Source organism: Bacteroidota bacterium, from assembly GCA_035506275.1.
Taxonomy (GTDB): Bacteria; Bacteroidota; Ignavibacteria; order UBA10030; family UBA8401; genus JAGVPT01.
The window spans coordinates 114,573-155,277 of record DATJPT010000018.1; the positions used below are offsets into that span (position 1 = coordinate 114,573).

The 40,705-nt window shown below is 53.3% G+C and carries 31 protein-coding genes and 1 tRNA gene (1 of these 32 running past the window's edge); 20 read left to right on the forward strand and 12 right to left on the reverse strand.

Going from position 1 to position 40,705, the window contains the following annotated elements; translation table 11 throughout:
* The 17 genes from rpsK to prfA all read left to right on the forward strand — a co-directional run.
* Positions 1-350: the 3' portion of a 30S ribosomal protein S11 gene (rpsK, locus tag VMF88_13110; protein HTY11994.1), read on the forward strand. It extends 4 nt beyond the left edge of the window; 350 of the gene's 354 nt are visible here — the last part of the coding sequence; its start codon lies beyond the left edge, outside the window; it ends in the stop codon at positions 348-350.
* A 48-nt stretch (positions 351-398) separates the two neighbouring features.
* Positions 399-1,028: a 30S ribosomal protein S4 gene (rpsD, locus tag VMF88_13115; protein ID HTY11995.1), complete on the forward strand. Its 630-nt coding sequence runs from the start codon at positions 399-401 to the stop codon at positions 1,026-1,028.
* Between the two features lie 48 nt (positions 1,029-1,076).
* Positions 1,077-2,063, forward strand: a complete 987-nt coding sequence (locus VMF88_13120) for a DNA-directed RNA polymerase subunit alpha (GenBank protein HTY11996.1) — start codon at positions 1,077-1,079, stop codon at positions 2,061-2,063.
* 15 nt (positions 2,064-2,078) lie between these two features.
* Positions 2,079-2,618, forward strand: coding sequence for a 50S ribosomal protein L17 (gene rplQ / locus VMF88_13125; GenBank protein HTY11997.1), 540 nt, complete (start codon positions 2,079-2,081; stop codon positions 2,616-2,618).
* Between the two features lie 77 nt (positions 2,619-2,695).
* Positions 2,696-3,331, forward strand: coding sequence for a ribosome biogenesis GTP-binding protein YihA/YsxC (yihA, locus tag VMF88_13130; GenBank protein HTY11998.1), 636 nt, complete (start codon positions 2,696-2,698; stop codon positions 3,329-3,331).
* Between the two features lie 169 nt (positions 3,332-3,500).
* Entirely contained in the window at positions 3,501-4,634 is a 1,134-nt protein-coding gene (locus VMF88_13135) for an alanine--glyoxylate aminotransferase family protein (GenBank protein HTY11999.1), read from the forward strand.
* 137 nt (positions 4,635-4,771) lie between these two features.
* The gene (gene serA / locus VMF88_13140) at positions 4,772-6,349 is read left to right on the forward strand and encodes a phosphoglycerate dehydrogenase (protein ID HTY12000.1); all 1,578 of its coding nucleotides are present in this window, start codon (positions 4,772-4,774) and stop codon (positions 6,347-6,349) included.
* A 592-nt stretch (positions 6,350-6,941) separates the two neighbouring features.
* Positions 6,942-9,953, forward strand: coding sequence for a TonB-dependent receptor (locus tag VMF88_13145; GenBank protein ID HTY12001.1), 3,012 nt, complete (start codon positions 6,942-6,944; stop codon positions 9,951-9,953).
* 31 nt (positions 9,954-9,984) lie between these two features.
* Positions 9,985-13,350, forward strand: a complete 3,366-nt coding sequence (locus tag VMF88_13150; protein ID HTY12002.1) for a T9SS type A sorting domain-containing protein — start codon at positions 9,985-9,987, stop codon at positions 13,348-13,350.
* A gap of 65 nt (positions 13,351-13,415) precedes the next feature.
* Positions 13,416-14,462, forward strand: coding sequence for a PorV/PorQ family protein (locus VMF88_13155; GenBank protein HTY12003.1), 1,047 nt, complete (start codon positions 13,416-13,418; stop codon positions 14,460-14,462).
* Positions 14,463-14,555: 93 nt separating this feature from the next.
* The gene (locus tag VMF88_13160; protein HTY12004.1) at positions 14,556-16,850 is read left to right on the forward strand and encodes a PIG-L family deacetylase; all 2,295 of its coding nucleotides are present in this window, start codon (positions 14,556-14,558) and stop codon (positions 16,848-16,850) included.
* A 38-nt stretch (positions 16,851-16,888) separates the two neighbouring features.
* Positions 16,889-17,833, forward strand: a complete 945-nt coding sequence (locus VMF88_13165) for an NHL repeat-containing protein (protein HTY12005.1) — start codon at positions 16,889-16,891, stop codon at positions 17,831-17,833.
* 243 nt (positions 17,834-18,076) lie between these two features.
* On the forward strand, positions 18,077-18,493 hold the full coding sequence (locus VMF88_13170; protein HTY12006.1) for a single-stranded DNA-binding protein: 417 nt from the start codon (positions 18,077-18,079) through the stop codon (positions 18,491-18,493).
* 108 nt (positions 18,494-18,601) lie between these two features.
* On the forward strand, positions 18,602-19,906 hold the full coding sequence (locus VMF88_13175) for a hemolysin family protein (GenBank protein HTY12007.1): 1,305 nt from the start codon (positions 18,602-18,604) through the stop codon (positions 19,904-19,906).
* The gene (gene ggt, locus VMF88_13180) at positions 19,903-21,600 is read left to right on the forward strand and encodes a gamma-glutamyltransferase (GenBank protein ID HTY12008.1); all 1,698 of its coding nucleotides are present in this window, start codon (positions 19,903-19,905) and stop codon (positions 21,598-21,600) included. The genes VMF88_13175 and ggt overlap by 4 nt, the downstream gene beginning before the upstream one ends.
* Positions 21,601-21,661: 61 nt before the next feature.
* Positions 21,662-22,666, forward strand: a complete 1,005-nt coding sequence (locus VMF88_13185; protein HTY12009.1) for a DUF1385 domain-containing protein — start codon at positions 21,662-21,664, stop codon at positions 22,664-22,666.
* Between the two features lie 22 nt (positions 22,667-22,688).
* Complete coding sequence (prfA, locus tag VMF88_13190; protein HTY12010.1) at positions 22,689-23,774, forward strand: peptide chain release factor 1; 1,086 nt, start codon at positions 22,689-22,691, stop codon at positions 23,772-23,774.
* On the opposite strand, the gene tadA is transcribed toward prfA, so the two are convergent.
* The 4 genes from tadA to VMF88_13210 all read right to left on the reverse strand — a co-directional run bounded on the left by tadA (position 23,769) and on the right by VMF88_13210 (position 27,108).
* Positions 23,769-24,233, reverse strand: a complete 465-nt coding sequence (gene tadA, locus VMF88_13195) for a tRNA adenosine(34) deaminase TadA (GenBank protein ID HTY12011.1) — start codon at positions 24,231-24,233, stop codon at positions 23,769-23,771. The genes prfA and tadA overlap by 6 nt on opposite strands.
* Before the next feature lie 18 nt (positions 24,234-24,251).
* On the reverse strand, positions 24,252-24,803 hold the full coding sequence (locus tag VMF88_13200; GenBank protein ID HTY12012.1) for a histidine kinase dimerization/phospho-acceptor domain-containing protein: 552 nt from the start codon (positions 24,801-24,803) through the stop codon (positions 24,252-24,254).
* A 517-nt stretch (positions 24,804-25,320) separates the two neighbouring features.
* The gene (locus VMF88_13205; GenBank protein HTY12013.1) at positions 25,321-25,974 is read right to left on the reverse strand and encodes a bifunctional 4-hydroxy-2-oxoglutarate aldolase/2-dehydro-3-deoxy-phosphogluconate aldolase; all 654 of its coding nucleotides are present in this window, start codon (positions 25,972-25,974) and stop codon (positions 25,321-25,323) included.
* A 48-nt stretch (positions 25,975-26,022) separates the two neighbouring features.
* Positions 26,023-27,108 (reverse strand): sugar kinase, encoded by a 1,086-nt coding sequence (locus VMF88_13210; GenBank protein HTY12014.1) that lies wholly within the window; start codon positions 27,106-27,108, stop codon positions 26,023-26,025.
* A gap of 151 nt (positions 27,109-27,259) precedes the next feature.
* On the opposite strand from VMF88_13210, the gene VMF88_13215 reads away from it, so the two are divergent.
* On the forward strand, positions 27,260-27,988 hold the full coding sequence (locus VMF88_13215; GenBank protein ID HTY12015.1) for a formylglycine-generating enzyme family protein: 729 nt from the start codon (positions 27,260-27,262) through the stop codon (positions 27,986-27,988).
* 40 nt (positions 27,989-28,028) lie between these two features.
* Here the strand turns inward: VMF88_13215 and VMF88_13220 are convergent, their stop codons facing one another.
* The 8 genes from VMF88_13220 to VMF88_13255 all read right to left on the reverse strand — a co-directional run bounded on the left by VMF88_13220 (position 28,029) and on the right by VMF88_13255 (position 38,436).
* Positions 28,029-29,936 (reverse strand): prolipoprotein diacylglyceryl transferase family protein, encoded by a 1,908-nt coding sequence (locus VMF88_13220; protein ID HTY12016.1) that lies wholly within the window; start codon positions 29,934-29,936, stop codon positions 28,029-28,031.
* A gap of 23 nt (positions 29,937-29,959) precedes the next feature.
* On the reverse strand, positions 29,960-30,787 hold the full coding sequence (locus tag VMF88_13225; GenBank protein HTY12017.1) for a hypothetical protein: 828 nt from the start codon (positions 30,785-30,787) through the stop codon (positions 29,960-29,962).
* A gap of 62 nt (positions 30,788-30,849) precedes the next feature.
* Positions 30,850-31,788, reverse strand: coding sequence for a type II CAAX endopeptidase family protein (locus VMF88_13230; protein ID HTY12018.1), 939 nt, complete (start codon positions 31,786-31,788; stop codon positions 30,850-30,852).
* 40 nt (positions 31,789-31,828) lie between these two features.
* On the reverse strand, positions 31,829-32,659 hold the full coding sequence (locus tag VMF88_13235; protein HTY12019.1) for a class I SAM-dependent methyltransferase: 831 nt from the start codon (positions 32,657-32,659) through the stop codon (positions 31,829-31,831).
* A 473-nt stretch (positions 32,660-33,132) separates the two neighbouring features.
* Complete coding sequence (locus VMF88_13240) at positions 33,133-34,173, reverse strand: thioredoxin-like domain-containing protein (protein ID HTY12020.1); 1,041 nt, start codon at positions 34,171-34,173, stop codon at positions 33,133-33,135.
* Positions 34,174-34,905: 732 nt separating this feature from the next.
* The gene (locus VMF88_13245; GenBank protein HTY12021.1) at positions 34,906-36,018 is read right to left on the reverse strand and encodes a hypothetical protein; all 1,113 of its coding nucleotides are present in this window, start codon (positions 36,016-36,018) and stop codon (positions 34,906-34,908) included.
* Between the two features lie 202 nt (positions 36,019-36,220).
* Positions 36,221-37,885, reverse strand: a complete 1,665-nt coding sequence (locus VMF88_13250) for a T9SS type A sorting domain-containing protein (GenBank protein HTY12022.1) — start codon at positions 37,883-37,885, stop codon at positions 36,221-36,223.
* A 477-nt stretch (positions 37,886-38,362) separates the two neighbouring features.
* Positions 38,363-38,436: transfer RNA gene (locus tag VMF88_13255), tRNA-Arg, on the reverse strand.
* A gap of 478 nt (positions 38,437-38,914) precedes the next feature.
* Here VMF88_13255 and VMF88_13260 point away from each other — a divergent pair.
* Positions 38,915-39,343 carry a hypothetical protein gene (locus VMF88_13260; GenBank protein HTY12023.1) on the forward strand — a complete coding sequence of 143 codons (429 nt, stop codon included), beginning with the start codon at positions 38,915-38,917 and terminating at the stop codon, positions 39,341-39,343.
* A gap of 236 nt (positions 39,344-39,579) precedes the next feature.
* Positions 39,580-40,599, forward strand: coding sequence for a BT4734/BF3469 family protein (locus VMF88_13265; GenBank protein ID HTY12024.1), 1,020 nt, complete (start codon positions 39,580-39,582; stop codon positions 40,597-40,599).
* Positions 40,600-40,705: the final 106 nt, after the last annotated feature.

Here is a 40,705-nt window from a genome sequence, read left to right on the forward strand (position 1 = left end):
ATGTCGACGTTAACGGCAAAGCGTTCATCAAGGCGACGTTCAACAACGTCATCGTAACGCTCACCGATACGTACGGCAACACCATCGCGTGGTCGTCCGCGGGAAAGAACGGCTTCAAAGGATCCCGCAAGAATACCCCGTTCGCCGCTCAGGTCTCAGCAGAAGCTGCGGCGAAAGAGGCGTACGATATGGGACTGCGCAAAGTGGAAGTGTTTGTGAAGGGACCGGGTTCCGGCCGTGAAGCGGCGATTCGTTCGCTGCAGACCGCAGGGCTCGAAGTCTCGATCATCCGCGACATCACGCCGATACCGCACAACGGCTGCCGTCCGCCGAAGCGCCGCCGCGTGTAATGGTGTCGAAGAGTTCATTACCTCATCACTTATAGAAAGTCATCATCAATGGCACGATATATCGACGCCAGTTGCAGGCTGTGCAGACGGGAACGCCAGAAACTTTTTTTGAAGGGAACAAAATGCTTTACGGAGAAATGCCCGGTTGAACGGAGGAATTTTCCCCCCGGACCGCACGGGCAGTCGCGCAGGCAAAAAGTTTCGGAATACGGACTTCAGCTTCGGGAGAAACAGAAGATCAGGAGAATGTACGGTCTGCTCGAAACCCAGTTCAGAAATTATTTTGAGAAATCTCTTCGTCAGACCGGCAAGACGGCGGAAATCCTCGTCAAGACGCTCGAACGCCGTTTCGACAATGTCGTCTACCGTATGGGCTTCGCCCCATCACGCAAAACGGCACGCCAGCTGATCCTGCACGGCCATTTTTCCATCAACAACAAACCGGTGGATATTCCCTCGATGCTGTTGAAGGCAGGGGACGTGATCAGCGTGAACGAGCGGAGCAAGAAGCTCGAAGTCATTCACAATTCCATGAAGCGCATGAAAGACAGCTCGATGCTGCCGTGGCTCAGCCTGGACAAGGCAAACCTGAACGGAACATTCCTTCAGATTCCGGAGCGGACCGACATTCCTTTGCCGGCAAACGAACAGCTCGTCGTCGAATTGTACTCCAAGTAATCGATTTTTTTCACAACAACTTAAAACGTGTGAAAGTGAGTGAATCTCATGAGTCTTGTAAACTTTCAAATGCCTGAAGGAATCGTGCTGGATGAAGCAAATCATTCGACCACGTTTGGCAGATTTGTTGTTCAGCCGTTAGAGAAGGGGTTCGGCGTCACCATCGGCAATGCATTCCGGCGCGTCCTCCTGTCGTCGCTGCCGGGCTATGCGATCACCGCGCTCCGCATCGAAGGGATCGTTCACGAATTCTCGACGCTGCCGGGATTGGTGGAGGATGTTTCCGATATGATCCTGAACCTCAAGGAGGTCCGCCTGAAGGCGACGAACAAAAAGGTCGGCAAGGTGATGGTGCACCTGAAAGGCCCGGGAAAATTCAAGGCGGGCGATATTCAGAAAGCGAGTGCGGAGGTCGAAATTCTGAACCCCGACCACCACATCGCCACGCTGAACAAGGATGCCGACTTCGAAATGGAGCTTCGCATCGGCCGCGGCAAAGGATACGTGACGTCGGAGGAGAATAAACTCCCCGACCAGACGCTCGGCGTCATCGCGATCGACTCGATCTTCACGCCGATCAAGAACGTGCGCTACTTCGTGGAACCGACGCGCGTCGGCCAGCAGACCGATTATGAAAAACTGATCCTGGAGATCGAGACCGACGGCTCCATCGTGCCGGAAGAAGGACTGACGTACGCGGGAAAGGTCCTGCGCGAGCATATCCAGCTCTTCACGAATTTCGATTCGGAGCCGGAGGCGGAGAAGGAAGAAGTGGAAGAGGATGCCGAAGTGGCGCGCATCCGGAAGGTCCTCAAGACCAGCGTCGACGACCTGGAGCTGTCGGTGCGTTCGCACAACTGCCTGCGCGCGGCGGACATCAAAACGATCGCCGACCTCGTGCGCCGCGAGGAGGCGGAGCTCCTGAAGTTCCGCAATTTCGGCCGCAAGTCTCTCGCCGAGCTCTCGGCGATCATCGAAGAAGAAGGATTGACATTCGGCATGGATGTCGACAAGTATCTCAAGGACAGCGAATAACCAAAGGATAATGCAATGATTCACGGCAGATCAGGGCGAAAGCTCAAGCGGACACCAAGCCATCGCAAAGCGACGTTCATCGCTCTTTCGACGGCGCTCTTCCGCCACAAGAAAATCCGCACGACGCTTGCGAAAGCGAAGGAAATGCGGATGGTGGTCGAAAAAATAATTTCCCGCGCCAAGCGCGCGGTCGCAAAGGAAGCTGAAGGCGGACCGAAAGACGTTCACGCGCGCCGTGAAGTTGCCCGCTTCATCCATGATAAGGCCGTGGTGAAAATGTTGTTCGGCGAGATCGCCCCAAAGGTCGGCCAGCGTCCCGGCGGCTATACCCGCGTCGTCAAATTAGGACGGCGGTTCGGCGATGCAGCCGAAGTTGCCGTGCTCGAACTCGTCGACTACAACACCGGCAAAGAAGAAACGAAACCGGCAGTGAAGCCGAAACGTGCGCGCAGAACTCCCCGAAAGAAAACCGAAACCGCTCCATCTCCGGCGGCTGAACCAGCACCGGACTCTCAATCAACCGTCACGCAGGCCTCAGAAAAAGGAGCATCGTAAGCGTCACACGGTAGCGCGATCATCCCCGCTATCGTGATACCCGTGTCCGAAGTCCCACCATGAAGAGGGTGTGAGGTATGAAAATTGAAACGGTAGATTTTGTTGTCGGCGTCGCGAACCTGAAACAGCTCCCCAGAGATAATTTCCCCGAAATCGTTTTCATAGGCCGCTCGAACGTAGGAAAATCGTCCCTCCTGAACAAGCTCTGCAACAGGAAGGGGCTCGCCCGCACCAGTTCGACGCCGGGGAAAACCCGCGAGCTCAACTACTATCTGGTGAACAAAGAGATGTACTTCATCGACCTTCCCGGCTACGGCTACGCAAAAGTGGCCGAGCAGGTGAAAGCGGGATGGACGTCGCTCATCGAGTCGTTCTTCCACGAAAGAAAACAGATCGCGCTCGGCGTGCAGATCGTCGATGCGCGGCTGGGCCCCACCGAGCTCGACACCACGATGATGGGCTGGCTCGACTTCTACGACGTCCCGTTCGTGCTCGTCCTGACGAAGGCCGACAAAATTCCTTTCAACAAGCTGCAGCTGCAGGTCAAGAACATCCAGGAGCGGCTCGCAAAATACAAACGTCTCTCCGCGGTGCTTCAGTTCTCAGCTGTCACCGGAGAAGGGCGCTTCGATCTGTTGAACGCGATCCAGTCTTTTGTGAGCGCAAAAGAACCCTCGTCGTCCAAACACTATATCCCTTCAGCGGTCGCCTAGGACAACGTCCGGGCGGCCATTGCACATGCCGTGTCGGATTGCCCGCGGGCAGCGGCGGCGGATCCGCAGCACCATCCTTGATTCTCAATCCCCTATGAAGTACTTTTGTACGTATCGTTAATTCCAATTTTTATCCGACCACGGAAAATTCAATTCGAAAGATTCGGCTATGAAAAAAAGATTATTTACCCCAGGCCCGACCCCGGTTCCCGAACACGTCATGCTGAAGATGGCGGAACCGATCATCCATCACCGCAATCCGGAGTTTAACGAGATCCTCACCCGCGTCAACCAAAACCTAAAATATCTCTTTCAGACGGAACAGCCCGTGCTGACCCTGACATGTTCGGGGACCGGCGGAGTGGAAGCGACGTTCGTCAGCCTGTTTTCGCCGGGAGATACGATCATTTCGTCGAACGGCGGAAAATTCGGCGAACGATGGGTGAAAATGCCGAAAGCGTACGGGCTGAACGTCGTCGAGATCAAAGTGGAGTGGGGGAAGGCTCCGACCCCGCAGCAGATCCTCGATGCGCTCCGCGCCCATCCGAACGCCAAGGGAGTGTACCTGACGCACAGCGAGACCTCCACCGGAACGGCGACAGACGTGAAAACGCTCGCGAAGCTGATCCGCGAAAATTCCAACGCCCTGGTCTGCGTGGACGGGATCACCGCCGTCGGAGCCCATGAGATGCGGTTTGACGAATGGGGACTCGATGTCTGCGTGACCGGTTCGCAAAAAGGACTCATGATCCCGCCGGGGCTGGCGTTCGTCGCCCTCAGCAAGCGCGCGATCGCTGCGATGGAGACCTCGACGCTTCCGAAATTCTATTTCGACCTGAAGAAAGCGCTCAAGTCGTACGAAAAGAACGACACGCCGTGGACGCCTGCCGTCTCGCTCGTCATCGGCGTCGATGCGGCGCTGGAGATGCTGAAGGCGGAAGGGATCGAAAATATCTGGCGCCGGCACGAACGGCTGGCGACCGCCATCCGCGCGGGGATCGTGGCGATCGGGCTGAAACTCTTTTCCGAATTCCCGTCCTTCGCGGTCACGCCCGTCTGGGTTCCGGAAGGGGTCGACTGGAAGACCTTCAACAAGACACTCAAATCGAAATACGGAATTACGATCGCCGGCGGACAGGACGACTTTGCCGGAAAGATCTTCCGCATTTCTCACCTCGGGTATTACGACGACCTCGACATGGTCACGATGATCGGCGCGCTCGAGATGACGCTGAAAGAATGCGGATACAAATTCGAACTCGGAGCAGGGGTGCAGGCCGTTCTCCGGTCGTTAGCTCAATGATGCTGCTTTCCGGAAAGAAATTTCCGTCACACTGTTAGACACGCTCTACATTGGCTGTCCCCCTCCCCCGGCGTTGCCGGAGGAGGGGGACGAACTGCCAACTCACATTGCTCTTCTCACCATCGAAAGTCATTGCCATGAAAATACTCATCAGCGATCCCATTGAACAATCATGCGTCGACATTCTGACGCGTGAGGGATTTCAGGTCGACCAGAAGCCCGGAATCCCGCCGGAAGAAATCAAGAAGATCATTCCCGAATACACAGCACTCATCGTCCGCAGCGGAACGAAGGTCACCGCGGACATCATCCAGGAAGCGCGGACGATGAAGGTGATCGGCCGGGCAGGCGCGGGCGTGGACAACATCGATGTTGAGGCGGCCTCGCGCCGCGGCATCATTGTGATGAATACGCCCGGAGGCAATACTGTCTCGACCGCCGAGCACACCGTGTCCATGATGCTTTCCCTTTCGCGCAATATTCCCCAGGCCTACAAAAGTCTTGTCGACGGCAAATGGGACAGGAAAAAATACATGGGGACGGAGGTGATGGGAAAAACGCTCGGCATCATCGGGATGGGAAAGATCGGGCGTGAGGTCGCCGTCCGGTGCCGCGCCTTCGGGATGACGGTGATCGGGTTCGACCCGGTGCTCGCGAACGATGTCGCATCGAAGGTTGGCGTTGAACTCGTGCCGCTCGATGAAATTTTCCGCCGGTCGGATTTTATCACCGTCCATACACCGCTCAACGATGAGACACGCGGAGTGCTGAACGAGAAGACGTTCGCCAAATGCAAAAAAGGGGTCCGCGTGATTAACTGCGCGCGCGGAGGGATCATCGACGAGACCGCGCTTCTCAATGCGCTGAACTCCGGTCATGTCGCCGGGGCTGCGCTCGACGTTTTCGTGGAGGAACCTCCGAAAGGAAATCCGCTCCTGCAGCATCCCCGCCTGATCGCGACCCCTCACCTCGGCGCATCGACTGAAGAAGCGCAGGAAAAAGTGGCCATCCAGATCGCCGAACAGCTTGCGGATGCTCTGCACGACAGGGGCATATCGGGAGCGGTGAACGCCGTCGCTCTTCAGTCCGGGATCCCCGCCGAGATCAAGCCGTATCTTGACCTCGCGGAAAAAATGGGGAGTCTGCAGGCGCAAATTATGAAGGGAAAGCTGAAGGACATTACTATAGAGACACGCGGAGAACTGCTTCAGAAACACTCCGAACTTCTCAAGACGGGCGTGCTGAAAGGATTCTTCTCCAAGCTTATGGCGCCGCCGGTAAACTATATCAACGCCCCCCTTCTTGCCCAGTCCATAGGCGTTCGCGTGAGCGAGAAGAAGGAGAGGGACAGCGAAAATTACAATCAGCTGTTAACGATAGAATATTCGACCGATCAGGAGGAGCGGTCGTTCGCTGGGACCGTTTTTGGTACGACGAAACCAAGGATCGTCCGGATCGATGCCTTCTATTTCGAAGTGGACCCGCAGGGGATTCTTCTACTCTATACAAATACCGATAAGCCGGGAATGCTTGCCCTCGTCGGATCTATTTTGGCGGCCGAAAAAGTAAATATTGCCGGATTGTCGCTTGGCCGCACCGGTATCGGCGAGAAAGCGATGGTCGTGGTCAGCGTTGACAATCCGATCCCGGAGAAAATGGTCCAGCAAATTCGTTCACTTGACGGGATTTTTGAAGCAAAAGTCGTAAGTCTATAAATAGTTGAATAAACACTTGACTAAAACCTCGAGAATCTCTACTTTAGCCACTCCTAAACAGCAAGGGAGGGGAAAAATGTATGCCAGCGGCCGAACGGCGGGCATATTTTATTTGTCAAAAATCCTTGAAAAACTTGACAAATGGTCTCCCGGATTGTAAATTAACACAACAAAAAGGTAACATATACGAAATATTGGGGAAAAAGTTTCAGGTGTCGCCTTCGTCACAGGTGAGGGGTGACGAGGGGCACAGTCGCTCCACCGTGTAAGAATTTTCAATAATATAGGTGATTGTTGAATTGATTGGTACCGGCTTTAACATCGCTGTCTTTCTCTCCGACCTACGTTCTGCTAACTACATCGCAGCCAGAGTCGATCGTTATCTCGTCGATGATATAATCCGATTGATCATCTATCATTAATTGTTCCCTCACGCCTCTAAACTATCTATTGAATCGTTGAAACAACTGCCTTTCGAAAAATTTTTTGTTTGCCGCTAAAATGTTTCCAGGATTTTTAATTCACTGCTCTTGAAGTTGTGAAGGAGCGTTACAGCAAGATGTCCCCAATAACAAAACAAAGGAGAATGAACATGCGACGGGAGTGCTACAGATCTCTACTCGTTGCCTTTCTGCTTTTTCCGACTGTGCTGCTGGCAGCAGGCGGAAAGATCACAGGAAAGGTGACCGATCACGAAACCGGCGAAGCGCTTGTCGGAGCCACGGTGAGAGTGGAAGGCACATCATTTGGTGCGACTACCGACGCCAATGGTGTTTTTAGTATCGCGAATATTAATGCTGGAACGTACACATTAATAGCGTCGTACATTGGGTACCAGCAAATCACGATTTCGAACATCGAAGTCCATGAGGGCCTCATCTCGGAGGCGAAGTTTGCGCTTCCCGCAGAAGGCGTGAAGGTCGGGACGGTCGTGATCGTTGCTCAAAGGCCTCTTGTCGAAAAATCCGCGACGAACGAAGTCCGTATCGTGAACAGTGATATGTTGGCCGCGATTCCGATCCGCAACGTGACTGAAGCGGCGGCGTTGCAGCCCGGGGTCGTCCTGAGAAACAACCTCGTCTACATGAGGGGGAGCCGTGCCGATGAAACCGGATTCACTCTTGAAGGGGTTACTGTAACGGATCCCTACAACGGCGGGCGCGGAGTAACGATCTCTCCCGATGCCGTTGATCAGATCGAAGTGCAAACGGGAGGTTATCCGGCAGAGTTCGGCGGTGCGAACGGCGGTATTGTCAGCACTCAACTTCGAACCGGCGGAGAGAAACTGAAGTTATCCCTCCGTGCAGAGACGGATAATTTTACAGCGCAGGGAAAGGAAGCTCTGGGAGGATACTCCTACGGATATTCCGACTACGTTGGAACCGTCAGCGGGCCAGTTTTGTCTGATAAAGTTCGGTTTTACGGGACAGTGGAAAACCAATTTTATCGCGATCCGGGATCATTTGTTGCGCAAACGGGAAGCGGCGTCAACGGCGCAACGGGCGCAGGGACAAACTCAAGCTATGCGAATCCGAGGTTTTGGAACGGGTTCAATTATTCTGGATTGATCGCGGCCCCTCAGTTCACCGCCGCACATCCGACGACCGCAATGGCGGATACTCTGAGCGTCGACTACGGAGCAGGCAACCTGATCGGCGGACAACTTGACCAGTATTCCTACACCGGAACGCTGTTGTTCGACCTCGGAAATATTAACCTCCGCGCAGCGGGCGCATTTACTGACGTATACTCCCAGAACTCCGCTGGCATCGGAGCTATTTTCGATACCCAGCGTCTTCCTGTAAATTCGTACCAGAACGGTTTCGGTAACCTGAAGTTGACGCAATTCTTCAACCCGAAGACGTATTACGAACTCAACGTCAATTATTACAGGAACTACTACAAGACAGGCTGGGATCCTTCCCTTAAAGGAAATTTTGCGGCCTACGGCGATACCATTTCAAACCCCCAATTCAACGGCGGTTCGACGAATCTCTTGAACGCCCCCTGGAATGTTTTTGGTACTGCACCGGCCGGCATCACGATCGACCAGCCAGGGACGCTGCTCGCTACGGCGCCCGGCATGACCTCGGAAAGTTCGGTTGGGGGCCGCCTGGACTTCACCAAGGAGTTTGAGAATCAATCGATGAAGTTTGGCGGTGAGTACACTTACTATACCATCCGGCACTTTGGAGCGAACGTTGTCGGAATGTACTCAGCGATGATCAATACTCTCTTAGGTGCACCGTATACGCAGACCGTGGCGCGTTCGGCCGCTCTCAGAGGAACCGGCTATAATAACTACGGCTACGATGAGTACGGAGATCCGGTCGACAATGATGTTACGGTGAATGGCACGGTAGTCGATTTTGGACCGCCACATCCGGTTAACGCTGCCGCGTATTTGGAGGATAAGATCGAACTTTCGGACATCAATCTTAATTTTGGGTTGCGGTACGATTATATCAACCCGGACAGCAGGGCGTTTGTTGACCCTCAGGGGATCAACTTTAACGATTCGCTCAACGTCATTGCGACGTCTTCGATGAAGAAGACCCCGGTGACTCAGCAGGTCAGCCCCCGTATTGGTGTCTCCTTCCCCGTCAGCGATGCGACCGTATTCCATGCTCAGTACGGTAAGTTCATCCAGGAGTCCGAATTGATCGACTCATACGCCGGAATGGGATTAATGTACAACATTCTGCACGGCGGGAATTACTATCAAACTCCAGTTGGATATGGATTGCTGCCGGAACGGACAACTTCGTACGAACTTGGCTTTCAGCAGCAAATCGGAGAGAACGCCTCATTCGACATCGTCACATTCTATAAAGACATCTCCGACCAGATCCAATTTCGTCTGATTCTCCCGGATGGACTTGGTGAGAACAGAAGCTATTACACTCTGGTGAACGGCGACTTCGCGACAAGCAGAGGAGTCGAGTTTAAGATCAATCTGCGCCGTACGAATCGATTCGAAGCACAGCTCAACTATACATTTGCGAGCGCTGAAGGCACGGGTTCAGGTGCCAATAGTGCCGCTGGAAGCGCTTCGGACCAGCATGGGTACACTGCCAACATCCCCTTCCCGACTCAGTTCAGCCAGGAAAATACGGGAAGCCTCAACATCGATTATCGGTATGCGAAGAATGATGGAGGAGCGATCCTTCAACGTTCCGGAATCAACCTTCTGATGCAGTTCGGCAGCGGATATCCGTACACGCTTGAGAGCGTCTCAGAGAATAATTTGGGCGATGCTCGCTTCCAGGTGCCTCTCGAGCCGATAGGATATTCAACGACACCCTGGACATTCGAAGTTGACCTCCGCGTCGATAAGACTGTGACTATCGGTTCGGTGGACGCAATGTTCTATATTTATGTTCAGAACCTCCTCAACACACAGAACGCAGATAATGTGTTCATCCGGACCGGCGACCCATCGAACGACGGATGGCTGGGTTCAACTCAGGGGCAGGCATATGCTGCTGCTCAGTATAATCCGACCCTCTACCAATCTGTCTACAATAGCGCCAACAATGGTGTCAACGCCAACAATTATTTGTCACCACGGCAAATAAGATTCGGAGTTCAAGTTGAATATTAAAAAGACCAAGAAAATCCAGGAGGAACCCTTTATGGTCCGTAAAGAATTTTTTAGCGCGATTGTCGCAACCCTTCTACTTGCGTCGTGGATAGCTGTACCACCCGCCCAGGCGAAGGCGAAAGCGGACAAGAGCAGCAACGCCGGTGTCAAGCCGTTGCACAAAGTCCAGACGAACGATGTATATGCTCCGATGGATATCAACAACATTTTCAATTACTATTCGAACAACGGTGACGGATCCTTCAATCCCTTTACAACGAGTGACGAAGGTTTCGAATTTCCGATAGGTTCCACCGACGGGACCTGTATTTTTGAAGACGGTCTCGTTTGGACGGCCTTCAAGAACGATACGCTCTACTGCGGCGGTTCGACCTATAATCACGGCTTACAGGCCGGGAGGATCGTCTCGAATGGGACGGCTTCCAGCCTTGGTGTAGCCGCAAGCGCTTCCGATCCGGCGAACAAACCGTACAGGGTTCGGCCCGATATCAGGCCCACCACCAATGCGGATACCATCGCACTTGAGACCAACCTTTTGCAGAATAGTGAAGTGACGTACATCAATCAGTTCCAGAGCACAAGCGCCTCTGATCTCCTGCAGCAATACTGGAATGATTGGACCAACTGGCCGGCAGCGGAAGGGGCCCCGTACACGGATGTGAACCACAATGGCGTGTACGATCCGGGCGTCGACGTCCCAGGGTTCCCCGGGGCAGACCAGACGATTTGGATGGTTATGAACGACTTGAATCCGACGAGGACTCTGAATCTGTACTCTTCCAATCCAATCGGTGTGGAAGTGCAACGGACGATATGGGCTTATAACCGGCCCGGAGCGTTGGGGAACACCATTTTTATCAGCTACAAATTCATCAATAAGAGCGGCGTTGAATTGGATTCAATGTATGTCTCTCAATGGTGCGACCCTGATCTCGGATTTGCCGGCGACGATGCGACAGGCTGCGATACGACAAGAAGCCTCGGCTTTGTCTACAACGGCGAAGCAAGAGATGCAAATTTCGCGAACATCGGACTTCCCCCGCCCTCAGCCGGATTTGATTTCTTCCAGGGCCCCAAAGTGGCCGGAGCGGCGACCGATACGGCTATTTTCGGCGGAAAGCTTGTTCCCGGTTACAAAAATCTGCCGATGACAGCGTTCACATTCTTCATCAACGGGAACCAACAATTTACGGACCCGCAACTCGGTTCGAATGGTCCCGGAGGTACGCAGCAGTGGTATAATTTAATGAGGTGCAGGGTCAGTACAACGGGCCTGCCGTTTGATGCATCGGTGACCGGCGGCAGCAATTACTGCTATCCGGGCGACCCGGTGACTAACAGTGGACCCACATTTATTGGGTCGGGTTCGGTTTCCGCGCCAGCAGACGTCCGCATGTGCCTTAACTCGGGTCCTTTCACAATGGCCCCCGGCGATACGCAGGAGGTTGTTGTGGCGGCATTGGTTGGCTTGGGTGCTGATAACCTGTCGAGCATCAGCGTGCTGAGGTCGAATGATGACATCGCACAGAGCGCTTACAATGCGTTCTTCCAGCTCGCAGTTCCGCCGCCTGCGCCGGTGGTACATGTTGCTGCTCTCGACAAAGAAATCGTCCTCTCGTGGGGCGATCCCGTAGCTTCTATCAATACGGAAAGCGCCGTTTCGAAGGGATATACGTTCGAGGGGTATAATGTTTATCAATATCCCAGGAACAACACGAGCGGTGGAAAACTGATTGCCACGTATGACCTCATCGACGGTATAAAGACGATTCAGGATACAGTCTTCAGCGTCCCGTTGGGAACATACGTTGTCACGCCGACTGAATATGGCACGGATAACGGCATTGCCCATTCAATCGACCTTACTACTGATGCGTTGACGGGCACTCCGATCGCCAACAACCGTGACTATTATTTTGCTGTGACGGCATACAACTACAATCCGACAGGAGGCTTGGTCCCTCACGCTCTTGAAAGCTCACCTTCCATTTTGGATGTTCGTCCTCAGTCACCTCTTAACGGCGTGCGTCTCTTCAATAAACCTGGAGATACTCTTGCCATTACAAAAACAGGGGCAAGCGACGGCTATGTGATCGCACGGGTTGTCGATCCTACGGTGCTCACGGGCGATACCTACAACGTCGGCTTTGCGGTTGATAACGTCAGCGGCAATACGTATTGGAACCTGACCGATGCGACCAAAGGGACGACGATTGCTACAAAGCAGGTTCAGTCAAGCGCGGTGACCCCGCCGCCCGGAGGCAACCCCGGTCCGATCACGACCAACGGCGTGGCCCTCCAGGTCTACGGTCCTCCCCCTGGCATGAACCCTGGCGGTCAGGGCGTAGGCTGGAATATTCCATCGGGTAAGAGAGACTGGTCAAGCCTGGATGCAGGCGACTACGGTCTTGAAGGATTCAACGTCTCGGGGACAGGCGGTGCCATGGGTATGGGCCAGGATTGGGGCAATACCTTCGGCGCAGGACAGTCGACCGTGACGCCGGATAAATTGCATAAAGTGCTGATCAAATTTGCGACGATCGACACGGCTTTTAACATCACCGACCCGACCGACCCGAACGTATCGCAGGCGTACCGGTTCTTGCGACATTCAACGTCTGCCTTCCCGTTCCCCGATTCGGCAACGGTCGATCCGCATCCGGGAGCAGGTTATGCTTATCAAGGGAGGTCAGCGGTTCCGTTGGCGGCCTTTGATGAGGACAATAACAACCAGCGGCTCGATGTCGGTTTCCTGGAGAACAACGCAGGCGGCGGAACGCCGGACGGTAAATACGACCCGCCGTCGACCTCCTCGGGCATCGAAACGACCACGCCGCGCGAGTATCTTTTCATCTTCAGCACGCCCTACAGCGCCACGGTGGACAACCCGCTGATTCCGGCGGACATCCTTGATGATGCGTCGCCGATGATGTGGTGGATCGTCGCCGTCATGCGCGGCAGCAACCTCTTCGCCGCCGGCGATGAATTCGAGATCATCCCGAACTACGTGAACAGTGCGGCGGTGACGTTCTCCTTCAAGTCGGTCGCACCGACCGATAACCCTGCCGACCAGAAAGCAGATATCGCGAAGATCAACGTCTTCCCGAATCCGTATTTCGGGTTCAACAGGCTCGAAGCCGATAAATACAACCGTTGGGTCCGCTTCACTCACATGCCGTCCAAGGCGACGATCCGCATCTTCAACCTTGCGGGTATCCTCGTGAGGACGATTGTGAAGAACGACCTGACGCAGTTCTCAGACTGGGATCTTCTGAACGAACATAAACTCCCGGTAGCAGCCGGCATGTATATCGCGTACATCGATTGCGGCAGCCTCGGCACGAAAACGCTAAAATTCGCTATCATACCGGAACAGCAGTTCTTAGACCACTATTGAGAATCGTTTAAGCCAAACATGATAACATTGCAATTTGATAATCTAACATCGGAAGGAGATATTCAATGAATATCATACTAAAGCGCTTGGCGGGTATTCTTGTAGTGGGTACCTTGCTGCTGACGTCAGCGTTTGCAGGTAATACCAACCGCACAGGAACGGCAGGCGCTCAGGAACTATTGATACCCATAGGAGCGAGCGGCATTGCTCTTGCGGGAAGCAACGTTGCATTTACCTCCGGGGTAGATGCAGTCTTCTGGAATCCGGCGGGTTTAGCCCGGGATCCGTTCAGCACCGAAGCATTCTTTTCGCATGAGTCGTACCTTGCGGGCATCGGCGTTGATTACGGAGCGGTCGGCGTCACGTTCGGCACGACCGGAACGTTCGCCGCATCGTTCAAGTCCCTCTCGTTCGGCGATATCCCGGTCACGACCGAGGACAATCCCGACGGAACCGGAGCCACATACTCTCCGACGTATATGGTCGGAGGGTTGACGTATTCGAAGAACCTGAGCGACCGTGTTTCTGTCGGCGCTAACTTCAATTTCATCAATGAGACGATTATGAGCACCACGGCGACAGGGTTTGCCCTCGATGCCGGCGTGCAGTATAACGGGCTCATCGTTCCGGAATTGAAGCTGGGCGTTGCCGTGAAGAACCTTGGTCCGAATATGACCTACTCCGGTTCTAACCTGCTTCGCCAGGGCTCAACCGTAGGAGACATCCGCGGAACCCAGTGGTATGCAGTCCAGGCTGCGTCGTTTGAGCTTCCCTCGCAAATGGACGTCGCGTTGGCATACGACAAGAAATTGGGCGAATCGAATGATGTCACCGTGTTCGGGAACTTCGAGAACAACAACTACAGCTCGGATGTCTACAAATTCGGGCTGCAGTATTCGTTCAGCAACATGATTTTCCTGCGAGGCGGCTACAACTATGCACCGAACGCACCGAAAGATCAGACCGGGCAATCCTCCGAAATCTATGACTATACATTCGGAGCCGGGATCAACTATAATCTCGGTGAAGTGAACTTCACGCTTGATTATGCCTACGAGCATGTTCTTCTCCTCACGGCGATCAACGTGTTCACGGTGAAGCTCGGTTTCTAATCGTTACCATCTGATATGAACAAAAAGGTCGCCCGAGCCTTTCGGACGACCTTTTTTATTTCTGCAAACGTTGTTCCGTACTCTATGACCACCATGGCGAAACGCAGCATAGCGTTTCTTTTCCTCATCGCCTCCGTCGCGGCCGCCCAGCATTCTCCGTATTTTCCGCGAAACGGCGCCGGTGCGCTCGCCCAAACGATCCGGGGAATCCAGCACCCGGCTGCTTACCTGGTTGTCGCACTTGCCCCCGGTTTTGAAGATCGGGCAGCCATAGCCAAGATCAGCGTCGGAAACGGTTCGCACGTCGCCGTCGCCTTTCTCTCCAACGGCGAAGACATCCCGAGCGATCACAATGGGGAGATGTTCTACCAGCTTGCCTCGCGAAGAAAAGAGGAAGCGTACCAATCTCTCTCAATTCTCGGCGCCGAAGCATATTTCCTGAATATCCCTGTAAGCGACATTTCATCCGCCCCATCGTGTTTCCGGCCGTCGCCGTCGCTTTCGCAAAAGGTCTCCGACCGGCTCGATAGCGTCATCGCGCAAGTCCGCCCGGACGTGATCATTTTGGAAGGCGACCCTGTTGCGGCAGGGAGCGCTTCTTCCCGGCTTGCCTTCGTTCAACAGCGTATTCTCGGAGAGATTCGAAATAAGAAAAAGAATTCTGCCGGGAGCGTGAAGAGCTTTTATCTCCAAACCATGGATGCGGCCGACGCTGTCGATATTCCGGTCGATCAGAAGGATCCGGTATGGAATGAGAGTTATGCGGCCATGGCGGACAAGGCCGAGATTCCGTATGCGAGCCTGCGGTTTCATCTTCCGTTGTGGAGAAATTACAGTCCCCACCGTTATGCGGAGATCTTCCCCGGGCATTCAAAGGCTTCGCTGCCGCTTGAACACGGTCTTCCCCCGGTAAGCGGGGAATTGAAGGCGCTCTTCCCGGTAATTCAATCGATCGGATCGATCGCGCGCATGTCGAACCGGGATCAGCTCTCGGCTCTGCGCGCGGCGATTGCCAGAACCGACGCGGTCATTCAAAGATCGTCGAAGTCGATGGATCCCGTCGACTCCAGAGTACTCACGACGTGGAAGCTCGGACTGGAAGCCCTCCGATGCCAGGTGCTGGGAGTCAAAATCACGTATACGGTCAGCGATACGGTGCTCACCCCGGTACAGGTATTTTTCCTCACATTTGGAAAGCTGCCCCTTCCGGCGACAAGCGGTGAGACGCAGATCCTTTTTCCGGGAACTCTCGAGAAGCAGTGGATCGTCAATGAATCTCAAAAAACGTTTTATGACCTGAAGGACAGCGCGCAGTTCAGGGTCGTCACTCCGCGGTCGATCGGCTTGAACTCGACCGAGACCCCGGCCGGGTTCGGCGCGTTCCAAGTTCGGGCACCTTTTAAATTTATCGTCACTCATCATGATCCGGACACGGCCCGGAACTTCATGTACAGAGAAGAGGTGCCGCTGGTTATTGCACCGTACCGGTCCGCGGAAGTTTTGACTCCTAAAATAGTTTTCGGCCGCGACACGAGTATTTGTATCCGGCTGAGAAGCAACGTGCGTGATAAGATGAACGGGTCTCTCTTTACTAACGACCCCGTCGTCTCGGTACAGAAAAGAAAAATAGAATTTCCGGGAAAGAATTACACCGAGACCGACACGCTGCTCCTTTCATGGAACGATACGGCTCTCACGGCTCCCCATGAAGTGGCGATACTGGCCGGGCCGAGAAATCCCGCGGGAACATTCGTCGTCGAGCCCCTTTCCGTAAAAACGAAGAATGCTGCAACGGTCGCGGTATGCTCGGTGATCGATCACAGTCCGCTGGAAAGCGCTTTCCGCCGGCTTGGCATTGCAGCTGTTTCTGTCGATGCCGGAAATCTTTCCCTGAAGTGGCTGTCCGGCGTATCTGCTGTCGTCGTTGACCAGTTTTCGATGGATAAATTTTTTGCTGACGGCACTGTTGTTGACTCGCTGGATCAATGGGTCAAGCGGGGGGGAAGGCTGATCGTTCTTCCTCAATTTCAAGGTACACCGGCGGGTTTGCTTCTTGCCGGAGATATTTCGTTCACACGGTTGTCGGCGGAGGATTGCGCCGAAAAGCTTTTTGTCGATACGACCGCCGGCGTGATGCGATGGCCGAATAAAATTGAAAGCAAAGAACTTGCCCAGGGCCCCTTCCCGCTTTTTTACAATGACGTGACGGGGGGAAAGGACGGCTCGCTGCCCCTGATGAGATCCGGGAACCATGTTCTCCTTCTCGAGCAGCCGGACGGCCGGGGAAAAATTTTCTACTGCTCATTGAACCTTTACCCAAGACTTCTTACTATTGACAAGGCGTCGTACGAACTGCTGGCAAACCTTGTCAGCACGGAATCGGAATAGCGGCACTGCCGAGCACAGGACATCAGCGGCGATATTCTATGGCACTCTCCTTCATCATTGTCTTGCATCTCTTTGGAGCGGTTCCGGTCAATGCCTCGGCATCGACCATCGGGGGAGAACACCTTCCGTCTTTTTCCGACTCGACGGCGTCCGGGAGCTTCGTTGTCGATTATACCTTCGGCTCCTTTGTGAATGCATCGTCGTTTTCCGTCGGCTCCGATGGGAGCCTCTTTGTCCTTGATGAAGGGAACAATGCGCTCATCCAATTCGCTTCCGACGGCTCGACGGTGAAAACGGTCGGAGGAAAAGGATGGGGAAATTTTGAGTTCGACCAGCCCACCGGCGTCTGTTCGTCGTTCCCCCTCAATATTTATGTCGCGGACTACAACAACCGGCGCGTCCAGCAATTCGACCGGAAGCTCAACTATGTGCAGTCGTTCACGGACCAGAACCTCCCTTCATCCTACAGCGGAGAGTTCTATCCGAACGCCTGCGGGATCTCCTCCCAGGGGGAATTGCTCATCCTCGAAGCCCAGGGGAAACGGGTCCTGAAGTTCGACCAGAATCAGAATTTCCAGGCGGAATTCGGCTCGTACTCAGCCGGGGCCGGCGCATTGTCCGACCCCCGCGATATTACGGTTGCTCCGTCAGACCGCGTCTTTGTGCTCGATGCTCATCAGGTCATCGGCTACGATATTTTCGGCAACTATCTCAATTCGTTCTCGCTGGTCTCTGCCGAGAATCCGAGGGGGATCAGCAGCACGAAGGATGAGGTGGTCGTCACCTATCCGTCGTCGGTCAAAGTATTTTCGTGGGACGGGAGGCCGCGATTCCAGATCTCTTTGCAGATGGTGATCGGTCTTCCGTCGGGGAGCGAGTTCCGCGACGCGGTCCTTGCGCCGGCAGACAAGAACTCCGTTCCCAGAAAAATGATCATATTGACGAACCACGAGGTGTTGGTCGTCCGGCAAGCCTCGCAGTAAGGCTGCGCACCGCCGTCGATTCCGACGGCCCACGCTCCAGTGTAAGGGTCAAATAATGGCAATCCAGCAATCTGAGTACTGACTTCTGTCTTCCGACTTCTGTCTCCTGTGTTCTGACCATTGACTCCTGATAAATTTGTTTTTATGCAAAAATTCCCGTATCATTTTCTTAATTAATGAATCACCGTCTGCCAGGGGGGCCGACGGAATTTTACCACACTAAACACAACAGGGGGTACTCTTATGTCAAAAAGCTTAAATAAAGTACAGCTCATCGGGAATTTGGGGAAAGACCCTGAGCTGAAATACACCAGCTCCGGCGTTGCCGTGGCGACATTCTCGATCGCGACATCCGATTCGTGGAAAGACCAGGAGGGGAATACCCAGGAGCGGACCGAGTGGCACAACATCGTTGCGTGGAGAAAGCTTGCCGAAATTTGCGGCGAATGGCTGAAGAAAGGGAAACGCGTCTATATTGAAGGCAGACTGCAGACGCGCAACTACGAGAAGGACGGCGTGAAGCGATACATCACCGAGATCGTCGCCGACCAGATGATCATGCTGGACGGAGGAGGAGGGCAGCGCTCGACGAACGGCGGCGATGCCGAAACGCCCGTCTCCGATGCCGCGCCGGCAAAAGAGGACGACCTTCCGTTCTGAGTAATGGAAAAAGTTCTTTCTCCTTTGTACATTACCATAGCCCCGCTGCGGCGGGGCTATCGTGTTCATAGTCCCTCTCACGGCTGATTCCACAATCCTTGACCGCGTATGCTCTCTGAAATACTTGTCGACGGCGCGGTATTCCTTTGCTCGCTCGTGCTCTCAGCATTTTTTTCCGCGGCCGAGGTCGCTCTTTTTTCTCTGACGCCGTCCGCGGTCGAAGAGCACGCGTCGGAACGATCCGGCACGTGGAAGTATGTCGTCGCTCTTCTCCGGAAACCGCGGTACCTGCTGGTAACGATATTGATCGGCAATACCATCGTCACGACGTCTGCCGCAGTCGTTGTTGCCCTGCTTACCGCCGACGTCGCAAGTGCGCTTGGATGGAATAAGGAACTTGTCCTCGGGATCGAGGTGATCGTCGTAACATTTGTCGTCATCGTCATGAGCGAGGTGACGCCGAAGGTGATCGCCGCGCGGATGCCCGAAGCGCTTTCCCGGCGGGTGGCATTTCCGCTGTACGTCGTCTCGGTTGTTTTTTCCCCGCTCACGGCGGTTCTTGTTGCGTTGGTCGAAGCGATCGAGTCCCGCCTCGGACTCCGTCAGCGCCATACCGCTTTGAAGAGCGAGGAGATCAAAACGCTCGCCGACGTCGTCAGCGACCACGGAGGGATCGACCAGGAAGAGCGGAGCATCATCCACAGCATGATCAATGCCAAAGAGATGATCGTGCGCGAAGTGATGACTCCCAGGACCGACATGGTCGCGCTCGACAGCACCGCCCAGTCCTTTGACGGCCTCGTTGAAACCTTCGTGACGAAGAAGCATTCGCGCATTCCGGTCTATGCCGAGACGATCGACAACATCAAAGGGATCCTCTACGCGAAGGATGTCCTGCCGTTCCTCTACGAAAAGCAGGCCCGGAAAACGCTCGACATCCTCAAACTTTCCCGCGAACCGCTCTTTGTTCCCGAAAGCAAAAAAGTCGAGGACCTCCTGAAAGAGTTCCAGGACAAGAAGACACGCATCGCCGTCGTGGTCGATGAATACGGAGGCACCGCCGGTCTTGTGACATTTCAAAACGTCGTGAGAACGATCGTCGGCGACACTTCGGACGAACACACAGTTTCCGAATCGAAGGCGTTGAAATTGAGCCCCCATTCGTACCGGTTCAGCGCAAATATCGGGATCGCCGAAGCGTCGGACCTGCTCGGCGTCAAACTCTTCAACGACGATTCGGGGTACGATACGCTCGGAGGGTTCTTATTCCAGCTGTTCGGCCGTGTTCCGAAGGATCACGAGTCGATCCAGTATGAAAATATTTCATTCACGGTCCAACGGGTGGCGAAAAACAGGATCCTGTATATTCTCGCCGACATTCAACAGCAGGTCGAAAGGAAAGAAACGGAATGAAGCGGCTGCGGACCTTCGCGCTCCTTGTTCTTATCAGCTTTGTCGTCGTTCTTCGATCGCCGGCAGCGTCGCGCGAGCCTGTCCGCGCCAAAAAGGGGATGGTTGTCGCGGCGGACCCGATCGCGGCCAACGTCGGTTTGAAAATTCTCCGCCAAGGAGGGAACGCCGTCGATGCGGCGGTTGCGGTCGGTTTTGCGCTTGCCGTGACGTACCCGGGAGCCGGAAACATCGGCGGCGGCGGATTTATGGTGATGCGTTTTGCCGACGGAACAGTGAAATCGCTCGATTATCGCGAAACGGCGCCGGCCGCGGCAAAACGGGACATGTTCCTCGATAAGAATGGTAATTTTTTGGAGCAGAAGAGCACGCACGGCCATCTTGCCTGCGGCGTTCCGGGGTCCGTTGCCGGACTGATGTATGCGCAACGGCGCTACGGAAGATTGACACGGGCACAGGTGATGAAGCCCGCGATCGACCTGGCTGAAAAGGGATTTCATCTCCACTACCGCCTCGCCGAAGATTTAGAGCGGATGATCCCCGAATTCTCGGCGTACAAGAGCTCGAAAAGAACGTTCACAAAGAATGGCAGGCCGTACGGGGAGGGAGATCTGTTCAAACAGCGAGATCTGGCGGCAACCTTGAAGCGGATCAGGGATAAAGGACGGGACGGATTTTATACCGGCCAGACCGCAAAACTCATTGTCGCAGAGATGAAGCGGGGAGGCGGGCTTATCACCCTGAAGGATCTCGAAGATTATGCTTCGGTCATCAGAGATCCCGTCCGCGGAACGTATCGCGGGTACGAAGTCATCTCCGCCGGTCCGCCGAGCAGCGGAGGCGTGGTGCTCATTCAGATGCTGAACATGCTGGAGGGGTACAACCTTGAACAGTACGGATGGAATTCCTCCAAGGCCGTCCATCGGATGGCGGAAGTCATGCGCCGCGCGTACGCCGACCGCGCCGAATTTCTCGGCGACCCCGACTTCGTCAAAATGCCCCTCGCATGGCTGACGTCAAAAAAATACGCCGCTCAGCGCCGCGCGACGATCGATACCGTAAAAGCGACACCGAGCGACCAGATCTCTCACGGCATTCAGGTGTCGGAGAAAGACCATACGACGCATTATTCTGTCGTCGACAGGTTCGGCAATTGCGTGAGCGTGACGACGACGCTGAACGACGCCTTTGGTTCGAAGGTCGTCGTGACGGGCGCCGGATTTTTGTTGAACGATGAGATGGACGATTTCAGCGCGAAGGAAGGGGTTCCGAACGAGTACGGCCTCGTCGGCAGCAGCGCCAATGCGATCGAGCCCAACAAACGGATGCTGAGCTCCATGACGCCGACGATCATTCTGAAGGACGGGAAACCGTTCATGGTGATCGGTTCCCCCGGCGGGTCGACGATCATGACGACGGTGCTGCAGGCGATCGTCAATGTCATCGACTTCAAGATGACCATCCAGGAAGCGATCGACGCGCCGCGCATCCATCATCAGTGGCTGCCGGACCACATTTCGTACGAGGAACGGGCGCTGTCGCAGGATGCTGTGGAGAATCTCCGGGCGATGGGGCACTCGCTCCATTTGCGTGAGAACACGACGGGCCTGGCCGAAGGGATCTTATTCGACAGAAAGAGGGGGTTGATCTTCGGCGCGACCGACCCCAGAGGCTACGGCGAAGCGGTCGGCTATTGAGGATGAAGGAGCCGCGTAATTTTCTTATATTAACAGTTCAAAAAAAGAGAGAGAGCTTTACGTGAAAGATAGAGAGAACATCGACGCCTGGACACCAACCAACCCGGCATTCGATCCGAATGAGCCGATGCAGGTCGGAGGGCAGGCGGTTATCGAGGGGGTGATGATGCGTGCAAAGGGGATGATCGCCACCGCCGTCCGCCGTTCGGACGGAAAGATCATCGTGAAAAAAGAAGAGTTCCACTCCTGGAACGAACGGTACCCGCTCCTAAAACTTCCCATCGTCCGCGGCGCGGTCGGATTGGTCGAAATGATGTATATCGGCATCAAAACGCTCAATTACTCCGCCGAAGTAGCCCTATCGGATCCGTCGGAAAGTGAAACCGCGGTAAAAAATCAGTCGGCGCTTTCTCTCGTTGCCGCGCTGGTTGCAGCCCTTGCGCTCGGCGTCGGAGTTTTCTTTTTCATCCCCCTCTACGCCGCGACGCTCATGTTCAACGTCGAGCAGCAGCCCCTCCTCTTCAACCTGATCGCCGGGGCGCTCCGCATCATCATACTTGTCGGGTACATGTATTCTATCTCATTGATGAAGGACGTCTACCGGCTTTTCCAGTATCACGGCGCCGAGCATAAGGCGGTGTTTACGTTCGAGCAGAATGCGCCGCTGGAAATTCCCTTCGCGATGAAATTCACCCGCTTCCATCCGCGGTGCGGTACAAGTTTTGTCCTTCTCGTCATGCTTGTTTCGATTCTCCTGTTCAGCGTTCTCGATTCCGTCGTCCTGATGACGACGGGCGCGCTCTCGCTCACGGTGCGGCTTGCGACCCATATTCCGTTCATCCCGGTCGTCGGCGGCATATCGTACGAAATCCTGAAATTCTCCGCGAAACATGCGGCAACACCCCTCGGCAGGATCATGGTCGCCCCCGGATTGTGGCTGCAAAAAATTACGACAAAGGAACCGGACGAAACTCAAATGGAGGTCTCCCTCTGCGCGATCAAAGCGGCTCTTCGGCTGGACAATGCTCCTGCCGGAGTTTCTTCCCCTTCAGTTGTCATCGGTTAATTCCCCACAGAACGCGGCTGCCATGCTGGAAAAATTAGAGAAGATCAAAGAACGTTACCTTGAAGTGACTCGCTTGCTGAGCGACCCTGCCGTTATTTCAAATCAGGAACGGAACAAAGAGCTCGGCAAGGAATTCCGCGAGCTTTCGGAGATCGTGAAAGTGTATGATGAATACCGAAAGCTCCTCACGAGCGTCGAGGGAAGCAGGGAGATTCTCGAGCAGGGGGGGGACGCAGAATTGAAATCCCTCGCCGAAAACGAACTGGCAGAACTCCAGCCGAAACTCGCCGCGGTTGAGGACCGGTTGAAGCAGCTCCTTGTTCCCAAAGACCCGAACGACAGCAAAGACACGATCATGGAGATTCGCGGAGGCACCGGCGGCGAGGAAGCGGCGCTGTTCGCGTCCGATCTCTACCGGATGTACACCCGCTTTGCGGAGCGGAAGGGATGGAAGGTCGAAACCCTCGACTGGAATGAAACGGAAAAAGGGGGGTTCAAGGAAGTCGTTCTGAGCGTTGAGGGGAATGATGCCTACGGGATGATGAAATTTGAGAGCGGCGTCCACCGCGTGCAGCGGGTTCCGGAAACAGAAGCGCAGGGACGCGTCCACACATCCGCGGCGTCGGTCGTCGTCCTCCCGACTGTCGAGGATGTCGAGATCGAGATCAACCCCGCCGACCTGCAGATCGACACCTACCGTGCAGGGGGAAAAGGAGGCCAGAACGTGAACAAGGTCGAGACGGCGGTCCGCATCACCCATAAGCCGACCGGCGTTATTGTTGCCTGCCAGCAGGAACGCTCGCAGTTCCAGAACCGCGAGCGGGCAATGAAAATGCTCCGGGCAAAACTGTACGAAGCGAAATTGAGCGAGCAGACCGCCGGGACGGCCGCGCAGAGGAAGTCGATGATCAAGAGCGGCGACCGGAGCGACAAGATCCGTACCTATAATTTCCCGCAGAACAGGGTCACCGACCACCGCATTGGGTTGACCCTCTATAATCTTTCCGAAATCATCGACGGGAAACTCGATGAGCTCATCGAGCAGCTTCGGCTTGCAGACCGGGCTGAAAAACTCAAAAGCGGAACGGGGGCGGGCATTTCCTCATGACCTGCAGCTCCCTCTTTTCTTCCTGAAAAACTCCTTCAGCATTTCCCCGCATTGCGCGTCGAGCACTCCTCCGATGGTATGAACCCGGTGATTCAGCCGTATGTCGTCGGTGATGGCGAACAGCGTCCCGCATGCCCCCATTTTAGGGTCGTAACTTCCGAAGACCACCGTCGGAATCCTCGAAAGAACGACTGCCCCGGCGCACATCGGACAGGGCTCGAGCGTCACATACAGCGTGCAGCCTTTCAGCCATTTTGAATTCAGGTTAGCCGCCGCCGCGGTGAGCGCGATCATCTCCGCATGGGCGGTCGGGTCGTTCATCGCTTCGATCTGATTGTAGCCTTTGCCGATCACCGTGTTCCCGTGGACAACGACAGCCCCCACCGGAACTTCGTTCTTCGAAAACGCGGTCCGCGCTTCTTTCAACGCAAGCTCCATCCAACGTTCATGAACGGTCATGGAAGGCTTCGGGAAATATTACTTTTTTTCGGGGGATGAGGACGGATCGGTATCGACAAGACTTCCGACCGGGGACTCGATTGTCTGATACACACGCACGAGGGAGAACTCTTTCATCGTGGTGTTGATGCGCTGGGCTGCGACCTCGATCTCGTCAAGTTTCTTTGAAATGTCGTCGTCCGTTGATTTTTTCTTTGCGAGCCGCGTGTAGCCGAGGATGATTGCGAGCGGGTTGTTGATGCGGTGCTTCAGCGTGGTCACCACCTCGTTCAGCGTTTTGATCTGAGTCTCTTTTAGCTGGATGGTGTGCTGGTGGGCAAGATTCTCTTTTTCCTTCGTGGAAAGTCTCTCGCGCAGCTCGATCACCCGGACCAGCGCCCAGGCGAGAACCCACATCCAAATGAGAGTGTCAAAATGGGAGAACGTTTCCGAGGTCCCGAGATGCTTCTTCTTGAAGGCCACGTAAAAATCGAGCGTCGAAATGAAATAATATCCATAGATGAAGTACGACGCGAGCACGGCAGGATAACGGGCGACAAAATCTTTGGTGTAGACGTACGCTTTTTTCATTGGGGCCGCAATGCGAACAGTGAGGTTGGGGAAAGCGGAAAGGGCGGTAGAAGCCATTGAATAATTATTGAGTTATCGTTAGAATTTCATGCAGCAAAGTGTGCCGAGAATGCCCTCCCTGATCTTGGTGCCGACTAACCGACAATATGCCTAATTTTCATTAGTTGTGCAACATAGAGGCGACGGGCCGCTTTGAAAGTTCGCCCCTTCTCCCTGAGGAATGGCATCGCCAGACGCGTTCCCTCAAGGAGTCGCTGTCATTCGGCGACCTTTGGGGGCTTGTTCTGCAAAAGGACTCCTTCGCGGCGTACGCGGGGGGAGCGAACGCATCGTCAACGACCCCATGGTTCCATCGACCCGTTGGGGGACGGTATTGCTGCTTTGATCAGAATAATGCCAATTAATTATCCGGTCTGAAGCAATGGAGCCGCTGTCCGGATGCACCTCGAAGGACCTCCGGGAGAATCAATGCGTCTGGCAAAAGACCGTCGTCACGCGAAATAAATTGCCCCCCGGCTTACTGATGCTTCGCTTTTGCTTCGCGAAAATTCTTCGTCAGGCATTTTGCCCGTTCGGTGAGCGCCGAGTAGTTTTCTTCTTCGATCGCTTTCTTATCGAGAAGGTCGCTGCCGATGCCGACGGCGACAACTCCCGCCGCGACCCATTCGCCGACATTATCAACCGTCACTCCGCCGGTCGGCATCAATCGAATGTGCGGGAAAGGGCCGGCAAGATCCCTGAAGTATTTCGGTCCGAGCGATGTTGCCGGAAAGACTTTAATGACGTCCGCCCCCGCGTTCCAACCGGCCAGAATTTCGGTCGGAGAAAAACATCCGGGCATGCAGACGATCTCTTTCTCTTTGCATACCTGGATGATGTCCAGGTTGAGCGCAGGGCCGACGACGAACCTCGCCCCCGCTCTGATGACATCGAGCGCTGCGCTTTTTTCGGTGACCGTTCCTGCACCCACTATGACATCCGAAGGAGCATTGCGCGCGACGTCGGAGATGATTTCCACGGCGCCAGGGACGGTCATCGTGATCTCGATGCATTTGACCCCGCCGGCCTGGATCGCACCGATCACCTTGGCGAGGCGGCGCGCATCCTTCATTCTGATCACTGCGATGACTCCGGTCGAGAGAATCTGAGAGAGCGTTTCATTTCGTGTCATAAGAATCCTTTGGTCAAGAAGATCGAATGGGAAGAGGGATGACATTTCTTATCGTTTGATCCTCGCGCTGCCGCCCCCCATCACATGCCTGATCTCTTCCATCGTGACCATGCTCGTGTCGCCGCGGGTGCTCTGCAGAAGGGCGCCGTGGGCGGCCCCCATCTCGACGCATTCCCGGGGAGACATGTTATGGAGGAGGCCGTAGACAAATCCGCTGCAGAACCCGTCCCCCCCTCCGACCCGGTCCTCGATCTCCAGGTTTGAGAACTTTCTGGACTCGTAAAAGTCCCCGTCGTAGTACATGATGGCTGACCAATTGTTGACGAGGCCGCTGACAACCTCGCGAAGCGTCGTTCCCACCGCTTGCACATTGGGATAGGTCTCCACGACCTTCTTGACCATCTTCTTATAGCCGTCGATCGGGAGCGATTTCAAATGCTCGTCGGTTCCTTCGACATCGAAGCCAAGGACTTTCTGGAAATCTTCTTCGTTCCCGATGAGGACGTCGATGCAGGGGACGAGCCTTCTGGTCACTTCTACCGCTTTTTTGCTCGTCCAGAGCTTGCTGCGGAAGTTCAGGTCGTAGCTTACGATCGCGCCGGCATCATGAGCCGCCTTCATCGACTCGTACGCCGTCTCAGCGCAGCTGTCGCTCAGGGCGGTGAAGATGCCTCCGGTGTGGAACCACCGGGCTTTTCGGCGGCTGAACAGGCGCTTCCAGTCGACGTCGGCCGGCTTCATGTGCGATACCGCCGTGTGTCCGCGGTCGTACATCGTGACGCTGGCTCGGACCCCGATCCCCACTTCCGTGAAGTTCAAACCGATGCGGTCCGCACGGCCAGAGCCGTCATACGGAACCCACACGACTTCGCTGATATCCATGCCGCTGGCGCGCGCGTGGTTTTTGATGAACGCGCCGAGAGGATTATCGACGAGTCGCGAAATCCATCCCGTCCGCATTCCATAACGTGCGAGGGCGTACGCCACGTTGTATTCTCCTCCCCCCGCGTACGCTTCGAAGAACGGAGCCAGCTCTATTCGTTGATGACCGGGAGGACTGAGCCGGATCATGCATTCGCCGAGTGAGAGAAGGTCGAATTCAGTTTCTGCTGCTGAATGAATTTTCAATGCCATTGGATCGCCCGAAAAAAAGTGTATTGAATTCAAAAAGATCGTTTCCTTTATAAATATAATCGCTGCGGATGACAATCGGTAGAGAAAAAAATCGTATAATGCTCCTGCAGCTTCGTGGTTTACTATTTTCGCCAGCATAGAGGAATACAGAATGAGAAACCCGATCGTGAATTTTCTTCTCCTTGCGATCCTTTTGCTGGAGACCGCCTGTTTGGCTCAGCATTCCGACGGCCCCCCGAAAACCACAGCTGCTCGCACGGATACGGTCAAACATGGCCTGATTGAAAAAGGAGTCAAGATAGATTCCCTCTCCGTGGAGAGGACGGATTCAATCGGCTGGGTATTTGTCCAAGGGGGACCGACGGGAGATTTTAGTATTTCCAAAACAGAAATCACCTTTGCTCAGTACGATGAATTTTGCGAAGCATCGGGATATCCGAAGCCGGACGACAACGGCTGGGGACGGGGCAAGCGGCCGGTGATCAATGTCAACCTTTCCGACGCACACGCATTTTGCACGTGGCTCTCGGCGAAAACAGGGGAGAACATTCAACTTCCGGATGAGCGTGAATGGGAATTTGCCGCACAAGGGGGAAAGAAAGGCGGCGGATTCGTTTACAGCGGAAACAACAAGCCGGACGGCGTAGCGTGGTATGCGGGCAATTCCGTGCTTAAGACACACGATGTGGCATCCAAGCAGCCGAATGAGCTGGGCATCTATGACATGAGCGGCAACGTATGGGAGTGGTGCGGAAATTCCGGTGCGATCCGCGGGGGCTGCTGGCACGACAAGGACAAGTACTGCCGGATCTCAAACCGGTTTGACAACGATCCCGCGGTGCGCAGCATCTACATCGGATTTCGCATCGTCAAGAAATAGATGCATTGAAGATCTCAATTCAGAAAAAATCATTTTCCCGCTACGCCAGCCGTGCAAATCTCCTGCTCGAATTCGGAAAGTCGACTCCCAAAGCGAACCACACAACAGCCGCAATGACCGCGGCGGCGATCACGGCGGGCGTTCTTATTGCGAGCCCAGACGTTACCGGGGCTGAATGGATCGCCGTAAAGATAGCTCCGGTTGCCACGCTGAGGATGGACATGATTTGGTAGAGACGCAATTTCCCGACGATCGGCGTTTGCGGTTCCCCGCGGTAAGCTTCTTCCACGAACCTTCCCAACCCATTAAGGATCAGATAAAGCCCGGTGATCATCGACGGCTCGGCATGCAGAAACCAGAGCCTCAGAAGGATCATTTCAACGCCGATGTTCCAGAGAATAGAATACACGGGAGTGGGGTGAAGCGGAACGCCGGAGAGATCCGACAAACGGCAGACGCGGGACATTTTATGCGTGTAGCGAATGCCGACGGAGGCCGGCGCTTCCCGGCCATGGCAGCATCCCTGAACGAGGCAGCGTAATCTTCCGAACGCCTGGATGATCGGCCCCGCAACGGCAAACGCGCCGAACAATGCCCAGACATTCCCGCCAAGCAGACCGGCAAGAGTGATCCCGATGATGGCTCCCAGCACGCCGCCGTAGTAGCCGTACGGCCGCAAAAGACTTGGAGATCCCTCAATGACCTGAGCCCAGAGGCCGGAGGTCACAAGCCCGATGACCACAATAAGAAGAATGTATCCGAGCGAATCGGGGCCGAGCAAGGTCCCGGCGAGAAGAACGCCAAGCCCCGTTCCAACGCCCGCGTACACTCCGTGATTGATGATGCGAAGATTTCCAAAGCGCCAATCCTTCCACGAGTTTGCAAGCTGCTCGGCGCGCGAACGAATCCATTCCCATTCTTCCCGATATTTCAGAAAGACAAAACCCGCTGCGCCGCCGGCAAGTACATCGGCGAGCGAGTGCATACCGGTCGTCAGACAACTTGCCGCGATGAAAACGGCCAGGGTCCGCCAGAGAAATCTAAAACGGGGAAAGGAGCATGAATATGCGCGTGCCGCGATCATCGCCCATATGACATGGTATGAAGGAAATGCTGCCGCACACGTATCGTTGTTCCGCTCAAGAAGAAGCAATCTGCCGAATAATCCATCGGAGGAAAATTCCCTCGGCGGAGCGGTGAGCGGAAAAAAGATGAAGAAAAATACCATGGCCGTAGTCGCAGCGAGCCCGGCAATGGAAAATTCTCTGAGCGTTTTTGCCGACCGCGCGATGATGGGGAGAAGCGCCACGAACAAATATGTTCCGCCATAAAACAACTCGGTCCATTGAAGCGTCGGTAGTTTGGCCTCGAAAGGAAGAAACGATGTGACCGCATCGGCAGGCGGTCCCAGGAGGACGAACGCTTCGTATGCGAGAACCCATGGGACGAGGACGAGGATGTACACCGAGAGACGTTCGCTCAGCAACGGTCTTCGTTCTTCGTTGAGAGGAAGGGAGATGTAACTTTTCTGTACCCGGTTTCCGAATCGGGCCGACAGATCCTGTTTCTCATACCCCTGCACCAATGAAACGCATCCGAGCGTTGCAAGAGGAGAAACCAGCCAGAAGCCGCTCTGCGAATGGCAAAGGAGGGCAGTTCCGAAACAGCAGATGCAAAAGCCGGTGTAGATCGGGTGAGGAATAAGGCGGTAGATTCCTCTATTGACATATTCCGCCGGCGGGAATGCGTTCATCGGGAGGCCTTTGCCATGCACGACAAGAGAAGTCATCCCGACAAAGACCATCAGTAACCCCGTCGCTGCAAGTGCGGTGCCAAGCGTATCGGATTGTATGATATTGAGAGGGACAGAATGCTCCGTCGCAGCAGCCCAAAGAACAAGGAGGAGAGGAAGCAAAGCGGCGAACAAAAAACCGTACAGGAATTTCATGGCAGCCTCCTGAAATGAAGAGTTCATCGGAAACTCACCAGCTCATGAATCGCCCATCCGGAACCACACGAAGAATTGTCGAAGACCATTTCCCCCCTGCTTAACCATTTGGATTCATAGAGTTGCAGAATGCTATGCGGAAAGATCTTTTTTGCTCCCGGGATCATCGCGAGCGTATCGGAGATGATCGGACCGTCGCGGAGAACGGCCGTTCGTTTCAGAGAGAGGCGAAGGTTTTTCGCCCCTTCAATTTCATGGTCTGCAATCGACGGTGCGGCGACCTCTTCGCTATTGTGAAACAGAAATCGTTGAGAGACCGGACCGCGCCAGTCGATCCACACGAGCGAATCATTTTCCGAATGAAACCGTCCCCATCGAAGCAGTTCGATCGGAAGCTGCCATGGGGGGATGGAGATCGTCAATCGCTCTGCATAGCCGATTCCCTCTGTTAGTGTGGATTTGTTCACGGCGATGCGCGTGCGAGTCATCGGGGAGCAGCATGACCATGTTATGCTGCCGGCGTGGTTCTTGTACAATTCCCTCTCGACAGAAGGCTGCACACAATTCCATTCTCCGTCGGTTTTCAACGGCCGCGGGGACCAGTGAATGACCGCCCCCTCCCGGTGCGGCAGCGGAGCTTGAAGAAACGACGTCGCAGAGTGAAGGCTGCCGTCAACGCGGCGAATAAGGAAACTCGAATATCGAAGGGAGAGCGATTTCCACCGGAGCTGTGCGGCATAACCGACGAACGTTGTGCCGTCGTGCGCAATGCAATCGAGATACCACTTGGAAAGAAGGAAGCCGGAATGCCGTTTTCCCGTTGACGAACCGGAGGAGGGAAGAGTTTTCATGGAATTCTCTTGAACGAGGAGAACCCGTCAACCACAAAACCACAGCGCTGCGCCAGGCCCGATCACGCCGATGGGGCTGTCTGCATCTCCGTTCCGTTGTTGGTTCTTTTTCTCCACGCCACCCACATGAGCAGGGCGATGAGAGGGAGAAGGAAGAGGATCATCAGACTTCCTTCCGGGCCCGTGGAGCCGCCGCTCCAAAGATCGCTGCCCTGCGGATGGACGGAAAACAAATGTCCCGCTGAAACTTTGCCGCTGTCGGCCGTCCCCCAGAAATACGACTGTGCCCAATCCCATGCGTCGTGAAACCCTATCGCCCACCAGAGATTCTTCAGATACCAGAGGCTGATGCAAAAAATGAAGCCGACGAAGGCAGCCGAAAAGATGCCCACCGACGACTCCCCTTTGTTCGACAAATGTAAGCATCCGAACGCCGCGGAAAGGATGAACGCGCTCCACCAGAAACCGATGCCGCGGGAGAGCGTCGATTGGATATATCCTCTCATCATGTATTCTTCGTAGATTCCGACAAGGAAAAAGACCGCCTGCCAGGCCACGGCGTACATGATTGCCTGCCATCCGAAAATATTCTGTCCGTCGAACGAAAGGAAGCCGGAGAGCTTCAGCGCTCCGACGAGAACGGAGAGCGCCGCGAACCCAGAGACAAATCCGACAAGAAAATTTTTGAGCCGGCCTGTTCCTTCCAGCCCGTACGAAACAAGGGGCTTATGCTCGATGCGCGCCATGACCATCGATGCGCCCAGCACGCCGAGAAATGCCATTGTCTCTGCCGCGCAGGCGGGGAGTGGCTGCGAGTCGTCGAGGCGGAATTTGAAATGTTCGAGGAGGACCTTCGTCGGGAAGAAGAAGACCGTTGTGAACAGCGCCATCAGAAGAAAGAAGATCGCGATGCTCCAGCCGGCGCGGATGTTGTCGGGGCCCACGAAAATGCGGCGAAGCAATGAAGGGGAAGCTGGCGATATCTGCATCTCATCGGTCATAAGCGTTCTAATATTGTTTTAATGTGAACGGCCTGATTTTTTATCCCGCATTCACGCCGCCGTAAGTGCACTGCGTTGACTTATTGACGATGGTAATTCCAAGCTGGTAGAGGTCCGAGTTCAGAAGGATTCGCGGGTCGCGCTTCACCGCATCCCAGGCTCGTTTCATATCCCTCGACCAATGGATGTCGTCAAACAACACCAGCGCATGCGATGAAAGAAAGGGGAATACCATCTCAAAGTACTTCGTCATCCACTCCCCCGCATGATGTCCGTCGATGAACACAAAATCGATGGGACAAATTCGCCTGGCGGCGGCTTCCAGCGTATCCTGAAACCTTCCCTGAACGACTTCGGCATTGGTGAAGCCAAGTTCCGAGAAGTTCCGCCTGGCCATCTCCGCGAGCGATTCGTCGCCTTCTAACGTGACCAGTTTTCCCTTTGCATTCAATTGGAGAGCTGCCGCCTCGTACATTCCGGAAATGCCAAGGCAAGTGCCAAGCTCAAGACAGGACAGAGGGGTAAAAGAGCGGATGAGCCTGAAGAGCTGCATCGCCCATTGATGCGGTTTGCTCGAATTTCTTGCCACATTGCCGATACTGTGTGCGCCGTCTCCTCCATTCGTTTTTCTTCCCGCTCCATAGTCGGTTATTGTGATCTGCTCGTTTGAATGCTCCAGCATTGCGCGGCGCGATTGAATCCTGCCGATGAGCCGCTGCTCGGCTTCGCTCAATCGGTCATGGAACGCTTGATCAATGCACGTCGCGAGCGTGCGGGCCAACGGAACTCCGGATTTATTGAGCCGGCGCACTTCTGCCGCCGCGAGCGGACGGACCGCGATATCTTGAAGAAAGGAAAATGTTGAAATCATGCTTAGTTGTTCAAATCCACTACGGCAACGATCACTGAAAAGTTGCGGCCTTCACATTCTTCCCCTTGACCGGCGATCGGATACCGGATTGCTCATCCGGCGTTGTGGCAAATCTACCCTTTCCATCCGCCAAACGCAAATAAAAACCCTGGGTATGGCCCGGGCTCTGGATAGCCGATGGAGATCTATTACTTCAACAGCAGCAACTTCTTAATCTGTGTTCTCCCGCCAAATTCTAGACGCGAGAAATAGATTCCGCTTGCAAATTGTGACGCATCGAAGATTGCCCGATGATCTTCTCCCGCCGTTGCCGTTCCGTCGACGGATATCGCTCTTTGCCCAATAACTTTTTCCTGTTGCGTAACCAAATCGTTGATGATCGGTTCTGTCAGTTCCAAAGAATCCCCCGGGGCCTGAACCGCTGGTGAGCCGGTTCGCTCACGCCTTTTTAAGATATAGCGATGAGCAATGATCTAGTTGGGCATGAATTTATCGAGAGTGCGTTCAAGGTTCTCGCCCTTCAAATCATCACCCAGTGCAAGAATCGTTCCTTGCGCGCTGACCAATACAGGGAACGGGATCCCGGACACTCCGAATGACAACATAATTGATTCTTTTGATTGACTGCTTGCGAGCACATTGTCCCAGTGCATTGTTCCTTCGCGATTTCGATACCTCAACACAGTGCTTGCAGAATCATCGTCCGACACGCTGAGGATCGTAAAACCTTGGGATTTAAACCGTTCAAACGCTCTCTCGAGATACGGAATCTCAAAAACACAAGACCCACACCATGTTGCCCAGAAATCGATCAAATAGACTTGCCCCATCATGCTTCTCTCTGAGAAAATCTTCAACGTGTCATCCATTGAACGCAAGGCGAAATGAGGGACCGGGTCTCCCACTCGGACGGTTGGGATGAAGGGGCGATCTCCTGATGCCCAGTTTGATTGTGAGGAGACGTTAGCTTTTAATCCAAATCTTCCTTGAGCACATTTGTAAAGATACCTGACAAAGTACATATTCGGATGATGAGCGAAGATTTCATTCGCCAACTTATATGGCTCTTCACGGTTACCTCTAGACAAAAGGAGAGCAATGTTGGAATGATATACCCACACGGGAGAAGTTGGCGGAATTTCAATCAAATACTTTTTTTCGGTACTATCTTCCGACGCGCTGGGGGATCCAGCCCATTTTGATTCAACATACTGAAGGATCAATTCCTGACGAAGAAGAGGTTCCTTTTCAGTTGCAAGTGCCTCTTCAAAGGTCCGAGTCACAGCTTTCCAGCTGATTGAATCAGCAGTCGGTCCATTCAAACGGTAATTGCCTTTGAACTGCAGTAAGGCATATCTCGCGAGGAGCGATGACGAATCATGGAAAACAATATTTGAATTGTCAAACGGACCAGATTTATCCCATAAAGTGACATCAACGGTTGTTTGTTCCGGGCGGTCGGAAAGAAAAGCTGCTTTCAGACTCCTAAAATGAGGACGGCTGAATTCTGCCATAAGCATTCCGGAGTTGCTCGTTTTCAGGGAGAATGAACCGTCTTTCGACGCCGAGGCTCTTGCATAAACAGTGTCCCCGGTTGGTTCCTTTATGACAACGGTCGCGGAGTCGAAATTGCTCTCATCTAATTGAACGAATCTGCCTGAAAGAGTTATCTGGGAATAGCAGCATGAAGCATAAACAAACACAACGCAGAAAGTGCGTTTGAAAAAAGTCATGACCGCCTCGTTACATTAAGCTTACGTGAGCCCAGAAGTACTGATGCGCGCTGACCAGTTCGTCGATGGCCGGTTGCAGTGCAGCCGAAGATAATAACAAGATCCATCCACCCATTCATTGAAGAGAGCTCAATTCCTGGATTCCCCAGAGACTGATCCTGAAAAAGACTTCTATGCTCAATGGGATAAAGAGCCCATCAGGAATGAGTTCCACACGAGTGTAATGCATCGTTAAATACACTGCCAACCCGATTGCGACGGGAACGGATAAAAAACCTAAGAGCGGAATGGGGATCATGCTTAAGAGATACGGCGCTCCGGCAATTATGAAGCAGCTTAACGTCGTAGCAGGGATCTTTCGAAGACGAAAGACAACGATGTACACGATCGATTTGGTTATCCAAACCGCAGGACCTAAGAGGGCTGGAAGGATTCCTCTCATTTTTTTCAGGTGGTAATTGTTGCTGCCCCACAGAATACGGCTGGTTGCGATTTGCAGAGCCGCAGGCAGATTTATTTTTGATAGAAATCGTAATAATTGGTCAATATTTCACGCCATCGTGCTAGTTTTGCACTGAATACTAAATATTCCGTATCAGTGGCGATTTTGCATCTATTGATATAATAGCCGTCTGACTGCCCCGTTAGTTCGATGATAATGTTCACTGGTGTTTTCTGAGGTCCGAGAAGGTATTGCCCTCCTAGTGTGACTTTTTTCCATAACGACACATCCAAAGGATCTTTCCAATCATTTTCGTCTCCATCTGGTAAGGCGTACTCTGATGTTTGAATGAGGTCAACGTACGTTGCAAACGCATTTTGATTCAGGACTCTGTCTGGGACGGCACCCCGATAAGGCGAAGACGAACTAAAATCGGCGAACAAAATTCTGTAGGGCAATGCAGGACAGGTGAACCACACATCGACACACTCCAATCTATAGTAATTGGTTACGTGGGTCTCTTTCACTTCAGGAATCTCAGGTCGCACACTTCTATCGGCGGGCAAGTTGCTCAAAATCAACTGCAACGCCGGAATAATTCCGCTTATTAAATTCAGTTCTTCTGAATCCCAGGTAGATTCCCCTTTCCACAATATTGCCCCATCTCTGTTCGAGAGCTCGATCGCGATTGTGTGCGTGTATGACGGGGTTTGATCAGCGGATTGGCTGGCAACGGTTGACGAACGGGACGCCAGTGCGCCAATTGCTCTGGCTATGCTCACCCCAAGCCCTGATGATGTGCCAACGCCCGCAGTTGTGGAAATCATGTACGCTTGAGAATGTGCCGACGTGACGGTAGAAGAAAGTCTCATCTTGTCGTTTCTGTCGGTCTTGTAAGATAATTTTACTACATAGTCATATGCACGGCTATTAACGGTAAATCCGCGGCGTGTGATCAAATGAGTTAGAGAAGAATTGAGCTGTTCGGAGGTCAATTGTTCATTTCCCAGGAGCGGAGATGTAGACCCGGATACTTCAATTTTGACAGCTTTTGTCGGGTCGATCACTTGATTTGATTTCAAAGAGCGCACCCAAGGTTGCGAAACACGAAGTGATGGAACGGTTACGCATCCGTTCACGAAAAGGAGAATAAATAATAAGATCGTTTTGCAATACGTATTCATTGAGGCCTCCCAAATGATGAAGTCGGATGTTCCGGACTAATAAGGCTAATTTGCCTATTGGAGGTATGGGCTAGTTTCCGATTACTATCTTGCACCCCTGCAGTATATGATGGTATGAGAGATAGACGGTAGTGTCCCCTCGCGGAATCTCTGCGGCAAAACTACTGCTAATCGGATACAATAGCAAACAGGTACAAAGCGTTTACTTCAACAACATCAACTTCTTCGTCTGCACGAAATTGCCCGCTTCCAGCCTGTAGAAATATACACCGCTCGCAACATTTGACGCGTGCCACTGGACCGAATAGCTCCCTGCTTCCTTCTGTCCGTCGACTAATGTCGCTATTTCATGGCCGGTGACGTCGAATATTCTAAGCTTCACATGGGTGGAAGTCGGCAGGTCATACGAAATATTGGTCGATGGATTGAACGGGTTCGGATCGTTCTGGTAGAGCGAATAGATTTTTGGAACGTCAACGGTCACGGACATAGTGTTCAGATCTTCTACCTCTCCGCTCGTCGAGACGCTTTGAACTTTGTACTGGTACGTTGCACCGGTAGTCACGCTGTTGTCTTTGAAGGCATAGAGTCTCCCTTTTGCGCTCGTGCCAAGCCCTCTCAAGCTGCCGTTGCTGACGAAGCTAGAAATGAGCTTGAAACATGTAGTGCCAGGGTCCCTCCTCAGAATCTTGAATCCGGCATTATCAACCTCAGACTTCGTTTCCCATGTCAGTGTAACAGAACCGACCTCCGCTGTTGCTCTGAACGCCGTCGCCTGCAAGGGGTAGTTTCGATCGCTCACCTCAACCGTCGGCATGACACCCGATGGCGGGTAGGTGCGGACGCGCGCCCAAGTGACGTACACCGTTTTGTCTGGCCAAAACCCGCTGATTCCGAAATAGCAGCTATCGTACCTCTCGGTGTCCACCCACCATACCGTTGCCGGTGTGTTCCCATAGTTGATTTGGGCTTTGATGGTGTCGCAGTCCAGACCGACCACCAGCGCCCAGATCTCGTACGACGGCACGGACGGATAAGTCGAGGTAAATTGCCGTTCGTACTGATTGCTGCCCGAATAATCCATAAGATACTGCCGTGGGCCGGTCCCGTTCCACACGGTCCAATATGCCCCATAGCCGGCGGTGATCGCAGAGGCCAGCGGCTTGCCAAACGTCAGACCGAGCTGCTGGTACGGTCCTGAGACACATGCGTAGGCCTCCAGGATCAAGGGCCGCGTCATCATCAATGTATCTTTGAACTGCCCTACGTCGTATCCTCCGCTGGTGCTTTTGAAAGAAATCCCGTCGTTGACGTTCACGGAGCCAACTTGACTGGTATTCCAGTCGCCTGGAAGAGATGTCCCTGCAAAGTTCCAGTAATTTTTGAACACGTTCGCACCGTTATCGTACTCCCCGTAGGTTCCGGTGGCCGTCGGATATTCCCCCCACACCGATGAAATAGAATTCCCCATGTTGTTCGTGCCTGTACTGAGAAAGCCCATATAGATAGTCAATTTGCCGCCTGCTCCTGAAATTGTATCCGCGCCAAGGTTTACCCACACGACCGATGATGTGTCGCCGGACGACGCGTTAGACTCGCACCACGCCATCAATATTGCGCCGCTTGTATCGAAGAATTCCACGTTTGTGACCCCCGAGTTAACCTGAGCATAGGTCGTCCAATTAATGGTGAGCATCTGCTGGAAGTTTGCGCGCGTGGCGGTCGTCTGATTATTCGTGATCGTAATCGGGACGTACGTCTGTACTCCTGCTGGCAGACTCGGCTGCGCTTGAACCCGCAGCTGCAAAAGTGATCCCGATAACAGATTGACGAGAAGAGCGCAGTAAAAAGTTTGTCGAGTAAACATAGTGATTCCTCCTTTTTTTCCAACTGAGCGGGGAATGGTAACTAACTAGTGTGGAAATGAGGTCATTAATGTGGGTCTTTTTAGGATGATTGGGTTTTGTGCCGCAGGCGTGCGCTTGGTATTGATTTGATAAACCGTACCCCGCGGGAGATGATGGTATGAGGGATTGTCCGGTAGGGCCCCCTCGCGGAATCTCTGGTGCAAAACTACTGCTAATCAAATAGAAAAGCAACAGCCCGGATGGTAAGTCCGGGCTCGAGCGACCGCCCGGCCAAGAGATGGAAATTCCGTTTTGCGAAAGGAGGCAGGAGCTGGTAGAGGGAGAAAATTTTCTGGTAACGACTGTTGTATAAAACTGGCAGTCATTTCGATTGGATAGAAATAAAAATGCCTCCACGATTTGTGGAGGCATCGAATTGTTGAGTCATCGAGCGGTGACCAAGGAGTCGCCGACGGGGTGATCAATGGAGGTATCTGTGCGCCAGAAGGGAGTCGAACCCCTAACCCTCAGCTTCGTAGGCTGATGCTCTATCCAGTTGAGCTACTGGCGCTGCGATTCTAGATTGTTTTGAGCACTTCTGTCTGTTCTGAAATCACACAAGTACTCAATTTTGACCCTTTTATGTTAAAGAATTGTTACACGATTTATAGGACTGTATACAGCCACCCTGGCTGATGTCTTATTAATGTAACAAAATTGGTAGATGATTTCAACCATGAACCAGGATCATGCTGTCACCTTCTGTTTCGCACACTGATCAATGGGGAAATTTCTACATGTACCTTACCGAAAAATTTCCTGGACGAGTAAGGCTGAAAAAAAATTCCATTTGAAATTGTCACGGAAATTTTCTACAATAGACTAACCTCTAGAAACGGTGGCTCGGCTACCGTCCCGCGATCGGCTCAGAAAAAACCTTCAGCCACGCAGAATCCAACTTTAATTCTTTATTTGTTTGGGGCAATTGTCCATTTGTTTAATCATGGATAGTCGCTCCAGACAGGAATTCAATACGAAAACAAATCACTATGAACACGAACACATTGCTCGCCACCGAGCACAAATTATCATCGCGGGTCATTGATCCGGAGGGAGTCGATTGGCTCCAAATCGTTGAGAATCTAAAAGCACTAGCAGATACCGCCCTTACATACGCAGTCAAGGTGAGTTCTGAATACATCAGCCGCGGTGACATGAATGATCCGGATGAAATCATTGACTCCACAATTTACTACGGTTTAGGCGCGGTATTAGACACGCTCTCAAATTTTGAGCTTCTTGGGATGCCCGGGGACTTAGTCGAAAGGGTCCGAAATTTCTACGTTTTGGAAATGAAGCGCGATGACATCATTAAGCTTCTCCCTTCTAACATCAAGCAAATGAGATTGGATGCTATTCGCCGCAGAGAACACCGGGCACAAGCAGATAAAGATACATTGACTAGCATCGTGAGGTAATCCCGATATGAATACGTATCCCACGCAAGATTTTTATTTAACCGCGTTTTTGTCAGCCTCTGGCATTCCGATCCACAACCTTTGGCGGGATGCCCGGTTGACGACGTTCGAGTTTGAACGAACAGACAGGCTCCTTGAGCTTGTACGAGAGTATTATGCCGATGAAGCGCTATTTTCACCAATTCGCTATGGCAACTCTCTGAAAAACTTAAAATGTCTTATTCACTCTACACACAATGGAAACCCTAACACAAACAACTTCAGGACAGCAAGATGAACTAAATGCTGAGTTAAATAGCCAGACCATGTCTGGAGCGCTCGACACGATAGAAGTATCGTTCGCAACCAATATCCGCATTACAAAAACCTCCACTCAATCCTTAGGCTGGATTGTTGAACAAATCCGCACGTCTAAATATTTACGAGAAAACATTGCAATTATTCGTTCTGAGCCTTCGATAGAAAAAAGACAAGAGCTGAAGAAAAAGCTGCTGCCTTATTTTTCTACCGCACTCTTTCAGAACGGGATCCGCGGAAACAAGTCCTTTAAGAACACCCGCTTTCCAGTGATGGATATCGACCATATCCAGGATAGGCTCGAGGAAATTGGAACGCGGCTCCGAGAAGATGATCAAGTCTTTATTTCCTTCATCTCCCCGAGCGGTGATGGCTACAAGGTAGTTTTTGCTCTCGATAGAGAAATATCAAATCAAGATGAATTCAGGGCAATCTGCCAACAGCTGCGCCACTCCTTGAAAGAACGATATGGCGTTGAGGCCGACAATATCGATGACCCAGCGAGGGCATGCTTTCTATCATTTGATCCGGATTTATATCTCAATGAACATTGCCGCTGTATTAGTTCGAATAAGTCGGGTGGGGAGTCAGTTGGGCAGCCCAATAAAAAGCATTTCAGGGCACTTCTATCGGCTAAGAACCCAGGTGATAGGACACCGACGCTCGCGAGCCAGATCGGTACATTTATCAAAAGGGGTATCGTAAGGGAGGAGGCAATTGAGATGTGCCGCTTGTGGAATCAAGGGAACTTGCCTCCTCTTCCCGAAGAAAAAGTGGCGGATACGGTTAATGATATGTATGAAAGATATGACACCGTATCGAGTAAATTGCCGGTTCAGTTTTTTGAACGAAGCGACAGCTACTATAAAAGAACAGGAAGCAAAGACAAACCAAACGATGTGATGGTTACATCGTTCATCATGGAACTGACCTGCCCCCCAAAAGATGATCCAATATAGTATATTGGAAGTCATCAAAAAAGGAGGAAGGTCATGAGTCGGAAGCGGTATACTGCAGAGGAGATCATTAACAAGTTACACGAAGCAGAAGTGCTGCAGAGCCAGG

Coding starts and splice junctions, on each gene's coding strand:
- yihA (HTY11998.1), top strand. CDS start 2,696: ATGAAAATTGAAACGGTAGATTTTGTTGTCGGCGTCGCGAACCTGAAA.
- VMF88_13205 (HTY12013.1), bottom strand. CDS start 25,974: ATGACACGAAATGAAACGCTCTCTCAGATTCTCTCGACCGGAGTCATC.
- VMF88_13200 (HTY12012.1), bottom strand. CDS start 24,803: ATGAAAAAAGCGTACGTCTACACCAAAGATTTTGTCGCCCGTTATCCT.
- VMF88_13165 (HTY12005.1), top strand. CDS start 16,889: ATGGCACTCTCCTTCATCATTGTCTTGCATCTCTTTGGAGCGGTTCCG.
- VMF88_13240 (HTY12020.1), bottom strand. CDS start 34,173: ATGGCAGAATTCAGCCGTCCTCATTTTAGGAGTCTGAAAGCAGCTTTT.
- VMF88_13155 (HTY12003.1), top strand. CDS start 13,416: ATGAATATCATACTAAAGCGCTTGGCGGGTATTCTTGTAGTGGGTACC.
- VMF88_13170 (HTY12006.1), top strand. CDS start 18,077: ATGTCAAAAAGCTTAAATAAAGTACAGCTCATCGGGAATTTGGGGAAA.
- VMF88_13215 (HTY12015.1), top strand. CDS start 27,260: ATGAGAAACCCGATCGTGAATTTTCTTCTCCTTGCGATCCTTTTGCTG.
- VMF88_13210 (HTY12014.1), bottom strand. CDS start 27,108: ATGGCATTGAAAATTCATTCAGCAGCAGAAACTGAATTCGACCTTCTC.
- serA (HTY12000.1), top strand. CDS start 4,772: ATGAAAATACTCATCAGCGATCCCATTGAACAATCATGCGTCGACATT.
- VMF88_13220 (HTY12016.1), bottom strand. CDS start 29,936: ATGAAATTCCTGTACGGTTTTTTGTTCGCCGCTTTGCTTCCTCTCCTC.
- VMF88_13260 (HTY12023.1), top strand. CDS start 38,915: ATGAACACGAACACATTGCTCGCCACCGAGCACAAATTATCATCGCGG.
- VMF88_13235 (HTY12019.1), bottom strand. CDS start 32,659: ATGATTTCAACATTTTCCTTTCTTCAAGATATCGCGGTCCGTCCGCTC.
- VMF88_13230 (HTY12018.1), bottom strand. CDS start 31,788: ATGACCGATGAGATGCAGATATCGCCAGCTTCCCCTTCATTGCTTCGC.
- VMF88_13135 (HTY11999.1), top strand. CDS start 3,501: ATGAAAAAAAGATTATTTACCCCAGGCCCGACCCCGGTTCCCGAACAC.
- VMF88_13175 (HTY12007.1), top strand. CDS start 18,602: ATGCTCTCTGAAATACTTGTCGACGGCGCGGTATTCCTTTGCTCGCTC.
- ggt (HTY12008.1), top strand. CDS start 19,903: ATGAAGCGGCTGCGGACCTTCGCGCTCCTTGTTCTTATCAGCTTTGTC.
- VMF88_13225 (HTY12017.1), bottom strand. CDS start 30,787: ATGAAAACTCTTCCCTCCTCCGGTTCGTCAACGGGAAAACGGCATTCC.
- VMF88_13160 (HTY12004.1), top strand. CDS start 14,556: ATGGCGAAACGCAGCATAGCGTTTCTTTTCCTCATCGCCTCCGTCGCG.
- VMF88_13265 (HTY12024.1), top strand. CDS start 39,580: ATGGAAACCCTAACACAAACAACTTCAGGACAGCAAGATGAACTAAAT.
- VMF88_13250 (HTY12022.1), bottom strand. CDS start 37,885: ATGTTTACTCGACAAACTTTTTACTGCGCTCTTCTCGTCAATCTGTTA.
- VMF88_13120 (HTY11996.1), top strand. CDS start 1,077: ATGAGTCTTGTAAACTTTCAAATGCCTGAAGGAATCGTGCTGGATGAA.
- tadA (HTY12011.1), bottom strand. CDS start 24,233: ATGACCGTTCATGAACGTTGGATGGAGCTTGCGTTGAAAGAAGCGCGG.
- prfA (HTY12010.1), top strand. CDS start 22,689: ATGCTGGAAAAATTAGAGAAGATCAAAGAACGTTACCTTGAAGTGACT.
- VMF88_13150 (HTY12002.1), top strand. CDS start 9,985: ATGGTCCGTAAAGAATTTTTTAGCGCGATTGTCGCAACCCTTCTACTT.
- rpsD (HTY11995.1), top strand. CDS start 399: ATGGCACGATATATCGACGCCAGTTGCAGGCTGTGCAGACGGGAACGC.
- rplQ (HTY11997.1), top strand. CDS start 2,079: ATGATTCACGGCAGATCAGGGCGAAAGCTCAAGCGGACACCAAGCCAT.
- VMF88_13145 (HTY12001.1), top strand. CDS start 6,942: ATGCGACGGGAGTGCTACAGATCTCTACTCGTTGCCTTTCTGCTTTTT.
- VMF88_13245 (HTY12021.1), bottom strand. CDS start 36,018: ATGAATACGTATTGCAAAACGATCTTATTATTTATTCTCCTTTTCGTG.